Source organism: Lelliottia nimipressuralis (assembly GCF_004402045.1).
Classification (GTDB): domain Bacteria; phylum Pseudomonadota; class Gammaproteobacteria; order Enterobacterales; family Enterobacteriaceae; genus Enterobacter; species Enterobacter chinensis.
Map to the genome: position 1 here is coordinate 1 of NZ_SOMG01000002.1, position 56,752 is coordinate 56,752.

The 56,752-nt window shown below is 56.3% G+C and carries 54 protein-coding genes (1 of these 54 cut by a window edge); 34 read left to right on the top strand and 20 right to left on the bottom strand.

The window, feature by feature from the left end:
- Positions 1 to 274 precede the first annotated feature (274 nt).
- Complete coding sequence (locus E3U32_RS00515; RefSeq protein WP_134347272.1) at positions 275 to 1,228, top strand: nickel/cobalt transporter; 954 nt, start codon at positions 275 to 277, stop codon at positions 1,226 to 1,228.
- Between the two features lie 32 nt (positions 1,229 to 1,260).
- On the opposite strand, the gene proP is transcribed toward E3U32_RS00515, so the two are convergent.
- Entirely contained in the window at positions 1,261 to 2,763 is a 1,503-nt protein-coding gene (gene proP, locus E3U32_RS00520; protein ID WP_134347273.1) for a glycine betaine/L-proline transporter ProP, read from the bottom strand.
- Positions 2,764 to 3,411: 648 nt separating this feature from the next.
- On the opposite strand from proP, the gene kdgT reads away from it, so the two are divergent.
- Positions 3,412 to 4,404, top strand: coding sequence for a 2-keto-3-deoxygluconate transporter (gene kdgT / locus E3U32_RS00525; RefSeq protein WP_134347274.1), 993 nt, complete (start codon positions 3,412 to 3,414; stop codon positions 4,402 to 4,404).
- Positions 4,405 to 4,469: 65 nt separating this feature from the next.
- On the opposite strand, the gene E3U32_RS00530 is transcribed toward kdgT, so the two are convergent.
- Positions 4,470 to 5,345 carry a diguanylate cyclase regulator RdcB family protein gene (locus tag E3U32_RS00530; RefSeq protein ID WP_134347275.1) on the bottom strand — a complete coding sequence of 292 codons (876 nt, stop codon included), beginning with the start codon at positions 5,343 to 5,345 and terminating at the stop codon, positions 4,470 to 4,472.
- Positions 5,342 to 7,696 carry a clamp-binding protein CrfC gene (crfC, locus tag E3U32_RS00535; RefSeq protein ID WP_134347276.1) on the bottom strand — a complete coding sequence of 785 codons (2,355 nt, stop codon included), beginning with the start codon at positions 7,694 to 7,696 and terminating at the stop codon, positions 5,342 to 5,344. Before crfC ends, E3U32_RS00530 begins: the two co-directional genes overlap by 4 nt.
- Positions 7,697 to 8,291: 595 nt before the next feature.
- Between crfC and E3U32_RS00540 the strand changes: the two genes are divergently transcribed.
- The 16 genes from E3U32_RS00540 (at position 8,292) to phnP (ending at position 20,110) form a co-directional block, all read left to right on the top strand.
- Positions 8,292 to 8,627 (top strand): zinc ribbon domain-containing protein YjdM, encoded by a 336-nt coding sequence (locus E3U32_RS00540; protein WP_134347277.1) that lies wholly within the window; start codon positions 8,292 to 8,294, stop codon positions 8,625 to 8,627.
- Between the two features lie 80 nt (positions 8,628 to 8,707).
- Positions 8,708 to 9,151, top strand: coding sequence for a VOC family metalloprotein YjdN (gene yjdN / locus E3U32_RS00545; RefSeq protein ID WP_134347278.1), 444 nt, complete (start codon positions 8,708 to 8,710; stop codon positions 9,149 to 9,151).
- A gap of 173 nt (positions 9,152 to 9,324) precedes the next feature.
- On the top strand, positions 9,325 to 10,113 hold the full coding sequence (gene phnC / locus E3U32_RS00550; RefSeq protein ID WP_134347279.1) for a phosphonate ABC transporter ATP-binding protein: 789 nt from the start codon (positions 9,325 to 9,327) through the stop codon (positions 10,111 to 10,113).
- 24 nt (positions 10,114 to 10,137) lie between these two features.
- The gene (phnD, locus tag E3U32_RS00555) at positions 10,138 to 11,154 is read left to right on the top strand and encodes a phosphonate ABC transporter substrate-binding protein (protein ID WP_134347280.1); all 1,017 of its coding nucleotides are present in this window, start codon (positions 10,138 to 10,140) and stop codon (positions 11,152 to 11,154) included.
- Positions 11,155 to 11,254: 100 nt separating this feature from the next.
- Positions 11,255 to 12,034 carry a phosphonate ABC transporter, permease protein PhnE gene (gene phnE / locus E3U32_RS00560; protein WP_008500063.1) on the top strand — a complete coding sequence of 260 codons (780 nt, stop codon included), beginning with the start codon at positions 11,255 to 11,257 and terminating at the stop codon, positions 12,032 to 12,034.
- Positions 12,035 to 12,054: 20 nt separating this feature from the next.
- Complete coding sequence (gene phnF, locus E3U32_RS00565) at positions 12,055 to 12,780, top strand: phosphonate metabolism transcriptional regulator PhnF (RefSeq protein ID WP_134347281.1); 726 nt, start codon at positions 12,055 to 12,057, stop codon at positions 12,778 to 12,780.
- Complete coding sequence (gene phnG / locus E3U32_RS00570; protein WP_134347282.1) at positions 12,781 to 13,233, top strand: phosphonate C-P lyase system protein PhnG; 453 nt, start codon at positions 12,781 to 12,783, stop codon at positions 13,231 to 13,233.
- Positions 13,230 to 13,814, top strand: coding sequence for a phosphonate C-P lyase system protein PhnH (gene phnH, locus E3U32_RS00575; protein WP_134347283.1), 585 nt, complete (start codon positions 13,230 to 13,232; stop codon positions 13,812 to 13,814). The genes phnG and phnH overlap by 4 nt, the downstream gene beginning before the upstream one ends.
- Positions 13,814 to 14,878: a carbon-phosphorus lyase complex subunit PhnI gene (locus E3U32_RS00580; protein ID WP_134347284.1), complete on the top strand. Its 1,065-nt coding sequence runs from the start codon at positions 13,814 to 13,816 to the stop codon at positions 14,876 to 14,878. Before phnH ends, E3U32_RS00580 begins: the two co-directional genes overlap by 1 nt.
- Positions 14,871 to 15,716 carry an alpha-D-ribose 1-methylphosphonate 5-phosphate C-P-lyase PhnJ gene (phnJ, locus tag E3U32_RS00585; protein WP_134347285.1) on the top strand — a complete coding sequence of 282 codons (846 nt, stop codon included), beginning with the start codon at positions 14,871 to 14,873 and terminating at the stop codon, positions 15,714 to 15,716. Before E3U32_RS00580 ends, phnJ begins: the two co-directional genes overlap by 8 nt.
- The gene (gene phnK / locus E3U32_RS00590; protein ID WP_134347286.1) at positions 15,713 to 16,468 is read left to right on the top strand and encodes a phosphonate C-P lyase system protein PhnK; all 756 of its coding nucleotides are present in this window, start codon (positions 15,713 to 15,715) and stop codon (positions 16,466 to 16,468) included. The genes phnJ and phnK overlap by 4 nt, the downstream gene beginning before the upstream one ends.
- An 85-nt stretch (positions 16,469 to 16,553) precedes the next feature.
- Positions 16,554 to 17,234, top strand: a complete 681-nt coding sequence (gene phnL / locus E3U32_RS00595; RefSeq protein ID WP_134347287.1) for a phosphonate C-P lyase system protein PhnL — start codon at positions 16,554 to 16,556, stop codon at positions 17,232 to 17,234.
- Entirely contained in the window at positions 17,231 to 18,367 is a 1,137-nt protein-coding gene (gene phnM, locus E3U32_RS00600) for an alpha-D-ribose 1-methylphosphonate 5-triphosphate diphosphatase (protein ID WP_134347288.1), read from the top strand. The genes phnL and phnM overlap by 4 nt, the downstream gene beginning before the upstream one ends.
- Positions 18,364 to 18,915 (top strand): ribose 1,5-bisphosphokinase, encoded by a 552-nt coding sequence (gene phnN / locus E3U32_RS00605; RefSeq protein WP_134347289.1) that lies wholly within the window; start codon positions 18,364 to 18,366, stop codon positions 18,913 to 18,915. Before phnM ends, phnN begins: the two co-directional genes overlap by 4 nt.
- Positions 18,908 to 19,342 (top strand): aminoalkylphosphonate N-acetyltransferase, encoded by a 435-nt coding sequence (gene phnO / locus E3U32_RS00610; protein WP_134347290.1) that lies wholly within the window; start codon positions 18,908 to 18,910, stop codon positions 19,340 to 19,342. The genes phnN and phnO overlap by 8 nt, the downstream gene beginning before the upstream one ends.
- Before the next feature lie 9 nt (positions 19,343 to 19,351).
- Positions 19,352 to 20,110 (top strand): phosphonate metabolism protein PhnP, encoded by a 759-nt coding sequence (gene phnP, locus E3U32_RS00615; RefSeq protein ID WP_134347291.1) that lies wholly within the window; start codon positions 19,352 to 19,354, stop codon positions 20,108 to 20,110.
- A gap of 52 nt (positions 20,111 to 20,162) precedes the next feature.
- Here the strand turns inward: phnP and yjdP are convergent, their stop codons facing one another.
- The 3 genes from yjdP to E3U32_RS00630 form a co-directional block, all read right to left on the bottom strand.
- On the bottom strand, positions 20,163 to 20,489 hold the full coding sequence (gene yjdP, locus E3U32_RS00620) for a DDRRRQL repeat protein YjdP (RefSeq protein WP_134347292.1): 327 nt from the start codon (positions 20,487 to 20,489) through the stop codon (positions 20,163 to 20,165).
- Between the two features lie 69 nt (positions 20,490 to 20,558).
- A complete protein-coding gene (locus E3U32_RS00625) occupies positions 20,559 to 21,191 on the bottom strand; it encodes a GNAT family N-acetyltransferase (RefSeq protein WP_134347293.1) in 633 nt (210 codons plus the stop codon).
- A 121-nt stretch (positions 21,192 to 21,312) separates the two neighbouring features.
- On the bottom strand, positions 21,313 to 23,589 hold the full coding sequence (locus tag E3U32_RS00630) for an ATP-binding protein (RefSeq protein WP_134347294.1): 2,277 nt from the start codon (positions 23,587 to 23,589) through the stop codon (positions 21,313 to 21,315).
- Between the two features lie 181 nt (positions 23,590 to 23,770).
- Between E3U32_RS00630 and E3U32_RS00635 the strand changes: the two genes are divergently transcribed.
- From E3U32_RS00635 to E3U32_RS00660, 6 genes are read left to right on the top strand one after another with little or no spacing between them, the layout of a single operon-like run.
- Positions 23,771 to 25,291, top strand: coding sequence for a sugar ABC transporter ATP-binding protein (locus tag E3U32_RS00635; protein ID WP_134347295.1), 1,521 nt, complete (start codon positions 23,771 to 23,773; stop codon positions 25,289 to 25,291).
- Positions 25,288 to 26,283, top strand: a complete 996-nt coding sequence (locus E3U32_RS00640; protein WP_042719147.1) for an ABC transporter permease subunit — start codon at positions 25,288 to 25,290, stop codon at positions 26,281 to 26,283. Before E3U32_RS00635 ends, E3U32_RS00640 begins: the two co-directional genes overlap by 4 nt.
- Before the next feature lie 32 nt (positions 26,284 to 26,315).
- Entirely contained in the window at positions 26,316 to 27,257 is a 942-nt protein-coding gene (locus E3U32_RS00645) for an ABC transporter substrate-binding protein (RefSeq protein ID WP_126817613.1), read from the top strand.
- Positions 27,258 to 27,305: 48 nt separating this feature from the next.
- A complete protein-coding gene (locus tag E3U32_RS00650; RefSeq protein WP_134347296.1) occupies positions 27,306 to 27,992 on the top strand; it encodes a D-lyxose/D-mannose isomerase in 687 nt (228 codons plus the stop codon).
- A 10-nt stretch (positions 27,993 to 28,002) separates the two neighbouring features.
- Positions 28,003 to 28,863 (top strand): ketose 1,6-bisphosphate aldolase, encoded by an 861-nt coding sequence (locus E3U32_RS00655; RefSeq protein WP_134347360.1) that lies wholly within the window; start codon positions 28,003 to 28,005, stop codon positions 28,861 to 28,863.
- Positions 28,863 to 29,867, top strand: a complete 1,005-nt coding sequence (locus E3U32_RS00660) for a carbohydrate kinase family protein (protein WP_134347297.1) — start codon at positions 28,863 to 28,865, stop codon at positions 29,865 to 29,867. Before E3U32_RS00655 ends, E3U32_RS00660 begins: the two co-directional genes overlap by 1 nt.
- On the opposite strand, the gene E3U32_RS00665 is transcribed toward E3U32_RS00660, so the two are convergent.
- A complete protein-coding gene (locus tag E3U32_RS00665; RefSeq protein ID WP_134347298.1) occupies positions 29,864 to 30,595 on the bottom strand; it encodes a response regulator in 732 nt (243 codons plus the stop codon). The genes E3U32_RS00660 and E3U32_RS00665 overlap by 4 nt on opposite strands.
- 256 nt (positions 30,596 to 30,851) lie before the next feature.
- Between E3U32_RS00665 and fdhF the strand changes: the two genes are divergently transcribed.
- The 3 genes from fdhF (at position 30,852) to E3U32_RS00680 (ending at position 34,269) form a co-directional block, all read left to right on the top strand.
- Positions 30,852 to 32,999: a formate dehydrogenase subunit alpha gene (fdhF, locus tag E3U32_RS00670; protein WP_134347299.1), complete on the top strand. Its 2,148-nt coding sequence runs from the start codon at positions 30,852 to 30,854 to the stop codon at positions 32,997 to 32,999.
- A 321-nt stretch (positions 33,000 to 33,320) separates the two neighbouring features.
- A complete protein-coding gene (locus tag E3U32_RS00675; protein WP_131635457.1) occupies positions 33,321 to 33,473 on the top strand; it encodes a Hok/Gef family protein in 153 nt (50 codons plus the stop codon).
- Between the two features lie 121 nt (positions 33,474 to 33,594).
- Entirely contained in the window at positions 33,595 to 34,269 is a 675-nt protein-coding gene (locus tag E3U32_RS00680; protein WP_134347300.1) for a tetratricopeptide repeat protein, read from the top strand.
- An 83-nt stretch (positions 34,270 to 34,352) separates the two neighbouring features.
- On the opposite strand, the gene gltP is transcribed toward E3U32_RS00680, so the two are convergent.
- Positions 34,353 to 35,666, bottom strand: a complete 1,314-nt coding sequence (gene gltP, locus E3U32_RS00690; protein ID WP_024906735.1) for a glutamate/aspartate:proton symporter GltP — start codon at positions 35,664 to 35,666, stop codon at positions 34,353 to 34,355.
- A gap of 423 nt (positions 35,667 to 36,089) precedes the next feature.
- Here gltP and acs point away from each other — a divergent pair, with 423 nt between their 5' ends.
- The 3 genes from acs to actP all read left to right on the top strand — a co-directional run bounded on the left by acs (position 36,090) and on the right by actP (position 40,088).
- Positions 36,090 to 38,048, top strand: a complete 1,959-nt coding sequence (acs, locus tag E3U32_RS00695) for an acetate--CoA ligase (protein WP_134347301.1) — start codon at positions 36,090 to 36,092, stop codon at positions 38,046 to 38,048.
- A 79-nt stretch (positions 38,049 to 38,127) separates the two neighbouring features.
- Complete coding sequence (locus E3U32_RS00700; RefSeq protein ID WP_134347361.1) at positions 38,128 to 38,442, top strand: DUF485 domain-containing protein; 315 nt, start codon at positions 38,128 to 38,130, stop codon at positions 38,440 to 38,442.
- Positions 38,439 to 40,088, top strand: a complete 1,650-nt coding sequence (gene actP, locus E3U32_RS00705; RefSeq protein WP_133550930.1) for a cation/acetate symporter ActP — start codon at positions 38,439 to 38,441, stop codon at positions 40,086 to 40,088. Before E3U32_RS00700 ends, actP begins: the two co-directional genes overlap by 4 nt.
- Positions 40,089 to 40,119: 31 nt before the next feature.
- Here actP and E3U32_RS00710 read toward each other — a convergent pair whose 3' ends face one another.
- Together E3U32_RS00710 and E3U32_RS00715 are read right to left on the bottom strand one after the other, a co-directional pair.
- On the bottom strand, positions 40,120 to 40,809 hold the full coding sequence (locus tag E3U32_RS00710) for an LrgB family protein (RefSeq protein WP_134347302.1): 690 nt from the start codon (positions 40,807 to 40,809) through the stop codon (positions 40,120 to 40,122).
- On the bottom strand, positions 40,802 to 41,212 hold the full coding sequence (locus E3U32_RS00715) for a CidA/LrgA family protein (RefSeq protein WP_025757857.1): 411 nt from the start codon (positions 41,210 to 41,212) through the stop codon (positions 40,802 to 40,804). Before E3U32_RS00715 ends, E3U32_RS00710 begins: the two co-directional genes overlap by 8 nt.
- 102 nt (positions 41,213 to 41,314) lie before the next feature.
- On the opposite strand from E3U32_RS00715, the gene E3U32_RS00720 reads away from it, so the two are divergent.
- Positions 41,315 to 42,202, top strand: coding sequence for a LysR family transcriptional regulator (locus tag E3U32_RS00720; protein ID WP_134347303.1), 888 nt, complete (start codon positions 41,315 to 41,317; stop codon positions 42,200 to 42,202).
- 81 nt (positions 42,203 to 42,283) lie between these two features.
- Here E3U32_RS00720 and E3U32_RS00725 read toward each other — a convergent pair whose 3' ends face one another.
- The 4 genes from E3U32_RS00725 to soxR all read right to left on the bottom strand — a co-directional run bounded on the left by E3U32_RS00725 (position 42,284) and on the right by soxR (position 47,230).
- On the bottom strand, positions 42,284 to 43,930 hold the full coding sequence (locus E3U32_RS00725) for a Na+/H+ antiporter (protein ID WP_023334184.1): 1,647 nt from the start codon (positions 43,928 to 43,930) through the stop codon (positions 42,284 to 42,286).
- A 150-nt stretch (positions 43,931 to 44,080) separates the two neighbouring features.
- Entirely contained in the window at positions 44,081 to 45,430 is a 1,350-nt protein-coding gene (gene ghxP, locus E3U32_RS00730) for a guanine/hypoxanthine transporter GhxP (RefSeq protein WP_047345583.1), read from the bottom strand.
- 294 nt (positions 45,431 to 45,724) lie between these two features.
- Positions 45,725 to 46,396 (bottom strand): glutathione S-transferase family protein, encoded by a 672-nt coding sequence (locus E3U32_RS00735; protein WP_134347304.1) that lies wholly within the window; start codon positions 46,394 to 46,396, stop codon positions 45,725 to 45,727.
- A 375-nt stretch (positions 46,397 to 46,771) separates the two neighbouring features.
- The gene (soxR, locus tag E3U32_RS00740; RefSeq protein ID WP_023331806.1) at positions 46,772 to 47,230 is read right to left on the bottom strand and encodes a redox-sensitive transcriptional activator SoxR; all 459 of its coding nucleotides are present in this window, start codon (positions 47,228 to 47,230) and stop codon (positions 46,772 to 46,774) included.
- A gap of 98 nt (positions 47,231 to 47,328) precedes the next feature.
- Between soxR and soxS the strand changes: the two genes are divergently transcribed.
- Positions 47,329 to 47,655, top strand: coding sequence for a superoxide response transcriptional regulator SoxS (gene soxS / locus E3U32_RS00745; RefSeq protein WP_013095071.1), 327 nt, complete (start codon positions 47,329 to 47,331; stop codon positions 47,653 to 47,655).
- A 6-nt stretch (positions 47,656 to 47,661) separates the two neighbouring features.
- Here soxS and E3U32_RS00750 read toward each other — a convergent pair whose 3' ends face one another.
- Entirely contained in the window at positions 47,662 to 49,227 is a 1,566-nt protein-coding gene (locus E3U32_RS00750; RefSeq protein WP_134347305.1) for an EAL domain-containing protein, read from the bottom strand.
- A gap of 339 nt (positions 49,228 to 49,566) precedes the next feature.
- Positions 49,567 to 50,970, bottom strand: a complete 1,404-nt coding sequence (locus E3U32_RS00755) for a GGDEF domain-containing protein (RefSeq protein WP_134347306.1) — start codon at positions 50,968 to 50,970, stop codon at positions 49,567 to 49,569.
- A gap of 492 nt (positions 50,971 to 51,462) precedes the next feature.
- Here E3U32_RS00755 and E3U32_RS00760 point away from each other — a divergent pair, with 492 nt between their 5' ends.
- Positions 51,463 to 51,744: a YjcB family protein gene (locus E3U32_RS00760; protein ID WP_134347307.1), complete on the top strand. Its 282-nt coding sequence runs from the start codon at positions 51,463 to 51,465 to the stop codon at positions 51,742 to 51,744.
- Between the two features lie 62 nt (positions 51,745 to 51,806).
- On the opposite strand, the gene ssb1 is transcribed toward E3U32_RS00760, so the two are convergent.
- Positions 51,807 to 52,334: a single-stranded DNA-binding protein SSB1 gene (gene ssb1 / locus E3U32_RS00765; RefSeq protein WP_047345589.1), complete on the bottom strand. Its 528-nt coding sequence runs from the start codon at positions 52,332 to 52,334 to the stop codon at positions 51,807 to 51,809.
- 251 nt (positions 52,335 to 52,585) lie between these two features.
- Here ssb1 and uvrA point away from each other — a divergent pair, with 251 nt between their 5' ends.
- On the top strand, positions 52,586 to 55,408 hold the full coding sequence (uvrA, locus tag E3U32_RS00775) for an excinuclease ABC subunit UvrA (RefSeq protein ID WP_134347308.1): 2,823 nt from the start codon (positions 52,586 to 52,588) through the stop codon (positions 55,406 to 55,408).
- 3 nt (positions 55,409 to 55,411) lie between these two features.
- Here the strand turns inward: uvrA and E3U32_RS00780 are convergent, their stop codons facing one another.
- The 3 genes from E3U32_RS00780 to aphA form a co-directional block, all read right to left on the bottom strand.
- Positions 55,412 to 55,765 carry an MmcQ/YjbR family DNA-binding protein gene (locus E3U32_RS00780; RefSeq protein ID WP_134347309.1) on the bottom strand — a complete coding sequence of 118 codons (354 nt, stop codon included), beginning with the start codon at positions 55,763 to 55,765 and terminating at the stop codon, positions 55,412 to 55,414.
- A gap of 2 nt (positions 55,766 to 55,767) precedes the next feature.
- Positions 55,768 to 56,184, bottom strand: a complete 417-nt coding sequence (locus E3U32_RS00785) for a secondary thiamine-phosphate synthase enzyme YjbQ (protein WP_134347310.1) — start codon at positions 56,182 to 56,184, stop codon at positions 55,768 to 55,770.
- A 113-nt stretch (positions 56,185 to 56,297) separates the two neighbouring features.
- On the bottom strand, positions 56,298 to 56,752 hold the 3' portion of the coding sequence (aphA, locus tag E3U32_RS00790) for an acid phosphatase AphA (protein WP_134347311.1). 259 nt of this gene lie beyond the right edge of the window; only the last 455 of its 714 coding nucleotides appear in the window; its start codon lies beyond the right edge, outside the window; the stop codon is at positions 56,298 to 56,300.

A 56,752-nucleotide genomic window follows, 5' to 3' on the forward strand; every position in this document is an offset into this window, starting at 1 on the left:
GGATTTTTTCTCTTCAACCGACCCGGTTGTTTGTGAAGTGATTCACATCCGCCGTGTCGATGGAGGCGCATTATAGGGAGTTCTCAGCAGGCCGCAACCGCTAAATGACAGAAAAATGACTGACTGCTGCATTCCACAGCAAAAACCCGCCTTATACCCTTTTATGCACAAAGTTATCCACAATCATGAACGGATCGCGACGCGATCCCACGAATTGAGCGGGAAGATCAACTATACTAGCGGCAAATACTCTCCTCTGTGCAGGCCCACCCTCATGACTACACAACGCCTCGCCCACGACTGGCGTCTCCCTGCAGCAGGGGCGATGCTGCTGGCAATCCTCTTTGCCGGTTTTACCCTGCATACGCACTGGAATGTGTTTATCCAGTGGTGTCTTGCCACACAAATTACGCTGCACCGTTACCTGGTGATGTATCTGCTGCAGCTTAATAACCACCAGTACAGCGGTGGATTATGGCTGTTAACGGGCGCTTTCCTTTATGGCGTTCTTCACGCCATCGGCCCCGGGCACGGAAAGTTCATCGTGACGACCTACCTGACCACTAATAAGGAAAGCGAGCTGGCTGCCCGGGTCGTCCCTTTCCTGGGTAGCCTGATGCAGGGCGTCAGCGCCATTCTGTTTGTCTTTATTCTGGCGGTGGGATTTAACCTCGCCTCAGGGGATATCAGTACCAGCCGCTGGTATGTGGAGAAGATAAGCGCTGTGCTTATTGGCGCATTCGGCGCTTTTGTCATTTATCAGACGCTGAAGAGCCTGCGCCCGCGCAGGATGACTATCTCCGCCATCAAGCCCCTTCATCAACATGAAGAAAATTGTGGCTGCGGCCACCACGGCGTGGGTGCAGACCTGACGCAGAGTGACTGGAAAACGCGTCTGGGCGTCATTCTGGCGATCGGCGCACGCCCTTGCAGCGGGGCGATCATGATCCTGATGTTTTCGAATGCGCTGGGCATTGTTACCTGGGGAGTGGCCGCGGTCATGACCATGTCTCTGGGAACCGCTCTTTCTATTGTGGGGCTTTCACTGGCAGTACGTTACGCCCGTGAGCGCACGGTGACCTGGTTCGGAGAAAGCGCCTCATTAAAATGGCTGGTGCCGGCAGTCAAAATAGCCGGAGGGATAGTCCTGATCCTGTTCGCAACAGTTCTCTTCCTTACGGTGATCCCTGTCAGCGCGAATGGCGACTACATCGCTGCCGGATGCTAATAAAAGAAAACCCGCCAGCGGCGGGTTTTTTATTACTCGTTGATGCGTGGATGCTGGTCCACCAGTCGGGAGCGTTTTTTCTGCAGCTCTTCAATCTCTGCGTCAATATCCTCAATCTTCTGCTCTACGTTATCGTAGTGCTCACGCAGGATCTCTTTCGCTTCCTGGATGTCAGACGCCGCAGGCGTTGCGCCTTTCAGAGGACGATTCGCCGTCTCCTTCATAGTAATCCCCGTAATCAAACCAATCACCGCGATCACCATCAGGTAATAAGCCGGCATCATCAGGTTCTGCGTGCTCTCCACCAGCGAAGCGGCAAGCGTCGGGGTCAGACCGGCAATCAGCACCGAGATGTTAAAGGCCGCGGCCAGCGCGCTGTAGCGAATATGCGTCGGGAACATCGCGGGCAACGTTGAGGCCATCACCCCGATAAAGCAGTTAAGGATCACCGCCAGCATCAGCAGACCGGCAAAAATCAGCCCCAGCACATCACTGTTAATCAGTATGAATGCCGGAATTGCCAGAGCAAACAGCGCAACGCTTCCCAGGATAATGAACGGTCGACGACCAAAACGGTCACTCAACAGGCCCATAATCGGCTGCACAAACAGCATGCCGACCATGATGGCGATAATGATCAGCACACCGTGATCTTCCGAGTAATGCAGGTTATGCGACAGGTAGCTCGGCATGTAGGTCAACAGCATGTAATAGGTCACGTTGGTGGAAATCACCAGACCAATACAGGTCAGCAGGCTGCGCCAGTGTTTGGTCGCAATCTCTTTGAACGACACTTTCGGGCCATCCTGCAGCCCTTCACGATCGCCCTGCTCCAGTTTCTCAACGTGCTGCTGGAACGCAGGCGTCTCTTCCAGAGCATGACGCAGGTACAGGCCGATGATCCCCAGCGGCAGCGCGAGGAAGAACGGAATACGCCAGCCCCATTCCAGGAAGTTATCTTCACCGACCACGGTCGAAATCAGCACCACCACGCCCGCGCCCATGACAAACCCGGCAATCGAGCCGAAGTCCAGCCAGCTTCCCATAAAGCCGCGCTTACGGTCCGGGGAATACTCTGCAACGAAAATCGACGCACCGGTATATTCCCCCCCCACCGAGAAGCCCTGCGCCATCTTACAAATCAGCAGCAGAATCGGTGCCCAAATGCCGATGGTGGCGTAGGACGGGATAAGGCCGATACAGAATGTACTGATCGACATAATGACGATGGTGATGGCAAGGATCTTCTGGCGACCATATTTATCGCCGAGCATACCGAAAAACAGACCGCCCAGCGGACGAATCAGGAAGGGAACAGAGAACGTACCCAGTGCGGCAATCATCTGCAGGCTGGGATCGGCCCCGGGGAAAAACACTTTACCTAACGCATAGGCCACAAAGCCGTAGACACCAAAATCGAACCATTCCATCGCATTACCGAGCGAGGCTGCGGTAATGGCTTTACGCAGTTTTGCGTCATCAATAATGGTGACGTCGCGAAGCGTAATGGGTTTAATCTTTTTCCTTCTTAGCATAGCTATCCTCGTTGACTCGGCCCTGTCTGTTTCACAGTCCAGTTTGCGTTCTGTGAACCATGGGATCCGCTCCATGCGAATCGCCTTATTCAAGCGTAGCAGGTTTACTTACATTGACGTTTTACGTCGATACAACCGAACCTGTTGACGCCTGTCTGGGCAGTTAATGACCTTTTTACCCTACCAGCGTTTATATTTGTGATCAACTTCACACATATTTCTGTGTCTGGTCAACTCAGTCCAGTTTTCGTCAAGGAGTGCCAATAAGTACTTCCTTGCCCCACCTAAAGAACATCCTCACACCCGTCATTATTTCTTTCGTAACAGAAAAACAAACCACGTTAATTCACATCAGATTTACATAAATTTTCAGCATCAGGAACCGGCGCAAAGTTTTACATTGAATATGTGACAAAGATAACTAAAACGATGTTTTATTTTCATTGAATCGCTATTCCAATGATCGCATGATAAATCCGAATAGCGCGTTTTAAGTGCTTTCGAATGAGGTTAATCGAGAGCACATATTTAATTGCGTTGCAGGATTATCGGAAAAAGACCGCAAGCAGCAAGAGCAATTAATTGAATTTATTGACTAATTTTTAACACCTATCACCCGTCCTGCGGGATCCGATGTGAGGTTTGTCTATGAAGATTAAAGCCACGATAGAACGCATACCCGGCGGTATGATGCTGGTTCCGCTGGTGCTAGGCGCCATACTGAATACCCTTGCTCCCGATACCGGGGCTTATTTTGGTGGTTTCACAAAAGGAATGATAACGGGCACGGTTCCCATTCTGGCCGTCTGGTTTTTTTGTATCGGAGCATCCATTAATTTGCGGGCGACGGGTACCGTATTACGGAAATCCGGCACGCTGGTGATAACAAAAATAGCGGTTGCCTGGGCTGTGGCGATGATATGCGCGATGTTCATACCGGAGAATGGAATTCAGAGCGGGTTCTTCGCGGGTTTATCGGTCCTGGCAATTGTCTCGGCGATGGATATGACCAACGGCGGATTATACGCCAGCCTGATGAACCAGTACGGGACGAAGGAAGAGTCCGGTGCATTTGTCCTGATGTCTCTGGAGTCCGGCCCGCTAATGACGATGCTGATCCTGGGATCTGCGGGCCTGGCATCTTTTGAACCCCACCACTTTGTCGGCGCGATCCTGCCCTTCCTGGTCGGTTTCACCCTAGGCAATCTGGATCGCGATCTGCGTGATTTCTTCAGCAAAGCCACGCCGGTGCTGATCCCGTTCTTCGGTTTCGCACTGGGGAACACCATCAACCTGAAGGTCATTCTTGATACTGGTCTGCTGGGTATTGTGCTGGGTGTCGCCGTGATCGTCATCACCGGTATTCCGCTGATTATTGCCGACCGCGTAATAGGAGGAGGAAACGGCACAGCGGGCGTCGCCGCCTCTTCAGCCGCGGGTGCTGCCGTCGCAAACCCGGTGATTATTGCCCAAATTAACCCGGCCTTCGAACCGGTGGCCGCTTCAGCGACGGCACTGGTTGCCGCCAGCGTAATTGTCACCGCGATTCTGGTCCCCATCATCACCGCGCTGTACGCGAAACGCTACGGAAATGCACCCGAGCAGGATTTAAAACAGAAAGCGGTAGAACTTCATCATTAACGCACCGCACCAAACCATCCCCTCTTCCCTACGGGGAGAGGGTTAGGGTGAGGGGGATAAGGGATTCACCCAAAAATCTCTTCCACCATCCCGTCCACCAGCCGTTTTGCCGAACAGAGCCTCGGCATCCCCAGCGCGACGGTCTGCCAGTTTTGCGTCACTGACCAGCTCACCGGATGTTTATCCGCCTGACACCAGTCCCCCAGCCAACCCAGCATGTCCTTATGATCGATCAACCCAGGAGATGCCGGCGTTGTCAGCCACTGGTGATAGAAATGGCGGGTAGCGGGTGATGCATTGATGCCCTGCGCCAGATAGTTTGCCGCCATGCTGCGCAGGTTATCCTTGAGCATGGCCGCCACATCTTCATTCGCGAGGCGACATGCATCGCCAAATGGGCCCCAGCGCAGTTCTTCCAGGACGATAAAACAGCGTCCGGCCAGCGACCAGCCATCATAGTGTCCGGCCCGCCAGCGGGTAAAAATCTGCTCGCTGTGCTCACCCGCCTGCACCGTTAACCCGCGCTGGGTCAGCGCCTTTTCTTTATAAGCTGCACGTTGGGTAAAATGAGAAGCGAGTTCAGCGTACTGCTGCATCAGACCCGGTGACTGCTGCGCGCGCGGGTGAGTCTGCTGGCGCAGCGCAATCAGCTTCTCTGACATCAGCGTCAGCGCGAGATGACCCGGGTCGAGCATGCCGGCCAGTTTTTCCGCCAACCCCAGGCGCAGCGCCGTATTTTCATTGAGCATCCCCGCCATCGCCCAGGGGCGCAGTCGGGTATGGGTCATGATTTCCTGAGTCAGACGCTCACGAAACTGCAGCTGTTGTGGTCCCAGGTGGGGATGACGCGCCGCGTCTACCCCCTGCACCAGATCGACCATAAATTTTGGATTAATACACTCCAGCGTTCGCCCGGGGCCGTCCAGTAGTTGTGTTGTCATGGTTGCTCTGCCGCGAATAGAGTTTGAATATCATCGCGTAACAGTCGGGTATCTTCCTGTATCCACGTCGCAGTAGCGATACTTTGCTTCAACAACTGGCAGAGCGCTCGGGTTGAATGCTCATTCTGTTGACGCACTGCGAGGCTATCACGCAAGCTTTCCTGTAACCCGGCCAGGCACAACGAAAATTCTGCAAAGAACGTTGCCATCCCTGCCGTTACAGAGACATCGACCTGTGCGGACAAAGCTTTACGTATTTGTTCACAAAACTGCTCAATATGTTGCTTAAATTTGTCATGTAGCTGCGCAATGTCGATAACATAGCGCGTGCGCGTTTCCACATAATCATCCCAGCCCCAGCCCGGATTATTGAGCCAGCGAGAGACCGTTTCACGCATGCTGCCCCCGCCAGAGGGCTGGCCAGCCTGGCTGTCATCCTGCGCAATCGCATCGTTAAACAACGCACGCGTATTGAAGTTAAGCTGGCTCGCCTGAAATGCCGGAAAACTGATCCGCGCCCGAAAACCCGCATGGCTCAGATGCTCTTTAATACGCGTTTCAATGGGACGCATGGCTTCGTTCAGGGAACGCGCCAACGTAGACTCCAGCTGATCGAAGCGTAGCGCCAGTTCGCGGGCGATCTTCGTCTGCGCATCCAGCATGATAAGCTCGCAGGAGGAGCGGATTTTACTCAGCGCGATCTGCGCCTGCCCTTCATCGTCCAGAACCAGCTGCTTCGGCGCTTGCGGCTCGTCATCGTGACGATTGAGCCGATCGATGCCTGCCAAATCAAGAATATGGTGCGCACTGAACACATCGCCAATCGCCTGGTGAAGCGCCGTTTTTTGAGACACCATAAAGTCCGCGGTGGCGTTCAACGCCTCCTCAACCTCGTGTTTCACCTCATCGCTCACCACGCTCTGGCGAGTCTGCAGAAGCGCCATGTCCTCTTCCAGACGTGCGATGTTCAGTTCCAGCGCCTCAAAGGCCACCGTCAGCCCCTGATAGCGGAAGTCGAGATACTCACGGGCACTTTGTGCATAGTTGAGCAGCTTATGCGAAGCCGAACGCAGAGCGAATAGCGAGGCATTGGCATAGGCGGCATAAATCAGCTTGCGAATCGGTTGTTCAAAGAGCGAATCTTCCCAGAGCAAATCAGCAGAATGGCGAACATGGTCGATATCGTCCAGGTCCGCCGTACGCCAGCGACGCCCAAGCGCAGCCTCGGCAAAATCCTGCACCCAAGGTTGCTCCTGATGATCCGGTAGTTGCCCGTGCGTATTCATCTCGTAGCGAGCGCGGTTCGCCAGGTAGGCCCACATGGACGAAACGGGGTAGATCTGGCCGGGCGAAATATTGCCTTTCATTAAGGTGCCGGAGATCATCGCCCTGATCTGTTCTTCGTCGTCGCTATTGCGATCTTTCTGATCGAATTTATTAACCAGCGCATACAGCGGCACGGATTTTCCCGCCGCGGAAATAGCCTGACGGACCTCTTCATCCGAAATGGATTTAAGCTGGGTATAATCCATCACTGCCAGTACCGCCGACGCGCGGGATAGCTGCTCGCTGAGCATTTTTTGCAGATGCGGTTGCCCGGCCTCATTGGGCCCGGGAGTGTCGAGCAGCGTCAGCTGCCCGAGATGAGCATCCAGGCCCGCAAGATGCACGAACTCCACTTCAATCACCGGAATGTGTTCGATCGCCGCATATTCAGAGAACGGAAACTCAACGCCGAGCGCCTGGGAGAGCCTCACCAGGTCATTGAGGCTTTTCAGACAATGAAATATCGGCTGCGCCCCCAGGTGATGCTTCTCAAATGCCTCACCTTTTTCAATGCGCTCCAGCAGCGTATTCATGTCTTTATCAATTTCCAGACGCTGAGCCAGCTTTCCGCGATCGTAATCGCACAGTTTTGTCTGTAGCAGTTGGATCAATTCATCAATGGGCGAGGCATGTGAGAAATGGAGCACCGGCTCCTTCTGACCCGGCGTATGGCGAATCAGCGTCGGTAGTGCCGTCATCGGACGATTGCGGTTCGGCAACACTTCGGTCCCCACAATCGCATTAATGGTGGTTGATTTCCCCGCTTTCATTGTGCCAACAATAGCCAGGACCATTTCCAGTCGGGTTATTTTTCGTAATTCATTATTCAGCATCGCCTGCTGCGCTTCGACACCGCGAGCACTAAAATGCAAAGGTAAAACGTTGTTCTTTTCACCCGTTATGGCAACCGCGGTGCTCTCCAGCATTGCAGTCGGCATTGATTTCAACGTATCAAGATTTTGCAGAGCGAGCTGTAACAAACGCTCAGCTTCCTGGCTTAATTCAAAAATGGTCTGTGTGTGCATGATAAAAGACTTTCCTTAACGCAAATTTATTACTTTTATTAAGCCACTGGTATTAATTATGTTGTTCAGGCTTATATGATCACGTGTGGAAAACATGTTCGCCGAAATATAACTGATTGAAGATAATCAGAAATAATTCACTATCCTTGCAAGGCGTGTATAGCTCTTCTTCTGGCCAGATAGCCAAAAGAAAAAAGCGTAGCCCATTTTTAAGAAACTTCAGGATATATCATCATTATTTACCCACCTAAAAAGAGAGGTAATGCGGCACTACCATAAGATATGTATGGCAGCGAAGTCCGGAGATAAATAACAATGTGTCGCTTCACCTTATCCGAAATGGAGGTGCGTAGCAATTTGCTGCAATAAAATATTCGATATATTTCGCGTCATTTCTTCCCACCGTGTTAATGACGTAAGCATCGCTTAACTGACTGACAGGAAGTGTCACTCCCAATACGCTTTTTGCAATTTTTTAACTCACAATATCACCGACAACCATGTGGATTTGCGCTATACTTGCCGCCTTTTTCGGCACACTGCCGTCATTTAGCTGGCACTTTCCAGCGCGTTTACACTTTTTGAGGATACCGATATGCCACTCCCACACTGCCCCAAATGCAATTCTGAATACACCTATGAAGATAATGGCATGTTCATCTGCCCGGAATGCGCTCACGAATGGAATGATGCCGAACCAGCACACGATGCTGATGCACTTGTCGTAAAAGATGCGAACGGCAATCTGCTGGCTGACGGTGACAGCATTACCGTAATTAAAGATCTGAAAGTGAAAGGCAGTTCTTCCATGCTGAAGATTGGCACCAAAGTGAAGAATATCCGTCTGGTTGAAGGCGATCATAATATCGACTGCAAAATTGACGGCTTTGGCCCGATGAAACTGAAATCTGAGTTTGTGAAAAAGAACTGATTGACCTGCCCGGTGGCGCTTCGCTTACTGGGCTTTCGGGAACTACACTTAATGGGCTTTTCTTACGTGAGGTAAAGATTATGCCGTTAAGTCCCTACATCTCTTTCGCCGGTAACTGTGCAGAAGCCACTTCTTTCTACCAGCAAGCCGTCGGCGCAGAGCTTCTCTATAAAATCACCTTCGGCGAAATGCCAAAAAGCGATAACAGCGAGGAAGGCTGTCCGTCCGGTATGCAATTTCCGGATTCGGCTATCGCTCACTCCAATGTCCGCATTGCGGGCAGCGATATCATGATGAGCGACGGACTGCCGCCGGGCAGCAAAGCGCAGTATGCCGGCTTCACGCTGGTGCTCGACACCCAGGACGTGGCAGAAGGCAAACGCTGGTTCGACAACCTTGCCGCAGGCGGCAATGTCGAAATGGCCTGGCAGGAGACCTTCTGGGCACACGGTTTCGGTAAAGTTACCGACAAATACGGCGTGCCGTGGATGATTAACGTCGTTAAGCAACACCAAACGTCGTAGGCCGGATAAGCGCAGCGCAGCCGGCAACAGCGCCCGGTGGCGCTGCGCTGACCGGGCCTACGGTGACTGTCATCGCTTTCACTTCAACTCTTCAAACTCCCGCAACCTGCACTTAACCCAAATGTCATATTGATGCGCCAGCATGGGGCCACATTTATCGTGAGGCCCAGCACATGCAAACTGTCATCCGCGTCGAGAAACTGAGCAAGACCTTTCATCACAACAAGGCGTTGCATGCCGTTGATCTCACCGTGCGGCAGGGTGAAATGGTGGCTCTGCTGGGGCCATCCGGTTCAGGTAAATCCACCCTTCTGCGCCATTTGAGCGGGCTTATCACCAGCGATAAAACGCCGCAAAGCAACGTCGAGCTGCTGGGCAATACGGTGCAGCGCGCAGGGCGTCTGGCGGGCGATATCCGCAAGAGCCGCGCCCAGACGGGCTACATCTTCCAGCAGTTCAACCTGGTGAACCGCCTGACGGTGCTGGAGAACGTGCTGATTGGCGCGCTCGGCAGTACCCCGTTCTGGCGCACCTGTCTTCGCTGGTTCTCTCCTTCTCAGAAGCAGGAAGCTTTACAGGCGCTGACCCGCGTCGGTATGGCACATTTCGCCCACCAGCGCGTGTCCACCCTGTCTGGTGGACAACAGCAGCGCGTCGCCATTGCCCGCGCTCTGATGCAGAAAGCGCAAATCATTCTCGCTGACGAACCCATCGCCTCGCTGGACCCGGAGTCCGCCCGCATTGTGATGGAGACCCTGCACGACATTAACCAGAACGACGGCATCACCGTGGTGGTTACGCTGCATCAGGTGGATTACGCCCTGCGCTACTGCGAACGCATCGTCGCCCTGCGTCAGGGACACGTGTTCTTTGATGGCGCGAGCCATCAGTTTGATAACGACCGTTTTGACCATCTCTACCGCAGCATTAACCGCGTCGAAGAGAACGCGCAGGCTGCTTAATTAAACCCGATCCGAGGAAAGTACATGAGCTACAAAGCCGTTGCCGCGCTGGCCTTTACCAGCATGTTCAGCATCAGCACCCTGTTAAGCCCAGCGTATGCGGAAGAGCAGGAAAAAGCGCTGAACTTCGGCATTATTTCGACGGAATCACAGCAGAACCTGAAACCTCAGTGGGAACCGTTCCTGAAAGATATGGAAACCAAACTGGGGATCAAAGTGAACGCCTTCTTCGCCCCGGACTACGCGGGCATTATCCAGGGGATGCGCTTTAATAAAGTGGATATCGCCTGGTACGGCAACCTCTCCGCCATGGAAGCAGTGGACCGCGCGAACGGCCAGGTCTTTGCCCAGACCGTCGCGGCAGATGGCTCCCCGGGCTACTGGAGCGTGCTGATCGTGAACAAAGACAGCCCGATCAACACCCTCAATGACATGCTTGCCAAACGCAAAGAACTGACCTTTGGCAACGGCGATCCAAACTCTACCTCTGGTTACCTTGTCCCTGGCTACTACGTCTTCGCCAAAAACAACGCCTCCGCCAGCGAATTCAAACGCACGGTGAACGCCAGCCACGAAACCAATGCCCTGGCCGTGGCCAACAAGCAGGTGGATGTCGCCACCAACAACACCGAAAACCTCGACAAGCTGAAGACCTCAGCACCGGACAAGCTGAAAGAGATCAAGGTCATCTGGAAATCACCGCTGATCCCCGGCGACCCGATTGTGTGGCGTAAAAACCTGTCTGAAAGCACCAAGGACAAGGTGTACGACTTCTTTATGACCTACGGCAAAACGCCGGAAGAGAAAGCGGTTCTGGCACGTCTGGGCTGGGCACCGTTCCGTCCGTCAAGCGACCTGCAGCTGGTGCCGATTCGCCAGCTGGCGCTGTTTAAAGAGATGCAGGGCGTGAAGGATAACAAAGGGCTGAAAGACGAGGAGAAGACCAGCAAAGTGGCCACCATTCAGGCCCAGCTGGAAGACCTTGATCGTCTGACCGCCGCGCTCGGCGCGATGACCAGCGTGAATAAAGCGGTGCAGTAACTCTTCGCCCGGTGGCGCTGCGCTTACCGGGCCTACGGTACGGATTGTAGGCCGGATAAGCGTAGCGCCATCCGGCAAACCAGGACCCACGGAGTAACATATGCAAACCATTACCCTCCCGCCGCCGAAGCGCAGCTGGTTCTCGCTAATAAGCTGGGCCATCCTGCTGGCGGTGCTGGTTATCTCGTGGAAAGGCGCGGAAATGGACCCGCTGCTGCTCTTCAAAGACGCGGGCAACATGGCGACCTTCGCCGCCGATTTCTTCCCGCCGGACTTCAGCCAGTGGCAGGACTACCTCAGCGAAATGGCGGTCACCCTGCAAATCGCCGTCTGGGGTACCGCGCTTGCCGTCATTCTCTCTATTCCATTTGGCCTGATGAGCGCCGAAAACATCGTGCCATGGTGGGTATACCAGCCCATGCGTCGCCTGATGGACGCCTGTCGCGCTATCAACGAAATGGTGTTTGCGATGCTGTTCGTGGTGGCCGTCGGCCTCGGTCCGTTCGCGGGTGTGATGGCGCTGTTCATTCACACCACCGGCGTGCTCTCCAAGCTGCTCTCGGAGGCGGTTGAAGCCATCGAGCCCGGCCCGGTGGAAGGCATCCGCGCCACGGGTGCCAACAAAATCGAAGAGATCCTCTACGGCGTTTTGCCGCAGGTGATGCCGCTGCTGATCTCCTACTCCCTGTACCGCTTTGAATCCAACGTCCGCTCCGCCACCGTCGTCGGCATGGTCGGCGCAGGCGGGATTGGCGTCACCCTGTGGGAAGCGATTCGCGGTTTCCAGTTCCAGCAAACCTGCGCCCTGATGGTGCTCATCATCGTCACCGTCAGCCTGCTGGATTTCCTCTCTCAACGTTTGCGTAAGCACTTCATCTGAGAAGCGAGGCTTTGTTTTATATGCACTTATCCAGACATCCGACCAGTTACCCCACCCGCTGGCAAGAAATTGCGGCAAAGCTCGAAGTGGAACTGCGCACGCACTACCGCTGCGGAGACTACCTGCCAGCAGAACAACAGCTTGCTGACCGCTACGAAGTGAACCGCCACACCCTGCGCCGCGCCATTGACCAGCTGGTCGAGCGCGGCTGGGTGCAGCGCCGCCAGGGCGTGGGCGTCCTGGTGCTGATGCGCCCGTTCGACTACCCGCTAAACGCCCAGGCGCGCTTTAGCCAGAACCTGCTGGACCAGGGCAGCCACCCGACCAGTGAAAAACTGCTCTCGGTATTGCGTCCGGCCTCCAGCCATGTGGCGGACGCGCTGGGCATTCAGGAAGGCGATAACGTCATCCATCTGCGCACGTTGCGCCGGGTCAACGGCGTCGCGGTCTGTCAGATAGACCACTACTTCGCGGACCTCGCCCTCTGGCCGGTGCTGCAGCATTTCTCCAGCGGCTCGCTGCATGATTTTCTTCAGGGTGCGACAGGCATTGCGCTTAAGCGTACCCAGACGCGCATCAGCGCCCGCCGGGCGCAGGCAAAAGAGAGCAAGGTGCTGGAAATCCCCAACATGGCTCCGCTGCTCTGCGTGCGCACGCTCAACCACCGTGACGGTGAGGTCAATGCGACGGAATACTCCGTCAGCCTGACCCGCGCCGACATGATCGAATTCACCATGGAGCACTGAATGCACTTCGACACCGCCACCCGACAGCGCTGGATGCGCGTACTTGCTCACAGTCAGCCCGCTGCGCTGTCTGCCCGCATGAACGCCCTTAGCCTGGCGCCCGATTACGACACCCTCCGCCCCCCGGAGATCGGCCTCGTTCAGATCCAGGCGCGCATGGGCGGTACCGGCGAGCGCTTCTTCGCCGGAGATGCCACCCTCACCCGCGCAGCGATCCGCCTGAACAGCGGCACGCTGGGTTACAGCTACGTGCTGGGGCGCGATAAAGCGCACGCCGAGCGCTGCGCGGTGATCGACGCGCTTTTACAGGAACAATCGCATTTCCAGACCCTGATGGAAACCCTTATTGCCCCGCTGGAAGCTGACCGCGCCGCACGAATTGCCGCACGTCAGGCCGAAGTGAATACCAGCCGGGTCGACTTCTTTACGCTCGTTCGCGGAGACAACGTATGACGCTTCAACCTGCTTTTACCCTGGCCGTCCAGGATGCCCAACACAGTTTTCGTCGCCTGCTGAAAGCCATGAGCGAGCCGGGTGTGATCGTCTCGCTGCACCAGCTCTCTCAGGGCTGGCTGCCGTTAAATCTGGCCACCACCAGCGTACTGCTGACCCTGGCCGACAACGACACCCCTGTGTGGCTTTCGGGCGCACTGTCGAACGATATCGCCAGCCAGAACCTGCGTTTTCACACCAGCGCCCCGCTGGTTGAGCAACCCCGGCAGGCCGTCTTTGCCGTGGCCGACGAACAAATCAGCCACGAGCAGCTCAACGCCCTGAGCGAGGGCAGCGCAGTGGCTCCGGAGACCAGCGCCACCTTGATTTTGCAGGTTTCAAGCCTGAGCGGTGGCCGCATGCTGCGCCTGACCGGTGCGGGCATTGCGGATGAACGCATGGTCGCGCCGCAGCTGCCAGAGTGCATCATTCATGAGCTGACCGAGCGTCCGCACCCGTTCCCGCTGGGCATTGACCTGATCCTGACCTGCGGCGAGCGCCTGCTGGCAATCCCTCGGACCACCCACGTGGAGGTGTGCTGATGTACGTTGCCGTCAAAGGGGGCGAAAAGGCCATCGCCGCCGCCCATGCGCTACAGGCGCACAGACGACGGGGCGATGAATGGCTTCCTGAGCTGAACGTCGCCCAGATTGAGCAGCAGCTAAACCTCGCCGTCGATCGGGTGATGACCGAGGGCGGTATCGCCGACCGTGAACTGGCGGCGCTGGCCCTGAAGCAGGCCAGCGGCGATAACGTGGAAGCCATCTTTCTGCTGCGCGCCTACCGCACCACGCTTGCCAAACTGGCGGTGAGCGAGCCGGTCAATACGGCGGAGATGCGCCTGGAGCGTCGCATTTCAGCGGTGTACAAAGATATTCCCGGCGGCCAATTGCTTGGCCCCACCTATGACTACACCCATCGCCTGCTGGATTTCACTCTGCTGGCGAACGGCGAAACGCCGCCGCTCAGCACCTCTGACGCCGAACAAGAGTCGTCTCCCCACGTCTTCAGCCTGCTGGCGAAACAGGGTCTGGCGAAGGCGGAAGAGGACTCAGGCGCGCAGCCGGATGATATCACCCATACGCCGCCGGTTTACCCGTGCTCGCGATCGTCGCGCCTGCAGCAGCTGATGCGCGGCGACGAAGGCTATCTGCTGGCGCTGGCCTACTCCACCCAGCGCGGCTACGGGCGCAACCACCCGTTTGCGGCTGAGATTCGTAGCGGCTATATCGACGTTGAAATCGTGCCGGAAGAGCTGGGTTTTGCGGTGAACGTCGGCGAACTGCTGATGACCGAGTGTGAAATGGTCAACGGTTTCGTCGCACCAGAAGACGAGGCTCCGCACTTTACCCGCGGCTACGGGCTGGTGTTTGGCCTCGGCGAGCGCAAAGCCATGGCAATGGCGCTGGTCGACCGCGCCCTGCAGGCACCGGACTACGGCGAACACATTGCAGGCCCGGCGCAGGACGAAGAGTTTGTGCTGGCCCACGCGGACAACGTAGAAGCGGCGGGTTTCGTCTCGCACCTCAAGCTGCCGCACTACGTTGATTTCCAGGCCGAACTGGAACTGCTGAAACGCCTGCAACGGGAGCGTAAACATGGCTAACTTAAGCGGCTACAACTTTGCCTATCTGGATGAGCAAACCAAACGCATGATCCGCCGCGCCATACTCAAAGCGGTCGCCATTCCGGGTTATCAGGTGCCGTTCGGCGGCCGCGAAATGCCGATGCCTTACGGCTGGGGTACCGGCGGTATCCAGCTCACCGCCAGCGTGATCGGCGAAGCAGACGTGCTGAAAGTGATCGACCAGGGCGCGGACGACACCACCAACGCCGTGTCGATCCGCAACTTCTTTCAGCGCGTAACGGGCGTTAATACCACCGAAAAAACCGAAGATGCGACGCTGATCCAGACCCGTCACCGCATTCCGGAAACCCCGCTCACCGAAGATCAGATTTTGATTTTCCAGGTGCCGATCCCGGAGCCGCTGCGCTTTATCGAGCCGCGCGAAACGGAAACCCGCACCATGCACGCCCTGGAAGAGTACGGCGTGATGCAGGTGAAGCTGTATGAGGATATCGCCCGCTTCGGCCATATCGCCACCACCTACGCCTACCCGGTGAAGGTGAACGGGCGCTACGTCATGGACCCGTCGCCGATCCCGAAGTTCGACAACCCGAAAATGGACATGATGCCCGCCCTGCAGCTGTTTGGCGCCGGGCGCGAAAAACGCATCTACGCCGTCCCGCCTTACACCCGGGTGGAGAGCCTGGATTTCGACGATCACCCGTTTACGGTGCAGGAGTGGGACGAGCCGTGCGCCATCTGCGGTTCGAAGCATAGCTATCTCGATGAAGTGGTGCTGGATGACACGGGCAAACGGATGTTTGTCTGCTCCGACACCGATTATTGCCGCCAACAGAGCGAGGCGAACAGCCAATGAAACCGCTGCTTTCGGTTAATCACCTGACTCACCTTTATGCGCCGGGCAAAGGCTTCAGCGACGTGTCGTTCGAACTCTGGCCGGGGGAAGTGCTGGGCATTGTCGGCGAGTCCGGCTCCGGCAAAACCACGCTGCTGAAGTCCATCTCCGCGCGCCTGACGCCGCAAAATGGCGACATTTTGTATAACGGCGTGTCGCTGTATGGCATGAGCGAAGCCGAACGCCGCCGCCTGCTGCGCACCGAGTGGGGCGTGGTGCATCAGCACCCGATGGACGGCCTGCGCCGTCAGGTCTCGGCGGGAGGCAACATCGGCGAGCGGCTGATGGCGACCGGCGCACGCCACTACGGCAACATCCGCGCCACGGCGCAGCACTGGCTGGAGGAAGTTGAAATCCCCGCGTCACGCATCGATGACCTGCCCACCACCTTCTCCGGCGGCATGCAGCAGCGCCTGCAGATTGCCCGCAATCTGGTCACTCACCCGAAGCTGGTGTTTATGGATGAACCCACCGGCGGGCTGGATGTGTCCGTGCAGGCGCGCCTGCTCGACCTGCTGCGCGGCCTGGTGGTGGAACTGAACCTGGCGGTGGTGATTGTCACCCATGATTTAGGCGTTGCGCGCCTGCTGGCGGACCGTCTGCTGGTGATGAAGCAGGGTCAGGTGGTGGAAAGTGGGTTAACCGACCGCGTGCTCGACGATCCCCACCATCCATATACCCAGCTGCTGGTGTCGTCCGTGCTGCAGAATTGAGTGCGCCACCCGGCAAAACGAACACCGTACCTTGTAGGCCGGGTAAGCGAAGCGCCACCCGGCATGACCCCCTCGCGAGGCCAACATGATCCACGTTGAAAATGTCAGTAAAACCTTCGTGCTCCACCAGCAAAATGGCGTGCGCCTGCCGGTGCTGCAAAATGCCTCTCTGAAGGTCAGCAGCGGCGAATGCGTGGTGCTGCACGGCCATTCCGGCAGCGGGAAATCCACCCTGCTGCGCTCCCTGTATGCCAACTACCTGCCTGACGAAGGACACATCCATATTCGCCACGGCGATGAGTGGGTAGACCTGGTTCAGGCCCCCGCGCGAAAGGTGCTGGACGTGCGCCGCTCGACGATCGGCTGGGTGAGCCAGTTTCTGCGGGTGATCCCGCGGATCTCCGCCCTGGACGTGGTCATGCAGCCGCTGCTGGATCTCGGCGTACCGCGTGAAGCCTGCGCCGCCAAAGCCGCCAGCCTGCTGACGCACCTCAACGTGCCCGAGCGCCTGTGGCATCTCGCTCCGTCGACCTTTTCCGGCGGCGAGCAGCAGCGCGTCAACATCGCCCGCGGCTTTATCGTCGACTACCCGATTTTACTTCTGGATGAACCCACTGCCTCGCTCGACGGTAAAAACAGCGCGGCGGTGGTGGAGTTGATCGAACAGGCCAAAGCGCGCGGCGCGGCGATCGTCGGGATCTTCCACGACGAAAGCGTTCGCACCCGCGTCGCGGACAGACTGCACCCGATGGGGACAAACGCATGATTATCAATAACGTCAAGCTGGTGCTGGAAAACGAAGTCGTTGATGGCTCGATTGAAGTCCGGGACGGCGTCATCCGCGCATTTGCCGAAACCCAAAGCCGTACCCCTGAAGCGATGGACGGTGAAGGCGGCTGGCTGCTGCCGGGGCTGATTGAGCTGCATACCGATAATCTGGACAAATTTTTCACGCCTCGCCCGAAGGTGGACTGGCCCGCGCATTCGGCCATGAGCAGCCACGACGCGCTGATGGTTGCCAGCGGCATCACTACCGTGCTGGACGCGGTGGCGATTGGCGACGTGCGCGACGGCGGCGATCGGCTGGAAAACCTGGAGAAGATGATCAACGCCGTGGAAGAGACGCAAAAATGCGGCCTCAACCGCGCCGAGCACCGTCTGCATCTGCGCTGCGAGCTGCCGCACCACACCACCCTGCCGCTGTTTGAAAAGCTGGTCGGCCGCGAGCCGGTCTCGCTGGTTTCCCTGATGGACCATTCACCGGGGCAGCGCCAGTTCGCCAATATTGAGAAGTATCGCGAATACTATCAGGGCAAATATTCTCTCAACGATGCGGAGATGGCCCGTTACGAAGAAGAACAGCTAGCGCTCGCGGCGCGGTGGTCGCAGCCGAACCGCCTCGCCATTGCCGCCCTCTGCCGCGATCGCAATATTGCGCTAGCCAGCCACGACGACGCCACGCACGATCATGTGCTCGAATCCCATCAGCTTGGCAGCGTGATCGCGGAATTTCCCACCACGTTTGAAGCCGCCGAAGCCTCGCGCAAGCACGGCATGAACGTGCTGATGGGCGCACCAAATATCGTTCGCGGTGGCTCGCACTCCGGCAACGTGGCGGCAAGCAAACTCGCCTCACTTGGCCTGCTGGATATCCTCTCGTCCGACTACTACCCTGCCAGCCTGCTGGACGCGGCGTTCCGGGTGGCGAACGACGAGGGCAACCGCTTCACCTTGCCGCAGGCCATTCGCCTGGTGACGAAAAACCCGGCCTCGGCGCTTAATCTGCAGGATCGCGGCGAGATAGCTGAGGGTAAACGTGCGGATCTGGTGCTGGCCCACCGCAAGGGCGAGCACGTTCATATCGACCACGTCTGGCGTCAGGGAAAACGGGTGTTCTGATGGGAAGACTCATCTGGTTAATGGGGCCGTCCGGCTCCGGTAAGGACAGCCTGCTGTCCACCTTACGACAGCGGGAACACCCGCAGCTGCTGGTCGCGCATCGCTATATTACCCGCGCGGCCAACGCCGGGAGTGAAAACCATATCGCCCTGAGCGAGCAGGAGTTTTTCACCCGTGCCGGGCAAAACCTGCTGGCGCTGAGCTGGCACGCCAACGGCTACTACTACGGGATCGGCATTGAGATTGACCTGTGGCTGCATGCGGGGTTCGACGTGCTGGTCAACGGCTCACGCGCGCATCTGCCACAAGCGCGCGCCCGCTACGAGGCGGCCCTGCTGCCGGTCTGTCTGCAGGTTTCGCCGGACGTCCTGCGCAGCCGCCTGCTGAACCGGGGCCGTGAATCCGCCCGCGAGATAGACCAGCGGCTTGAGCGTGCGGCCCGCTATACCCCTTCAGACTGTCACATCCTCAATAACGACGGAAGTTTGCTACAGTCAGTCGATACCTTTTTATCGCTTATCCGTCAGAAGGAGAACCAGCATGCCTGACTGCACGCTTCGCCCCGCCACCGCAGACGATGCGCAAATCGTTTACGCGTTAATCTGCGAGTTAAAGCAGGCCGAGTTCGATCGCCAGGCGTTTCACGCGGGCTATCTTGCCAATCTGCAGGATCGCAACATGCGCTACCAGCTTGCAGAAATGGACGGGCAGGCCATCGGCATGATCGGCCTGCACCTGCAGTTTCATCTCCATCACGCGCGCTGGATCGGCGAGATCCAGGAGCTGGTAGTGATGCCGCAGGCGCGCGGGTTGAAGGTGGGTAGCCAGTTGCTGGCCTGGGCGGAAGGGGTGGCACGAGAGGCTGGCGCAGAGCTGACCGAACTCTCCACCAGCGTCAAGCGCACCGACGCACACCGTTTTTACGTTCGTGAAGGGTATACGCAGAGCCATTTTCGATTCACCAAACCACTGTAGAGGTGTGCGATGAGTCTGACGATTACGTTAACGGGAACAGGTGGTGCCCAGCTGGTTCCTGTCTTTGGCTGCGACTGTGCGGCGTGTCGCCGGGCGCGCCTGCAGGATAACTATCGCCGTCGCCCGTGCAGCGCGGTGGTTAAATTCAACGACGCCGTCACCCTGCTGGATGCCGGTATTCCGCACCTGATGGATGACTGGCCTGCGGGCAGCTTCCAGCAGTTTTTACTCACCCACTATCATATGGATCACGTTCAGGGGCTGTTTCCCCTGCGCTGGGGCGTGGGCGCGACCATTCCGGTCTACGGTCCACCGGATGAAGCAGGCTGTGACGACCTGTTCAAACACCCGGGGATCCTCGATTTCAGCCACACGGTCGAACCGTTTGTGATGTTTGAACTTCAGGGCTTGCGGGTCACGCCGCTGCCGCTCAACCATTCGAAACTGACCTTCGGATATTTGCTGGAATCGGCCCACAGCCGCGTGGCCTGGCTTTCCGACACCGCCGGGCTGCCAGAAAAAACGGTGAAGTTCCTGCTCAACAACCAGCCGCAGGCGATGATTATCGACTGCAGTCACGAACCGCGCGACGAGACGCCGCGAAACCATTGCGACTTAAATACCGTGATGGCGTTAAACAAGGTGATTGGCTGCCCTCAGGTGATCCTGACGCACATCAGCCATCAGTTTGACGTGTGGATGATGGATAACCCGCTGCCGCAGGGCGTTGAAGCAGGGTATGACGGGATGGTGTTGGTGCTGGATTAGGTTTTCTCCCTCTCCCGTGGGAGAGGGCTGGGGTGAGGGCAACAGGCCGCACTTAGCCTCGATCGTAATCGTCTTCTAACCGCCGCTCATCCTCTTCTAACCGACGGCGATCGTCATCTAACTGACGCTGACGCTCGTCTAAACGGCGGCGTCTGTCTTCGAGCTGCCGACGACGATCGTCGTACTGTCGACTGTCGATTTGGCGGCTGCGGTCATAACGATCGTCACTATCATCGCTGCTGCGGCTGCTGCTGGGGTTATAGGCATCGTTGATTGCCTGCTGAATGTTGCCAATAGCATCATCAACAATATCGGCATGAGCCAGCTGGCTGGTGAGTGACAGCAGACCAAATAACAGAGCAGTTGAGTAACGTTTCATAAGGCCAGACTCGCAGGTGAACTGGCCTTACGATAATGAACGGTTGAGGACTGGGGTAGCGGAGGAATCTCAAATTCTGTAACGAGCGGGGTCTTCCATGAGTTGATTCGCACGTTGTTTATTTTCTGCAACCAATACGATGCCATAGCATTTTTGGTCCGGCGAATGGCTCCAGATACGATCCTCGGGAATACAGCCTCCATCATAGATAACCTTGCTCCCATCATACGGCCAAAATGCGCCCTGCTCGGTATCGAGAACAAAGACAGCTATCTGATCAGACTCGCGGGCAATTTTCTGCCAGAGCATCTTCCCGCCTTCATATTGCTCAAAATCGCTGACAAGCGTCACGCCGCAGTGTAAGACCAGGGCTTCATACAGCCGAGTTGCCAGCCCCTTGTCACGCTCAGCAGGATCAACGCAGATACCTTCTACCTGAATAAGGTTGGCATCTTCCCAACAGCGCTCGACGGCAATGATGTCTTCACCCAAATGCGCTTTTCGTTGTAAATCCAGGGCAGCAACAACCCGATGCCGTGGCACCCCATCGAAGGTTTCGATATCCGCTTCAATAATCGCAGCTCTTGGCGTCAGACTATCAAAAATGACGTGTAGCACTCGCCCGGAGAGTTCAAACTCATCAACGAGTTTAAACGATCTGGCAACTGTGCTCGGGCTATATGTTGTAGGCATCACGATCATATGTGAGTCCCCTCTTGTGAGTACCGGCATAATTCCCTTTATATCCCAATCTGCCAAATTTTGCGCAGCTTAGCATCACCGGCTTTAACGATGCTCTTGATGAAATCCTAAACAGGGGCGTTTAAAAACATATTTTCCGCAGCGCCTGCGCCAGCTGCACTCGCGTAAACGGCTTACGCAGTAACTGAACGTCCGGCAGCTGAGGGTTATGCGCAGGCCGTAAATCCTGGCCGCTGATCAGCAGCACCGGAAGCTGCGGATAATGACTGCGCACATGGTTAATCACCTCCGCCCCGCTCAGGCTTCCGGGCAACATCAGGTCGCTGATAAACATGCCAATATCCGGCGACGCCGCCAGCATGCTCAGCGCCTGCTCGCCGTTGTCCGCTTCCAGCGTCAGGTAGCCAAGCTGATGCAGCTGCTCGCACAGGGTTTGGCGAACATCGGCTTCATCTTCCAGCACCAGCACCAGCCGCTCGTTATCGACGGAGGCGGCGGCATACTGCGTTTCATCAACTGCAGCGGCGGGCAGCATCGAGCGCGGGAGGTGAAGCCGCACGGTCGTCCCCTGTCCCGGCGCGCTTTCGATCTCCACGCGACCGCCGGACTGACGCACAAAACCGTAGACCATCGACAGGCCCAGCCCGCTTCCACTCCCGGTCTGTTTGGTGGTGAAGAACGGTTCAAAGACCCGCGATTTCACCTCCTGAGACATCCCGCTGCCGCGATCGATGACTTCCAGCGCCACCATATCCTGTCGGCGTCCGTCGCTGCGGGTGACGCGCTGATTCCAGGTACGGATTTTTATCACCCCGCTTTGTCCTTCCATCGCATCGCGGGCGTTCATCACCAGGTTGATGATCGCGTTTTCCAGCTGGCTGACGTCTATCCAGGCGGGCCACGCCGGGGATTGCGCTTCAATCTCAAGCGTGAGCGTGGCAGGCAAAGAGTGGCGCATCAGCTCCCGGAGGTTCTCCAGCAGCGGCAGCATGTCTACCGCATGCGGCGTCAGGGATTGCTTACGGGAAAACGCCAGCAGGCGCTGGGTCAGTAAGGCACCACGCTCGGCAGCCTTCAGCGCCCGGGTAATGCGCGGTGCGTCTTTTGAGTCAGGATCGGTAAGCTCAAGGCTGCCGATGATCACCGCCAGCAGGTTATTAAAATCATGCGCCAGCCCTCCCGTCAGCTGTCCGACGGCTTTCATTTTCTGGCTGTGCAGAAGCGCCTCTTCCAGCCCCTGACGCTCGATGCGGTCGATCTCCATCTGCGTGGTTTTCTCTTTCAGCAGACGCGTGGTGTGCTCAAGCGAGGCGGTGTTGCGGGCAAAAACGTTAAACGCGCGCGCCAGCTCGCCCAGCTCATCGCGCCGCTGCAGGGCGGGGACGGAGACATCCGGTTCACCGTGAGCAAGGCGCGACATTGCCCGGGAAATCGCCGTCAGGTTGGAGGCCAGATTGCGGTAGATATACCAGCAGGCGCACCCGGTGATGATCAGCGCCAGCACGGCGAAGAAGCTGATAAACACGCTGATGGATTGCAGTTCGTGATGACTCTGGGCCGTGCGAAGCCGGGAGGCCTGCGCCACCTGCTCAACGTACTGATTGATGTCACTGTTGAGGATCGCCACCAGCGCCTTAATGTGGAACATATACCAGCTTATCGCCAGGTCGCTCTCTTCCAGCTGTTTCGACAGCGGGGCGAGCTTACCTAACTCGGCATTAAAATCAGGCAGAACCCCCTTCACGATCGGCTGTACGGCACTCCGTGGCAGGGCTGCGGTCACCGCATCCAGCTGCTGAACGGTCGCGCGCGGCGAAGGGGTGTCGATGGCGGCAGCGAGCAGCCGGTCCATCTCCATCAGCTGCTGCGCATCCGGAACATTGCTGCCATAGCGGTGGTTGATGTCCTGCAGATGACGCAGGTAGCTTTGGCTTTGATACAGCGAGCTCAGCAGCGCGTTACGCTCCAGATGGCGTCGCTGTCCACGCTCAAGCATCTCCGTCACGCTCTGCTGCAGCTCATGACTACGCTGAATAATCCGCGCCACCAGCGCCGGCTCCTGCTGCGCCAGCGGCGCATCCGCAAGCTGCTCCAGCGAGTGGCGCAGCGCCATTTGCGTCTGTTTTAGCCTCTCGGCTTCGCCTTTGTACTCCAGCGCTCCCACCACCTGCGAGAGCCGCACCGCCGCCGTCGCCACGTTAGCGGTATCGCGGGCCAGGTTCATGCTGCCGGTCATATCATCCAGCGTTTGCTGCTGCACCTGCTCCTGGATTTGGCTGGCATGACGGAAACCGAGCACCGCCACGCCGCTCACCATCAGCGTAACGGCGACCACCAGCAGATTGAAAATCAGCAGGCGGCCTCGGGCGCTGGCGAAGAACGGAGGGCGTGATGGCATGGGTTTGGGTTCCTGTGCGGTTTGGTGCCCTCACCCTGCCCCTCTCCCACCGGGAGAGGGAAAAGGAAAATGTGACGGCGATTAGCTATTCATAACTATGACAAATATGAACAGCTTCTGACATTTTGCATTTACGTACCTGTGATGAAGTGCAGATATCGACATTCACAGGAGATCCGCCATGAGCAGAACCCCAGTACTGGAGATGCGCAGCATTGCCAAAACGTTTGGCAGTTTCCACGCGCTCAAGGGTGTGGATTTGACGGTCTTCCCCGGTGAGATCCACGCGCTGATGGGGGAAAACGGCGCGGGAAAAAGCACGCTGATGAAAATCCTCGCGGGAGCCTATACCGCCACCCGCGGTGAGATCCTGATTGACGGTCAGCCGTTTCACATCAAAGGGCCGAAAGATGCGCTGGCCGCAGGCATTACCCTGATTTATCAGGAGATGCAGCTCGCGCCCAACCTGACCGTTGCCGAGAATATATTTCTTGGCAGCGAGCTGTCGCGCGGCGGGATGGTCCAGCGTAAAGAGATGGCCGCTCAGGCGCAGGCAGTGATTGAGCGCCTCGGCGCGCAGTTCAACGCCACCGATCTGGTGATGAAGCTGACCATCGCCGAGCAGCAGCAGGTGGAAATTGCCCGCGCGCTGCACCGCAACAGCCGCATTCTGGTGATGGATGAACCCACCGCCGCCCTCTCCTCACGCGAAACCCATCGCCTGTTTGAACTGATTTTGCGCCTGCGCGATGAAGGGATGGCAATCATCTATATCAGCCACCGGATGGCGGAAGTATATGAACTTTCTGACCGCGTCAGCGTTCTGCGCGACGGGCAGTACGTCGGCAGCCTGACGCGCGACAAGCTGAACGCCTCCGAGCTGGTGAAGATGATGGTGGGTCGCCCGTTAAGCGATCTGTTCAACAAAGAGCGTGATATCCCGCTCGGCAGCCCGCGTCTTAACGTGCACCACCTCACCGACGGTAAAAAAGTACAGCCCTGCAGCCTGCAGGTGCGTTCCGGCGAAATCGTCGGCCTGGCGGGGCTGGTGGGCGCCGGACGCTCTGAGCTGGCGCAGCTGATCTTTGGCGCGCGCAAAGCCACGGGCGGCATGATTGAGGTCGACGGCGAGCCGGTGGTGATCCACTCCCCGCGCGCCGCTATCGAAAACGGCATCGGTTTTCTCACCGAGAACCGCAAGGAGCAGGGGCTGTTTCTGGAGCTGGCGGCGCAGGAGAACATCACCATGGCGACGCTTGAGCGCGACGCCACCTTCGGCATGTTAAACCGCAAAAAAGCCCAGTCCATTTCCGATGACGCTATCGCCCTGCTTAACATCCGCGTGCCGCACTCTCAGGTGCGCGCGGGCGGGCTGTCAGGGGGCAATCAGCAAAAGCTGCTCATCTCCCGCTGGGTGGCAATCGGCCCGCGCATTCTGATTCTGGACGAACCGACGCGCGGCGTGGACGTCGGCGCGAAAAGCGAGATCTACCGCATCATGAACCAGATGGCGCGCAAGGGCGTGGCAATTTTGATGATCTCCAGCGAGCTGCCGGAAGTAGTGGGGATGAGCGACCGGGTGTACGTGATGCGAGAAGGCAGCATTGCGGGTGAACTCCACGGGCGTGACATCTCTCAGGAAAACATTATGACGCTGGCAACCGGCGTAAACGACACTCATCATCAGGCGGTGCAATCATGACAACTCCTACCCATCCGCAGCAGGTGGCGAAATCCGCCTCCGCCAAAAAAATGCTGATGAGCGATCTGATGCAAACGGTCGGTATTTTGCCGATTTTAATCCTGATTGTGGCGGTATTTGGCTTTATCGCGCCTAACTTCTTCACCGAGAGCAATCTGCTCAACATTACTCGTCAGGCGTCGATCAACATCGTGCTGGCGGCGGGAATGACCTTCATTATCTTAACCGGCGGTATTGACCTCTCCGTAGGCTCGATTCTGGGCACCACGGCGGTGGCCGCGATGGTGGTATCGCTGATCCCCGAATTCGCCATGCTCTCCATTCCGGCCGCGCTGATGCTCGGCATGGTGCTGGGCCTGTTCAACGGCGCGCTGGTGGCCTTTGCCGGACTGCCGCCCTTTATCGTGACGCTCGGCACCTATACTGCACTGCGCGGGGCGGCCTACCTGCTGGCGGACGGCACGACGGTTATTAACTCCAACATCAGCTTCGAGTGGATAGGCAATAACTACCTCGGCCCGATTCCGTGGCTGGTGGTGATCGCCCTGGCGGTCATTGCTATCTGCTGGTTCATCCTGCGCCGCACCACGCTGGGCGTCCACATCTACGCGGTGGGCGGCAACATGCAGGCGGCGCGCCTGACCGGCATCAAAGTCTGGCTGGTGCTGCTGTTTGTTTACGGCATGAGCGGCCTACTCTCCGGGCTTGGCGGGGTGATGAGCGCCTCGCGCCTCTACAGCGCCAACGGCAACCTCGGCATGGGCTACGAGCTGGATGCGATTGCGGCGGTGATCCTCGGCGGGACCAGCTTCGTCGGCGGGATCGGCACGATCACCGGCACGCTGGTCGGCGCCCTGATCATCGCCACTCTTAACAACGGCATGACGCTGATGGGCGTCTCCTACTTCTGGCAACTGGTGATCAAAGGGGCGGTGATCATCATTGCGGTGCTGATCGACAAATACCGTACCCGACACCATCAAAGTGCATAACAACAAAACCCTACAGCTTCGAGGAAAACAATATGCGTTTGAAACCGTTAGTAACCGCGCTCTGTGCTGGCGCGCTGCTTGCCGCAACGCCGTTTGCGCAGGCGAAAGACCTGAAATCCATCGGCGTGACGGTGGGTGACCTGGCTAACCCGTTCTTCGTGCAGATCACCAAAGGTGCCGAGCTGGAAGCGCGCAAGCTGGCGGGCGATAACGTCAAAGTAACGCTGGTCTCCAGCGGGTACGATCTGGGCCAGCAGGTGGCGCAGATCGACAACTTTATTGCCGCTAAAGTAGACATGATCATCCTTAACGCCGCAGATTCCAAAGGGATCGGCCCGGCGGTGAAGCGCGCGAAAGACGCAGGGATTGTGGTCGTTGCGGTTGACGTGGCAGCGGAAGGGGCTGATGCCACCATCACCTCCGATAACACCCAGGCGGGTGAAATGGCCTGTAAATACATTACCGACCGTCTGAAAGGCAAAGGCAATGTGGTGATCATCAACGGACCACCGGTCTCAGCGGTGCAGAACCGCGTGGAAGGTTGCCAGACGGAATTCAAAAAACATCCGGATATCAAGGTGCTCTCGGATAACCAGAACGCCAAAGGCAGTCGCGAGGGCGGCCTGGAAGTGATGACCTCCCTGCTGGCAGCGAATCCGAAGATCGACGGCGTATTCGCCATTAACGATCCGACCGCGATCGGTGCCGATCTGGCGGCAAAACAGGCGCAGCGCAATGAGTTCTTTATCGTCGGCGTGGATGGATCACCGGACGGTGAGGAAGCCCTGAAACGTGAAAACTCCCTGTTTGTGGCGACCCCGGCGCAAGATCCGCAGGTGATGGCGGCAAAAGCGGTGGAGATCGGCTATGACATATTACAGGGCAAACCTGCGCCGAAAGAGCCTGTGCTGATCCCGGTGACGATGATCGATAAAAAGAACGTCGGCACGTATAAGGGTTGGACGGTTAAGTAACCCTTCGCCCTCTCCTGCCGGAGAGGGCGTCGTTTACCTGGAGTCCCCATGAAACGCTCCGACATCAATGAAATCCTCGGCCACACGCGGCAGTTTTTTTCTATGCACGACGTGCATCTCCCGCCGTTTGCCAGTTTCCCGCCAACAAAATGGCAGCAGCTTGACCAGGCCGCATGGCAGGAAGTGTTCGAGCTCAAACTCGGCTGGGACGTGACGGCGTTTGGTGGCAACAACTTTGCCGCCGAGGGTCTGACGCTGTTTACCCTGCGCAACGGCTCGCCGAACGGCATGCCGTATGAAAAATGCTATGCCGAAAAAATTATGCACGTGCGGGACGGTCAGCTGACGCCGATGCATTTTCACTGGCGTAAACGAGAGGACATTATCAACCGGGGCGGCGGGAATCTGATTGTTGAATTGTGGAATGCCGGTGCGCATGAAGAGACGGAAAACACCGACGTGACGGTCACCGTCGACGGCTGCCTTCAGACCCACGCGCCCGGCAGCCAGCTGCGCCTGCTGCCCGGGGAAAGCATCTGTCTCACGCCCGGTCTTTACCACAGTTTCTGGGGCGAACGCGGCTTCGGCGACGTGCTGGTCGGGGAAGTGTCGTCGGTCAATGACGATGAACACGACAACCACTTTTTGCAGCCCGTCGCCCGCTATAACAACATCGAAGAAGACGAGCCGGCGCTGCTGGTGCTATGCAACGAGTACAACCTGTTTCGGATATAAGGGGTGAATGATGCCACTGATTTCTCTTGCCGACGGTCTTGAGCACGCCAGGACGCATCGTTATGCGCTGGGTGCGTTTAACGTGCTCGACTCCCATTTCCTGCGCGCGCTGTTCGCCGCCGCAAAACAGGAACGCTCGCCTTTTATCATCAACATCGCCGAGGTGCACTTTAAATACGTGTCGCTGGATTCGCTTGTCGAAGCGGTTAAGTTCGAGGCCGCTCGCCACGATATTCCCGTGGTGCTCAACCTCGACCACGGCCTGCATTTTGACGCCGTCGTACGCGCCCTGCGCTTAGGGTTCAGCTCCGTGATGTTCGATGGTTCAACGTTGAGCTACGAGGAGAACATCCGCCAGACGCGTGAAGTGGTGAAGATGTGCCATGCCGTTGGCGTGTCGGTAGAAGCGGAGCTTGGCGCAGTCGGAGGCGATGAAGGCGGCGCGCTTTACGGGCATGCGGATGAAGCGTGCTTTACCGACCCACAGCTGGCTCGCGAATTTGTCGATTCAACCGGTATTGACGCACTGGCGGTTGCCATCGGCAATGCGCACGGTAAATACAAGGGCGAACCTAAACTCGATTTCCCACGCCTGGACGCCATTCGCCAGCAGACGGGGCTGCCGCTGGTGCTCCACGGAGGCTCCGGTATTAGCGAAGCCGATTTTCGCCGCGCGATTGAGCTGGGCATTCATAAAATCAATTTCTACACCGGGATGTCGCAGGCCGCACTTGCCGCCGTGGAGCAGCGTATGGCAAACCGCCAGCCGCTCTATGACGAGTTTGCCGAGCTGCTGCTGGGGATAGAAGAGGCGATTACCGATACGGTCGCCGAACAGATGCGCATCTTCGGCAGCGCGGGGCAGGCATAATGGAACGTAAAGGCATTATCGCCGCAGGCAATATGCTGGTGGATCACGTCCATCAGATCGTGCAGTGGCCGGAGCGCGGCTGGCTGGCGGAAATCACCCACAGCGAACGCTCAACCGGCGGCGCGCCACTCAACGTCCTGCTGACGCTGGCGAAGATGCACGTCGGCCTGCCGCTGCAGGCGGTAGGGCTGATTGGCGAAGACGGCGACGGAGATTACATCCTGGCGATGCTCGACCAGTACCACGTCAACCGCCAGCGCGTGCAGCGCACCACCTTTGCGCCGACGTCCATGTCGCAGGTCATGACCGACCCCAGCGGACAACGCACCTTTTTCCACTCCCCGGGGGCCAACCGCCTGCTGGATCTGCCCGCTTTTGACCGTCTCGACGGGTCGATGAAAATTTTCCATCTCGGCTACCTTTTGCTTCTCGACAGCCTGGACATGCCCGATGACGAATTTGGCACCCGCAGCGCGCGGCTGCTGGCGCAGATGCGCGAGCAAGGGTATGAAACCTCGCTCGATCTGGTATCCCGCAAGGGCGACCCACGCTATCAGCCGCTGGTGCTCCCTGCCCTGCGCCATCTCGACTATCTGGTGATTAATGAGCTGGAAGCCGGCGAGTTTAGCGGCCTGGCAATGCGTGACGAAAGCGACGCCCCGCACGTTGCCCATATCGCTGCAGCCGCGGCGCAACTGCTGGCTGCAGGTGTTCGCCAGCGGGTGGTGATCCACTGTCCGGAAGGCGCATGGGGAGAAGCACGCGGTGAAGAAGGTCGCTGGATCCCGTCATGGATGCTGGAGCAGGAAGAGATTATCGGCAGCGTCGGCGCGGGCGATGCTTTTTGCGCAGGCTTTTTATATGGCTGTCATGAATCGCTGCCGCTTGCGGAAAGCATTTCTCTGGCGCATGCCTGCGCGCGGGCAAGCCTGCTGGCCGCCAATGCAATTGACGGCGCAAAAACGCTGGTCGAGCTGCAACTGTTTATTAAAGAGAATACTTAGGCCGCTTTCTCGCAATGAGACACATCGGTAGCAAACACGTAACCTAGCCCACGAATGGTTTTGATCAGGGCAGGCTGATGCGGGTTAGCCTCGATCTTCCGGCGCAGACGCATGATCAAGACGTCGATAGTGCGATCGAACACCTCGGCGCTTTCGCTGTGGGTCAGCTCAAGCAGCCGATCGCGGCTTAGCACACGGCGGGCATTTTGCGTGAGCGCCAGCAACAAGCCGTACTCGCCCTGGGTTAAGGGCACGGTATTGCGGTTCGGATCGCTTAGCTCGCAGCGGGTGGTATCGAGCGTCCATCCATTAAAGGCAATACCCGCGACGGGTGCCGCGGGAGTTTCTGCAGCCAGCACGCCCGTACGGCGCAGTACCGCTTTGACGCGGGCGACGACCACGCGCGGGTTGAACGGTTTGCCAATATAATCGTCGGCCCCCATCTCCAGCCCCACCACCACATCTGACTCACTGCCCAGACCGGTTAACATCACAACCGGTAGCGCCGGACGCTGCTTTTGCAGCTGCAGCAAAACCTGCAGGCCGTTGATATCAGGCAACATCATATCCAGCAGAACAAGCGCGATATTCGGATCCTGCTGTACCCGGCGCAGCGCATCCTGGCCGTTATGGCAGACAAGCACGCTAAAGACGTGCTCGCTCAGCACATCCTGAAGCAGTTCACAGACTGCCGTATCGTCATCAACCACCAGAATCGCCGGTTTCATTGTATGCTTCCGTCAGGGAATTATGTTAAGTCTGAACCATTCTGCCGTCGGCTCCAGTTAAATAGTTTTTTCAGTGACGGAAATTCAACCCATGTCACATCCGCTGCCCTGTCGACACGTCAATTTTGACGATTCGCTGCTTTTGGTCAGCGTTTTCGCTGCGAATGGGCCGTAAAGTCTAAGCATACCCACACTAAAAACATGGCATAGAAGCTGCATAGTGGGTGCGAACGATTCGATTAACTGGAGCAGACTGATGAAAAAAGTCGTCACGGTTTGCCCTTATTGTGCCTCAGGTTGCAAGATCCACCTGGTGGTCGATAACGGCAAAATCGTCCGGGCGGAGGCCGCACAGGGGAAAACCAACCAGGGCACGCTATGCCTGAAAGGTTACTACGGCTGGGATTTTATTAACGATACCCAAATCCTCACCCCGCGCCTGAAAACCCCAATGATCCGCCGCGAGCGCGGTGGCAAGCTGGAAGCCGTCAGCTGGAACGAGGCGCTCAATTACGTCGCCACGCGCCTTAGCGCCATCAAGGCCAAGTATGGCCCGGATGCGATTCAGACCACCGGCTCTTCACGCGGGACGGGGAACGAAACTAACTATGTGATGCAAAAATTCGCGCGCGCCGTTATTGGTACCAATAACGTCGACTGCTGCGCTCGCGTCTGACACGGCCCATCGGTTGCAGGTCTGCACCAGTCGGTCGGTAACGGCGCAATGAGTAATGCCATCAACGAAATAGACAACACCGATCTGGTGTTTATTTTCGGCTATAACCCGGCGGATTCTCACCCTATCGTCGCGAACCACGTTATTCGCGCTAAGCAAAATGGGGCGAAAATCATCGTCTGCGATCCGCGCAAAATTGAAACCGCGCGCATTGCGGATATGCACATCGCGTTGAAAAACGGCTCGAACATCGCGCTGCTGAACGCAATGGGGCACGTCATTATTGAGGAGAACCTGTACGACCAGGCGTTTGTCGCGACCCGTACGGAAGGTTTTGAAGAGTATCGGAAAATTGTCGAAGGCTATACGCCAGAGTCGCTTGAAACGATAACCGGCGTCAGCGCGCAGGAGATCCGTCAGGCGGCAAGGATGTACGCCGCAGCGAAAACCGCAGCCATTCTGTGGGGCATGGGCGTGACCCAGTTCTATCAGGGCGTAGAGACCGTGCGCTCTCTGACGAGTCTCGCGATGCTGACCGGCAATCTGGGTAAAGCGCACGTTGGCGTGAACCCGGTGCGTGGTCAGAATAACGTCCAGGGTGCCTGCGATATGGGTGCGCTGCCAGATACCTATCCTGGCTACCAGTACGTGAAATTCCCGGAGAACCGCGCGAAGTTTGCGAAGGCCTGGGGCGTGGAAAGTCTGCCCGAGCACACCGGATATCGCATTAGCGAGCTGCCCCACCGTGCGGCGCACGGTGAAGTACGTGCGGCCTACATCATGGGTGAAGACCCGCTCCAGACCGATGCCGAGCTCTCCGCGGTTCGCAAAGGGTTTGAGGATCTGGAGCTGGTGATTGTCCAGGATATCTTTATGACCAAAACCGCAGCGGCGGCGGACGTGATTTTACCGTCGACCTCCTGGGGCGAGCATGAAGGTGTCTACACGGCGGCGGACCGCGGCTTCCAGCGCTTCTTTAAGGCGGTCGAACCGAAGTGGGATTTGAAAACGGACTGGCAGATCATCAGCGAAATCGCCACCCGTATGGGTTACCCGATGCACTACAACAACACCCAGGAGATCTGGGACGAGTTGCGTCACCTGTGCCCGGACTTCTACGGTGCGACCTATGAAAAAATGGGTGAGCTGGGGTACATCCAGTGGCCATGTCGGGATGAGTCAGAGACCGATCAGGGAACGTCATATCTCTTTAAAGAGAAATTCGACACCCCGAACGGGCTGGCGCAATTCTTCACCTGCGACTGGGTTGCGCCGATCGATAAGCTCACCGACGAGTATCCGATGGTGCTCTCCACCGTGCGTGAAGTGGGCCATTACTCCTGCCGTTCGATGACCGGAAACTGCGCCGCGCTGGCGGCGCTGGCGGACGAACCGGGCTATGCGCAAATCAATACCGCCGACGCGCAGCGCCTTGGTATTGAGGACGAAGCGCTGGTGTGGGTGAATTCGCGCAAAGGGCGGATCATCACCCGTGCGCAGGTCAGCGATCGTCCGAACAAAGGGGCGGTCTATATGACCTACCAGTGGTGGATTGGTGCCTGCAACGAGCTGGTGACGGAGAACTTAAGCCCGATAACCAAAACGCCGGAGTATAAATACTGCGCCGTACGCGTGGAGCCGATTGCGGATCAGCACGCGGCAGAACAGTACGTGATCGACGAATATAACAAGCTGAAAGCCCGGCTGCGTGAAAGCGCAATGGGATGAAGCCGTTAATTCATCGTTGAATAAAGGGAGTGAGATATTCACTCCCTTTTTATTTCCGCTCAACGCATTAAATATATCAATTATTTTTCTGGAAAGCGGCTCGCAGAAATAATGTAAATTTCACGAAAAAGAATTACATCTTTGCATTTTGATTCAGAGAGATAAGATATGCGGCGGGTGCTTAAGACTTTCTGTCTTGAGCATTGTTGAGGGACAGAAAGTGGAAAGCCCCGGGAAATCTTCATTTACCCGAGGCTACCCCTCAACAACCAACAGGTTGAGAGTAGCCTCTTATTCTTTTTTTGACAAGGAGTAAAAGGCATGACGCCATTAAAAACTGCGTTAGGCATCGTCTTTATTATTTGCCTGACGATAGTGATATTTACCTTTATTAATCGCGGGAAACTTTGCGAGTTTTCAATAAAGGGTGAACATCAGGAGGTGGCGGCAAAATTAGCCTGTAACGCAGGCTAACCTCTGCGGGCGGAACGACAGTTCCGCCCGGCTTGTAGGATGCTGAGGTCTTAATGCACCCATTTTTTTCTTCCGCCACCGCGATTATACTGCGCGGCGTGTACCCAGATGATAAGAATCCATGAAACCTATTTTTCTGTTGTTGTTATTTTTCACCTTGTTCGCCCACGCGGATGAGATAGGCAGCCAGTATCAGAAACAGGCAGAAGCAGGCGATGCCCGCGCCCAGTATTATCTTGCCGATACGTACTTCAGCTCTGGCGACAGCAAGCAGGCTGCGCTGTGGGCCGAGAAGGCCGCAAAAGGCGGCGATGTCGATGCCATGGGGCTGCTCTCACAAATTCTCTTTACGCAGGGCGACTATGCCCAGGCTAAAGCGCTGGCGCAGCAGGCGACCATCGCGGGCAGCAAGCGCGGCACCATTATGCTGGCGCGCATTTTGGTGAACACGCAGGCGGGTAAAACGGACTATCTCCAGGCCATTAAGCTGCTGCAAACGGCCACCGAAGATATCGACAACGACTCTGCGGTCGATGCGCAACTGCTGCTGGGGCTGATTTATGCCAACGGTGTAGAAGTGGCCCAGGACGACACTCTGGCAGCATCGTGGTTTAAGCGCAGCTCGTCTTTGTCACGTACGGGCTACGCGGAATACTGGGCAGGAATGTTGTTCCAGCAGGGTGAGAAAGGGTTTATCACGCCCAATAAACAGAAAGCGCTGTACTGGTTGAACCTGAGCTGTACCGAAGGGTTTGATACGGGATGTGAAGAATTTGATGCGTTGAGCGGGGAGTAAAGCATTGCCCGGTGGCGCTACGCTTACCGGGCCTACGGCTTGTGTAGGCCGGGTAAGGCGAAGCCGCCACCCGGCTTTTTACATTACTGGTCAGCCGTCTTATCAAAACGACCCAGCACCTCACGTTCATACGCCAGCGCTTTTTTGCGATCGAATTTGTGTTCCCACTTGGCGATAACCAGCACCGCCAGGGCATTCCCCACCACGTTCAGCGCCGTACGCGCCATATCGAGAATACGGTCTACACCGGCGATAAACGCCAGACCTTCCAGTGGAATACCGACGCTACCCAGCGTCGCCAGCAGTACCACGAACGAGACGCCCGGTACGCCTGCGATACCTTTGGACGTCACCATCAGCGTCAGGACCAGCACGATCTCCTGCCACAGTGACAGATCAATGCCGTACAGCTGCGCAATAAAGATAGCAGCGATACTCTGGTACAGCGTCGAACCATCCAGGTTAAAGGAATAGCCGGTGGGCACCACGAAGCTGGTAATAGAAGCAGGCGCGCCGTAGGCCTCCATCTTCTCAATAATGCGCGGCAGCACGCTCTCGGAGCTTGCCGTGGAGTACGCCAGAATCAGTTCATCTTTGAGGATACGGATCAGGATCCAGATGCTCAGCCCACACAGACGCGCCACAATACCCAGCACCACCAGCGCAAAGAACAGGATGGCGAAGTGCACCAGGATCACCAGCTTCGCCAGCGGCCACAGGGAGGCAAAACCGAAGTTGGCCACGGTGACGGCGATAAGCGCAAACACCCCTACCGGTGCGTAACGCATCACCATGTGGGTCACTTTAAACATGGTTTCGGAGATAGAACGGAACACGGTCACCAGCGGTTCGCGGTGTGTCGCGGGCAGCGAAGAGAGTCCCAGACCGAACAGTACCGAGAAGAAGATGATAGGTAACATCTCGCCCTTCGCCATCGAGGCCACGATGTTGGTCGGTACCAGCGAAAGGATTGTGCCCATCAGGCCGTGCGCATGGCTCTGCACGTCAGCGGTCGTACTTTGGTATTTCGAAATATCCACCGTTGCCAGTTGCGACATATCAATCCCGGAACCCGGCTGGAACACGTTCGCCAGCGTGATACCGAGGATGATGGCAACTGTAGTGATCACTTCGAAATAGATAATGGTTTTCGCACCAATACGGCCTAGCTGTTTCGCATCGCCAACGCCCGCAATCCCGACCACCAGCGTCGAGATCACAATCGGCACCACGATCATCTTGATCAGATGAATAAAGATATCTCCTGCCGGTGAGAGCAGGTTTGCAATCAGCCATTCGCGGCTGTCGCTGTGATAGTGGAGGTAACTGCCCAGCAAGATGCCCAGCACAAGGGCGATTAAGATCTGCCAGGCAAGGCTGACTTTAACGTTTTTCATAGAAACTGACTTCCTCAATGAAGCGCCTTATTCACTCAAACTGCATGAATATGGGGACATACTGAAAGGGTATGAATTGTGTTGCGTTGGTTTATGGGATTTTTTAACGCGGCGTATGAGTATCATTTGCGCGACCTGTTGCGCAAGTCTTAAAGAACGACGCGTTTCACTCACAAAAGCGACAATGACGGGAGTTTGTTCTAATTCTCATAAATAACCTTTTGTTATAAAAAAGATTTTTTAAACATAAATGTAAATAATCGTCAGCATAAATTATTTTCCTTCAAAGTTTCATTCGCTCATTTTTCATACTCTTCAAACAATGCGTGATCTGTAGCCCAAATACTAAACAAAGCTTGTAAAGCCCCTACAATTAACGTTTTTGCGACATATTATTAACATCTTACAAGGAGAAAAAAAGCCATGAGCCAAATCCACAAACATGACATTCCCGCAAACATTGCGGACCGTTGCCTGATCACCCCGGAGCAGTACCACGAGAAATATCAGCAATCTATCACTTCCCCGGATACCTTCTGGGGTGAGCAGGGCCATATCCTTGACTGGATCAAACCTTATCAGAAGGTGAAGAACACCTCCTTTGCGCCCGGCAATGTCTCCATTAAATGGTATGAAGATGGCACGCTGAACCTGGCAGCAAACTGCCTTGACCGTCACCTTGCCGATCGCGGGAATGAGACGGCCATCATCTGGGAAGGCGATGATGCCTCGCAGAGCAAACACATTACCTATAAAGAACTGCATCGCGACGTGTGCCGCTTCGCCAACGTCCTGCTGGAAAGAGGCATTAAAAAAGGCGATGTGGTCGCCATCTATATGCCGATGGTGCCGGAAGCAGCGGTTGCCATGCTGGCCTGCGCACGTATCGGCGCGATTCATTCCGTTATTTTCGGTGGGTTCTCCCCAGAAGCGGTTGCTGGCCGTATCGTCGATTCAAGTTCAAAACTGGTGATCACCGCCGATGAAGGCGTGCGCGCAGGGCGCGGTATCCCGCTGAAGAAAAACGTCGACGAAGCGCTGAAAAACCCGAACGTCAAAACGGTCAGCAACGTTATCATCCTTAAGCGTACCGGCGGCAAAATCGACTGGAACGAGGGGCGCGATCTGTGGTGGAGCGACCTGATTGAGAACGCTAGCGACCAGCATCAGCCGGAAGAGATGAACGCGGAAGATCCGCTCTTTATTCTTTACACCTCCGGTTCGACCGGCAAGCCGAAAGGCGTGCTGCACACCACCGGCGGCTATCTGGTCTATGCGGCTACGACCTTCAAATATGTCTTCGACTACCATCCGGGTGACATCTACTGGTGTACCGCCGACGTGGGCTGGGTGACCGGGCACAGCTACCTGCTGTACGGCCCGCTGGCCTGTGGCGCAACAACGCTGATGTTTGAAGGCGTACCAAACTGGCCAACCCCGGCGCGGATGTGTCAGGTGGTCGACAAACATCAGGTCAATATTCTTTACACCGCGCCAACGGCGATCCGCGCATTAATGGCGGAAGGTGATAAAGCCATTCAAGGTACCGACCGCTCTTCGTTGCGCATCCTCGGTTCCGTCGGCGAGCCGATCAACCCGGAAGCCTGGGAATGGTACTGGAAAAAAATCGGTAACGAGAAATGCCCGGTGATGGACACCTGGTGGCAGACCGAAACCGGCGGCTTTATGATTACCCCCATGCCGGGTGCGACGCAGCTGAAAGCAGGTTCTGCCACCCGTCCATTCTTCGGCGTACAGCCTGCGCTGGTGGATAACGAAGGCAATCCGCTGGAAGGGGCCACCGAAGGCAACCTGGTGATCACAGACTCCTGGCCGGGTCAGGCGCGAACCCTGTTCGGTGACCACGATCGCTTCGAGCAGACCTACTTCTCGACTTTTAAAAACATGTACTTCAGCGGCGATGGCGCGCGTCGTGACGAAGATGGTTATTACTGGATAACCGGACGTGTGGACGACGTACTGAACGTCTCCGGCCACCGTCTGGGTACCGCTGAGATTGAATCAGCCCTGGTGTCGCATCCGAAGATTGCCGAAGCCGCCGTTGTCGGTATTCCGCACAACATCAAAGGCCAGGCGATTTACGCGTACGTCACCCTGAACCACGGTGAAGAACCGTCACCAGAGCTGTATACCGAAGTGCGCAACTGGGTCCGCAAAGAGATTGGCCCGCTTGCCACGCCGGACGTGCTGCACTGGACCGATTCGCTGCCGAAAACCCGCTCCGGTAAAATCATGCGTCGTATTTTGCGCAAAATCGCGGCCGGGGACACCAGCAATCTCGGTGATACCTCAACGCTCGCGGATCCTGGCGTGGTGGAAAAACTGCTCGAAGAGAAGCAGGCCATCGCAATGCCATCGTAACCTCCTCACCCTAACCCTCTCCCTCAAGGGAGAGGGAATAATAAAACCTCCCCTACCCATACTTCTGGAGAACTCTGTGATGAATAACGATATTTGTCAGCAGATAGAGAATAGTGCGCACTACAGGGAGCTCGTCGATAAGCGGCAACGGTTTGCCTTCATCCTTTCCATCATCATGCTGGTTATCTACGTCGGCTTTATTATGCTGATCGCCTTTGCTCCACACTGGCTGGGCACCCCGCTGCACGAGGGGACCAGCGTGACGCGCGGCATTCCGATTGGCATTGGCGTGATTGTGATTTCATTCTTGCTGACCGGCGTCTACGTCTGGCGCGCGAACGGTGAATTTGATCGTCTTAACAGAGAAGTCCTGCGCGAGGTAAAAGCATCATGAAGCGAGTTCTGACGGCGCTCGCCGCCACACTTCCCTTTGCCGCCCACGCGGCAGATGCCATTACCGGCGAGGTACAGCGCCAGCCAACCAACTGGCAGGCAATTGTGATGTTCCTGATTTTCGTCCTGCTGACGCTGTACATCACGTACTGGGCGTCGAAACGCGTGCGCTCCCGTAACGATTACTACACCGCAGGCGGCAACATTACCGGTTTCCAGAACGGGCTGGCGATTGCGGGTGACTTTATGTCCGCCGCCTCGTTCCTCGGGATTTCTGCGCTGGTGTACACCTCCGGCTATGACGGCCTGATTTACTCCCTCGGCTTCCTCGTCGGCTGGCCGATCATTCTGTTCCTGATTGCTGAGCGCTTGCGCAACCTGGGACGCTATACCTTCGCAGACGTGGCCTCGTACCGTCTGAAGCAGGGGCCGATTCGTACCCTCTCCGCCTGCGGTTCGCTGGTGGTGGTGGCGCTGTACCTGATTGCGCAGATGGTCGGCGCGGGTAAATTGATCCAGCTGCTGTTCGGCCTGAATTACCACATCGCGGTAGTGCTGGTTGGCGTGCTGATGGTGATGTACGTCCTGTTCGGCGGCATGCTGGCGACCACTTGGGTGCAGATCATCAAAGCCGTTCTGCTGCTGTTCGGCGCAAGCTTTATGGCCTTTATGGTAATGAAGCACGTCGGGTTCAGCTTCAATAACCTGTTTACTGAAGCGATGGCGGTCCACCCGAAAGGGGAAGCGATCATGAGCCCGGGCGGGCTGGTGAAAGATCCGATATCCGCACTCTCGCTCGGCCTGGGTCTGATGTTCGGTACCGCAGGTCTGCCTCACATTCTGATGCGTTTCTTCACCGTGAGCGACGCGCGTGAAGCGCGTAAAAGCGTCTTCTACGCCACCGGTTTTATGGGTTACTTCTACATCCTGACCTTTATCATCGGCTTTGGCGCCATCATGCTGGTGGGGGCGAATCCGGCGTTTAAAGACGCGGCAGGCGCGCTGATTGGCGGTAACAACATGGCGGCGGTGCACCTGGCTGATGCAGTGGGCGGTAATCTCTTCCTCGGCTTTATCTCTGCCGTGGCTTTCGCCACCATTCTCGCGGTGGTTGCAGGGCTGACGCTGGCCGGCGCTTCTGCGGTGTCGCACGACCTCTACGCCAACGTGATCCGTAAAGGGGCAAGCGAACGTGATGAGCTCAAAGTCTCTAAAATCACCGTACTGGTGCTGGGCGTGGTCGCCATTCTGCTGGGCATCCTGTTCGAGAAACAGAACATCGCCTTTATGGTGGGGCTGGCCTTCTCGATTGCTGCAAGCTGCAACTTCCCGATCATCCTGCTCTCCATGTACTGGTCAAAACTGACCACCCGTGGGGCGATGATTGGCGGCTGGCTGGGGCTGCTGACAGCGGTGATCCTGATGGTTCTGGGCCCGACCATCTGGGTGCAGATCCTCGGTCACGCCAGCGCCATCTTCCCGTATGAATACCCGGCGCTGTTCTCTATCGCCGTGGCATTTATCGGTATCTGGTTCTTCTCTGCCACCGACAACTCGCCGGAGGGTAACCTGGAGCGCGAGAAATTCCGCGCCCAGTTTATCCGTTCACAAACCGGTCTCGGCGTTGAGCAGGGCCGCGCGCACTAAGCTCTTCTCCCCGGTCACTTGACCGGGGAATTTAAAACATCACCCACGCCACCAGCGGTGCAATCAGCACCATCACCACGCCTGAGAGCATCATCACCAGGCTCGCAACAACGCCCTCCTGCTGACCCAGTTCATACGAGCGTGCCGTGCCCGCGCCGTGTGAAGCCGCACCAAACCCCGCGCCTTTCGCCATCCCTTCCCGAATAGAAAGCCGCAGAAACAGCATATCGCCGACCGCCATCCCAAAGACGCCCGTCACCACCACAAACAGCGCCACCAGATCCGGCTGCCCGCCAAGCGGTTTCGCGGCGGCCAGCGCAAACGGCGTGGTCACCGAACGCACGGCCAGGCTGCGCTGAATTTCATCGGGCAGCGTAAACAGCCGCGCCAGCCAGACCGAGCTACAGACCGCCACCACCGTGGCGGTGAGCACGCCTGCGCTGAGCGACATCCAGTGGCGCTTGATAATCGCCAGATTGTCGTAAACGGGAACGGCAAAGGCGATGGTCGCCGGGCCGAGCAGCCACAACAGCCAGTGGGATTCACCAATGTAGTTCTGCCAGGAGATATGGCCGAAGACCAGCATCAGCACCAGCAGAATCGGCGTGAAGACCAGCGGCATCAGCGGCAGGGCATGAAAACGGCGATACAGCCGCTTGTTGGCGAAGTAGATCCCCAGCGTCGCAATCAGGCACAGGACGCTTATCTGAAAGTTAGTCATGCTTGTGCCTGCGGATTTCAAACCGATAGACTTTGTCCACCACCCAGGCAGTCGCCCCCAGTACCATCAACGTACTCAGCGCGATGACCGCAAAGATCCGCCAGCCGTCCACCATCAGCAGTTGCGCATAGTTCACCACCGCCACCACGGCAGGAACAAAGAACAGCAGCATCTCTGCCAGCAGCCAGCGTGCGCCGGCGCGCACCCAGTTAAGGGGGATCACGCGACAGAGGATGAGCGTCAGCATCAGCAGCATCCCCACCAGGTTGGCGGGCAGCGGCAGATGGAGCCAGCCGACAAGATATTCAGCAAAAACAAACAGTCCCGCGTAGAGCAGTACCTGAACCGGTACCTGGAGTCGCTGTACAACGGCTGGCGTAACACGGCTTAACGCCACGGCCATGGGGGTTTTCCTCAAAAATGAGACGAGGCGCCAGTATAGTGAGCGCACGGAGTGGACTGAAATGAATTAAAATCATCAAAGGTATAGTTTCGAGGAATAATCATGGACATAAGAACGCTGCGCTATTTTGTCGAAGTGGTTCGCCAGCAGAGTTTTACCCGCGCAGCGGAGAAGTTGTTTGTTACCCAGCCCACCATCAGCAAGATGCTGAAAAACCTCGAAGATGAACTGAACTGTACCCTGCTGCTCCGCGACGGGCGCAAGCTGTTGCTGACCGACACCGGACGCGTGGTGTTCGAACGCGGGCTGGCGATTCTGGCAGAGTTCCGCCAGCTGGAAGCTGAGCTGGATGATATCAATCATCTGACCAAAGGAGTGCTTCGCCTCGGCATTCCACCGATGGTGGGGATGATGATGGCCGGGCCGATTAGCCTGTTTCGCCAGCGCTATCCCGGCGTTGAGCTGAAAATTTCGGAGTTTGGTGGGTTAACCGTCCAGCAGGCCGTCACTAACGGCGAGCTCGACGTCGCCATGACCGCCCTCCCCGTTGAGGAAGAGAGCGGTCTGGCGACGCTTCCTCTCTTTAGCCACCCGCTGTGCGTGCTGGTTCCCCGCTCCGGCGACTGGCTGAAGAGAGACTCGGTGAAACCTGAATTACTTGGCGAGCACCCTCTGCTGATCTACAACGAAGATTTCGCCCTCAGCCGCCAGCTGATGACGCTGTTTAATCAACATAACGTGAAGCCGCGCATTGCGGTGCGCAGCGGTCAGTGGGATTTCCTGGCGGCGATGGTGCAGGCCGGCGTGGGGATTGCCATCCTGCCGCAGCCGATTTGCGAGCGTCTGGATAAAAATACGCTGCGCTGGATCCCGCTGGAGAGCAAGTTGCACTGGCAGCTGGGGATGATCTGGCGCGAAGGGGTGTATTTGTCGCACAGCGCCCAGGCGTGGCTGGAGTGCTGTGAGGGGTTTTGGGTGCGGTCTGAATAGTGCCGGGCGGCGGCTTCGCCTGACCCGGCCTACGGTTCGAACGTAGGCCCGGTAAGCGTAGCGCCACCGGGCAAAAGCGCGTTACTGATTCTCTATCAACAACGCTTCCAGCAGATCCAGATCGTGCAGCAGCTTTTGCAGCGTCTCGTTGCTGATCTGCCGCGTAGCGCGCAGGTGGTACAGCTCGGCACGCTCTGAGCGCAGCGCCGCCAGACGGAATCGACGCTCCAGGTTCTCCTCCTGCAACGAGCTTTCCACATCGTTACGCCCATCGGCACGGCGACGCAGGTTACCAATCACGCGGGAACTGACCTCTGTCAGCAGCTGATTATCGATGTTCTCTTCCGCATCCGCGGCCAGGCGCTCTTCCATTTTCTGGATAGCGACAATCGCCACTTCGGCGGTGGCCGCACGCGCAATTCGCTCCTCTTTGTGCTGCTGGGTCGAATCACCCGCGTCGATATGCTGCAGCAAAATCGGCAGCATAATCACGCCGACAAACAGGGAGAACAGAATCACGCCCGCCGCCAGGAACACCAGCTCGTAGCGCGCCGGGAAGACATCGCCCGTAGGCAGCAGCAGTGGAATAGAGAGCACACCGGCAAGGGTGATCGCCCCGCGTACGCCAGCAAAGGAGGCAATCAGCAGCTCACGCGTTGTCCACGAGCCGAACTCCATCGGCTTTTTCTTCAGGAAGCGTACGCTGAAGTTTTTCATCGTCCACAGCCAGCCGAAACGCACCAGCATCAGCGCCAGGTAGATCAGCACGACGTCGGTAAACAGCATCCAGACCTCAACGTTCGGGTCGGCTTCGGCCGCCACCAGCGAGGATTCCATAATGCCCGGCAGCTGCAGGCCCAACAGCAGAAATACCATGCCGTTAAACACGAATTCGAGCATCGCCCAGGTACTGTTGGCGCGCAGGCGCATCGCCAGCGGCGCGCGGCGCATCACGCCGGAGCGGGTGATGGTCATCCCTGCCGCCACCGCCGCCAGAATGCCCGACACGCCGATGTGTTCAGCAATCAGGTAGGAAGCAAACGGCAGCAGGAACAGCAATACGATCTGCGTCGCGGGTTCATCACCGCCCCAGCGGCTGAGGAAGCGCAGCGAGCGGCCGTACAGCCAGCTCACCACGAAGCCCGCCAGGATACCGCCAATGGCCACCTTAAAGAACTCCAGGGTCGCGCCGCCGACGGTAAAGACCATCGTGCCCATCGCAACGGCCACGGCAAATTTCAGGGCGACCAGGCCGGAGGCGTCATTCATCAGCGCCTCCCCCTGTAAAATCCCCATAATTTTCTTCGGAATACGGCCTTCACCCACAATGCCGGAAAGCGCCACGGCATCGGTTGGCGACAGCACGGCGGCCAGCGCAAAAGCCGGAATTAACGGGATGCCTGGTACGGCCCAGTAGATGAGAAAACCAATCCCGACCACGGTGACCACCACCAGCGCCAGCGCCAGGCCGAAGATCTCTCGCCCGTGCTCAAGGAATTCGCGCGTGGGCGTTTTCCAGCCATCGGCAAACAGCAGTGGCGGGATAAACAGCACGAGGAACAGTTCCGGGTCGAACTCAACGTGCAGGCCAAACGTCGGCCACGCCAGCAGCGCGCCGATGGCAATTTGCATTAATGGCAGGGGGACCTGAAAGGGCAGTACGCGTGTAACCACCCCGGATAGCGAGACCACAAGGGTCATGATGAGTATTGTGAAGAAGATTTCCATGCGTTCCCTGTTTGCTGTGTTGCTTATGTACTACGGAAGGCGTCGTGCCTTTCATTCTATCTTCCCCAGAGTAACGTAAAAGGCAACAGGATGAGTCCTGAAAATAAAAACGGGCGGCCTGAGCCACCCGTTTTCGCATCAAAGGACAACTTAGATTGCCCAGCCGCCCGCGTAGAATGCCACCAGCGCAACAGCGATGACCACGGTGCCGACGTTCAGCTTGCGCCATTCACCGGAGACCAGACGACCAATCACCAGCGACGCGAAACCGATCATAATGCCGGTAACAATGTTACAGGTCAGCACGATAAAGACCGCGGTAATCAGGCCAGACATGGCGTCCACGAAATCCGCAAAGTCGATTTTCGCCACGTTGCTCAGCATCAGCAGACCAACATACATCAGCGCTGGTGCGGTCGCGTACGCCGGAACCAGATAGGAGAGCGGAGAGAGGAACAGGATCAGCATGAACAGCACGCCGACGGTGATCGCCGTCAGGCCGGTTTTACCGCCCGCCGCCGTACCCGCTGCGGACTCGATGTACACTGCCGCAGGTGCCGCGCCCACCAGGCCAGAGAAGACGCTGCTCAGGGAGTCGGTGGTCAGCGCTTTGCCGCCATCAATAATCTGACCGTCTTTATCCAGCAGGTTTGCCTGGCCCGCGACGGCACGAATGGTACCGGTCGCGTCAAATACGGCGGTCATCACCAGCGCCAGCACGCTTGGCAGGATCACCGGATTCAGCGCGCCGACGATATCCAGGCTGCCAATCAGGGAGTTGCCTTTGTCATCGCTCAGCGACGGCATAGCGAAAATACCGGAGAAGTGGACGTTCGGATCGAAAATCAGGCCGACAATGGAAACGCCGATAATCGTCAGCAGAATGCCGCCCGGGACTTTCAGTTTTTCCAGACCGATAATCACCGCCAGACCGATAAGCGACATAATCACCGGGAAGCTGGCGAAATGACCCAGCGCCACCGGCAGACCCTCCAGCGGGTTCTTGATAACCAGACCGACGCCGTTAGCGGCGATCAGCAACAGGAACAGGCCGATGCCGATACCGGTACCGTGCGCCACGCCCTGCGGCAGGTTGCGCAAAATCCAGCTACGGATGCCGGTTGCTGAAATAACGGTAAACAGCACGCCCATCAGGAATACGGCGCCCAGCGCAACCGGTACGCTAATGTGCTGGCCCAGCACCAGGCTGAACGCGGTGAAAGCGGTCAGAGAGATAGCGCAACCAATCGCCAGCGGCAGGTTCGCCCACAGGCCCATCACGATAGAGCCCACGCCGGCCACAAGGCAGGTCGCCACAAAGACAGCCGCTGGCGGGAAGCCCGCTTTGCCCAGCATGCCCGGCACAACGATGACGGAGTAAACCATCGCCAGAAACGTTGTCAAACCGGCAACGATTTCCTGGCGCACGGTGCTGCCGCGAGCCGAAATTTTAAACATGGCGTCAAGTGAACCGCCAGTACGCGCAGATGGCGTAGACATAGAAAACATCCCCTGAGAGTTTTTTAGGAAGCCCGTAAGCGAGGTGGAGACGCCACTGCCAGCTAAACGTCAAATCCTTGTGTTGCGTTTGCGACGAAAGGGCGTCACAAAAAAAGCAAACGTTTAGCTCCGCGCTTACAAACGGGTGGTCAAATTAAGGCAAACGATTATCTAGCCTAATCCCCGCCCTTTTCAACTGAACTTTCTCGTTTTTCGCTAAAATTCACTTATGACGCTGAAGAAATAAACAGAGGATGCGCAAACGTTATCGTCTATGCGCAATTTGTTTACATTTCAATCCTCACCCGGGATAGATAACGGGCCACATTGTTGCAGCGTTTTTTGCCAGCCGGGGCTGTTCTCGACCTTTGTCTTCCATGCCTGAATATGCGGCAGATTAGGAATACCGCCGCGTGCCAGCAGGGCAAAGATCGGGAAACTCATCTGAATGTCGGCCATGCTGAGCGTATCCCCGGCAAACCAGCTGTTTGCAGCAAGATGTGACTCAATAAAGCGCGCATGGGTTTCCAGCTGACGGTTGAGATACGCTTTCTGCACCCCCTGACCCAGCGCTTTGCCCAGGGTTCTGATACCAAACGGCACGGGCGGCTTGCCGAGGCTGTTGAAGACCAGCTTCATTAACAGCAGCGGCATCAGCGATCCTTCAGCGTAATGCAGCCAGAAGCGGTATTGCACCTTATGCGCCGGATCTAAAGGCTTAAGCCGCGACTCGGGATCGTACGTTTCCTGCAGGTACTCCAGAATGGCGCCTGACTCCGCAAGGATCAGTCCGTTATCTTCAATGACCGGTGATTTGCCCAACGGATGCACCCTTTTGAGGGACTCCGGTGCCAGCATGTTCTTTTCGCGTTGGTAGTGAACGATCTCATACGGCAGAGCGAGTTCTTCCAGCGCCCAGATCACGCGGTGCGAGCGCGACTGGTTAAGGTGGTGTACCGTGAGCATGGTTTTCTCCTGTTATTCATACTTTTTAACTATAGAAAATCGAACAACACCGCGAAAAAAATTCGTCTAAAAAACGGTCAACGCGGCTGGCGAAAAAACGGGTCTTGCATAGAATTAAAGTGTCAGCACAATCCGGAACCTCCCCAACCCGCTCGACACGAGGGGTGCTGACGTCGGGGGAAACCCTCCCGTGAACCAGCGGGATAGAGTGAAAGACAAAGACCGGGAAAAACTAAAGCGCCCTTATGTGGCGCTTTAGTTCTTTATATATGCGGGGTTTTGCCGGGTGGCGGCTGCGCCTTACCCGGCCTACATTTGACGGTTTGGTAGGCCGGGTAAGCGAAGCGCCACCCGGCGAATGGGCTACACGCACGCTCAATCCTCTTCCAGCAACCGCGCCCCTGTCCCCTGCTCGCCCAGCCGGTCTCCCGGGTTACGCAGCGGACAATCGCTACGAGACAAACAGCCGCAGCCAATGCAGCCATCCAGCTCGTCACGCAGTGCGACCAGCGTATGGATACGCCTGTCCAGTTCTTCACGCCACTGGGATGAGAGCTCCTTCCACTCTTTCGGGCTCAGCGTATGCCCTTCCGGCAGCACGCCAAAGGCTTCGCCAATGGTGGCCAGGGGAATTCCGATTCGTTGCGCAATTTTAATAATCGCCACGTAGCGGAGCACGTCGCGGGTATAGCGACGCTGGTTTCCCCCGTTACGGATACTCTTGATTAACCCTTTGCTTTCATAGAAGTGGAGCGCCGATACGGCAACGCCGCTTCGCTTTGCCACTTCACCAGGGGTTAATAGCGCTTTAATTCGCGGCAATCTCTTTTCCATAAAACCTCTTTACCTCAAGTTAACTTGAGGAATTATACTCCCCCGCAGAGAAAACGACGAATTAACCGAGATAGTTGTATCTACAGAGGGGCAACCTTATGTCGCATCAGCAGATTATTCAGACACTTATTGAATGGATTGATGAACATATCGACCAACCGTTGAACATTGATGTGGTCGCGAAAAAGTCGGGCTATTCGAAATGGTATTTACAGAGAATGTTCCGTACGGTTATGCATCAGACGCTGGGGGAGTACATTCGTCAGCGCAGGCTGCTGCTGGCGGCGCAGGCGTTACGCTCAACGCAGCGGCCGATTTTTGATATCGCGATGGATCTTGGCTACGTGTCGCAACAGACCTTTTCCCGCGTGTTTCGCCGCGAGTTTGACCGCACGCCGAGCGATTATCGCCACCAGTTGAATTAATGATTCTCAGTGCAAAGGTTGCTGCTGCCAGGTCATAAATTCCTGCGGCGGCATCGCTTTCGCGAAGTGCCATCCCTGACAATACTGAACGCCGCGCTTCAACAGCCAGCTCACCTGCTCTGCCGTCTCTACCCCTTCCGCAATGGTTTTAAGCCGCAGGCTTTGGGCCATCTCGATAATATGCTCGGCGATAAGGTGGCTGGTACTGTTGGTCGTTAAGGTATCGATAAACGATTTATCGATTTTCAGAATATCCACGTTCAGCGAGTAGAGGTTGTGTAGGTTCGAGTAACCGGTACCGAAGTCATCGATCGCGACTTCATAACCCGCCTGACGGAAAGCCTGAATCACTGGCGTGGTTTTTGGCACATCGATAAAACCGCGTTCCGTCACTTCAATTTTGATTTGCTGCGCGCGGACGGCATAGTGGCGGGCCTTGTCAGAAATCATGGAGATCAACCGCGAGGAGTGGAAATCCGTGGCCGACAGGTTAATCGAAATATAGAGATGCGGATGCTCGGCCAGGAAATGGCCCAGATCGCTGAACATCTCCTCTACGACATAGTCCGTAATCCGCTCGCTCATGCCCTCTTTTTCCGCCAGCGGAATAAACTCAGCCGGGCTCATCACCTGCCCGTTAAAACCAGGCCAGCGTAACAATGCCTCCGCGCCCACACACTGATTATTCTTGATATCAATAATCGGCTGGTAGTGCACGCAAAGCTGACGTTTGTTCAACGCCCGGTGCAACAAGCGACCTGGCGAATTAAGCTCACGATGGGTACGGGACCATACCAGCAAAATAATAATACTGCAGATCATACCCAGCGGCAGCGTCAAGGTCGCCTGATGATAAAGCGTTTCATAAAAGCGTTTATTTGATGTCGACACAATAGCCGCAATAGGTCTTTTGACCGATTTTACGACCGTATAAAAGCGGTTATCTTTTTGAAATACCGATTCCTTATCTCGAATCATCGAATTTAATAAAGAAATATTGGCTTTCGGGCTGACGGAAAAGAACGCATTGGTTACCGTGTCGTACACTCCCCACGAGAGAGAATGATCCGCGGACATGACTTCGCTGTATGACAGCGGATTGACGACCACCACATAATTTCCGCGCTGCATATATGTCATTTTATAGCCAGTATAAAATGGGGTATCGCGATAATAATAGATTGCGACGTCAGGTTTACGCGTGTAATTAGCAACGGGAATGGCGTAGGGTTGATCCGGCGTAAAAATGGTCGAACAAAGAAAATTCTGACCTTCTGCATAAATTAAATCGGCAACAAACAGTCGGCCACGAACAACGTTCAACATATATTGACGGTGTCCCGGCGTACAACGTTCACCCTGATATTTTTCAGCCTCGTCGCGGGCCAGATCAACCTGCTGAATAACCAGCTCGGTCTTGTCTAAAGCCAGTTCAGCAAATGTGCGTAGCTGGGCGCTTGTTTCAGATACGGCTCTAAGCTGGGCAAACCATAGCGCAAGCATCACCGGCAGCATAACTACCATGATGATCCCTACCACCCTGAGCATCTTGCGCCGCGCGCTACGATTCATTTCCCGCCCTATATCCCTGCATGTTGTACGCCTGTAGTAATGAAGGCCGGATGCTTTGTTAAACAGGTGATTACGTTGCATGAATCATGCGAAGTTAGCAACTGACTTTTAGTATTAAAAATCTTAAATTTCGTTATGACGATAATATTTTCCCGTAAGTTAAACTGTAAGTATTCGTGCCGTTTCAATTAAGGAAAATAATTATCCAGCCCGCAAGGGCGGTGGGAAGATAACACAACAGACGATTGTTGATTAAGCCAAACTTGTGGCAGCGCGAAAAAAGCACAACCTTACTATGACATTTCACGCTATTTGTTCGGGCGTATTTTGTTCGCTGATTTATAAATAATCAGCCGCCACTACCGTTTTTCCTCGCCCCGTCTGCTTGGCCTCATATAATGCTTTATCGGCACGCCTCAGTAAGGCTGAAGTATCCTGCTGTTCTCCGCAGACTTCCACGACCCCTGCGCTAAACGACAGCGACAGTTTTCTCTCATCCACTATCAGCGGATTGGTTTCCAGAACGGTGCGCAACCTGGCGGACAGCTGTGCTGCGCCCTTGCCGTCAGTTTGCGCCAGCAGGAGCAAAAACTCTTCGCCTCCCACGCGCCCTAACGCTGAGTCTGAAGGGACTAATTCGCGCACAGAATTACAAAAATGAAGCAGCGCTGCATCGCCCACCGGGTGTCCCCATTCATCGTTGATCTGTTTGAAAAAATCCAGATCGAACATCAGGATACAAAAATGGCTGTTAACCTCCTGCCTGGCATTGGCCTCCAGCGCGAGTTCCAGCTGCTGCAAAATCGCCGAACGGTTATAGCAGCCGGTAAGATCGTCTGTGGTGGCTTTTACCTCCAGCTGCTGTTCGGCTTTTTTCCGCTCGGTAATATCCAGCCCAATATTGAGGATAGAGTTGTCTGGCAACAGAATGTTTGACCACAGTACCGTCAACGGGGTGCCGTCTTTACGTAGCGGATGCCACTCATACATATCCTTAAGCGGTGAGACATTGACCGACTCCCTAACCCGCCGCCGCTCTTCGGGGTCGGGGTAAAACAGCGAAAGCGGATCGGCATGCTCAGCGATCTCCGCCATCGTCCAGCCGAATACTTTTTCACATTCGGCATTCCACAGCACGCAGCGGTTGAATTTGTCGAAAGAGTTCATTAAAACCGGGGCACGTTCAAACAGAGTCTTATATTGCGTCACGACACGCTTCATTTCCTGCGCGGTTTTCTCACGGGCAATAATTTCCGCAAAGTAGTCTTTTAATTTTTCCACCAGCACCACGACGATATTTTTCAGAATCGGCAGCGAATAAAGTCTTTCATTAAACGCTAAAAAGAAATAGCCGCTACAGTGCCAGTTATGGGTTGAAAGCTTGCACAGCACACCGCTTTGCAGTTGCGCATAGCCGGGGTGCTGATGAGGAAATAACGCGCGGCCAATATTCTCTTTCCAGTAGACAACCCGCCACGATCGAGGGTGCCGCTGGAGCAGGGTATCCGCAAGGAAATCAGCCACCTCGAAGGGATGGCAGGTCATCTCTCCGGCACAGACCACGCGCTGCAGCCCGTCATCACCGTTAACACTCACCCAGGCAAGACTTGCTCCCAGGGCCCGGCTGATGGTCTCCAGCATATCGGCCAGAGAACATTGAGCATGAAGCTGGGGCATCAGTTTTGCCAGCGCATGCAACGCCTGCATGCTGTCATTAACAATCTCACGTCGGTTTTCTTTCATTTTTTTCGCTGATTATCAGGCGATAAACCGGACGCAACTTTCTTCAGATTCGAAAAATCGTCAAAACAACGCGGCAGGCTGAGTTTCAGCGCGGCGAATTAAAAACAACGTTGTGTGTAATTAAAAACGTACGAATAAACAAAAAAGCAATAAAATTCAAAAACCTGAAATATAAGCTGCGAGTAAAATTAATTATCCACTCAAGCATAAGCCATAGGAATATTACTGTAAACGTTGTACATAACACCCGCTTTTGCATCAGTTTTGCTATCCCAATGAATTCTTTATAAAGAGTCCGGAAAAAGGGAGCTTAGCCTGCAAAGATATATTTTTTCACAGACGCGCACTGACAATGGGTAGCGATAACTCCCCCCGCTTTTCATCAGTCCGGCACTGGCGAATAAAACAGCGATCGTGATATAGTTCACAAATCTTATGTAACGAAAAAATTCCGTTTCATTCAGTTCGTCTGTTTTGTAGAGGATGGGTTCTATGGCAACCATTACTACCAGCATGGTTCTCCTGCGCTGGCCTTTGTTGAGTGCGGTACTGATGTTTTTAGCCAGCACGCTTAACATTCAGTTTCGTAAATCTGACTACGCGGCTCTTGCTGTCATCAGCACGCTGTTGGGGCTGGGTGCAGCCTGCTGGTTTGCCACGGGTCTGCTTGGCATTACCCTGCTGGATATGGCCGCCGTCTGGGAAAATATCAAAGTGGTAATGGTTGAGGCGATGAGCCATACGCCGCCGGACTGGCCGATGGTCATTACCTGATCCCTTATCGAATAAAAAAACCCAGACAATGGTCTGGGTTTTTTGTTTTTACGCGCTGGAAATCAGAACGGAATGTCGTCGTCGAAATCCATTGGCGGTTCGTTAGACGGCGCCGGCGCAGACTGCTGCTGTGGACGAGACTGTGCACCGCCGCTGAACTGGTTGCCGCCCTGTGGCTGCTGAGGCTGACCCCAACCGCCCTGCTGCTGGCCGCCACCTGCTGGTGCCGCGCCACCGCCCTGACGGCCACCCAGCATCTGCATGGTGCCACCGACGTTAACCACAACTTCAGTGGTGTACTTCTCAGCGCCGGACTGATCGGTCCATTTGCGGGTACGCAGCTGACCTTCGATATACACCTGAGAACCTTTACGCAGATACTCACCGGCCACTTCTGCCAGTTTGCCAAACAGCACAACGCGGTGCCATTCGGTCTGCTCTTTCATCTCACCGGTCGCTTTATCACGCCAGGATTCGGAAGTAGCCAGCGTAATGTTGGCAACTGCGCCACCACTCGGCATGTAGCGTACTTCCGGGTCCTGGCCCAGATTACCGACGAGAATCACCTTGTTTACGCCTCTGCTGGCCATGTTCGTGTCTCCTGAATACGTTTCTTAATAGTGTAAACGCGCGAGTGTACCATTTCCACGCGTCAATTTGCATAGTTGCGTAGCAGGTTCAGAAATCTCCCGCGAACTCGACATTGTTACACAGCGAATCAGAAAATGCATTCCAATACTGTATATTCAAACAGGTCAAATTGTGTCATAATTAGCCGTTTCTGACAGCCGTTTGTCCTTCAAACAAACCAGGCAATCCGTGTTCCAACCGGGAAAGGTGAATGGATAAGATCGAAGTTCGGGGCGCCCGCACCCACAATCTCAAGAATATCAACCTCATAATTCCTCGCGACAAACTCATTGTCGTGACCGGGCTTTCGGGGTCTGGCAAATCCTCACTGGCTTTCGACACTTTGTATGCCGAAGGACAGCGTCGTTACGTTGAATCACTCTCTGCGTACGCGCGTCAGTTCCTGTCGCTGATGGAAAAACCGGATGTCGACCACATTGAAGGGTTATCCCCTGCTATCTCTATTGAGCAGAAGTCCACCTCGCACAACCCGCGTTCAACGGTCGGTACCATTACCGAAATCCATGACTACCTGCGTCTGCTGTATGCGCGCGTGGGTGAGCCGCGCTGCCCGGACCACGACGTCCCGCTGGCGGCACAGACCGTAAGCCAGATGGTGGATAACGTGCTATCGCAGCCGGAAGGCAAACGCCTGATGCTGCTGGCACCAATCATTAAAGAACGTAAAGGCGAGCACACCAAAACGCTGGAAAACCTGGCAAGCCAGGGCTACATCCGCGCCCGTATCGACGGCGAGGTGTGCGACCTGTCCGATCCGCCAAAGCTTGAGCTGCAGAAGAAGCACACCATCGAAGTGGTGATTGACCGCTTCAAGGTGCGTGACGATCTCGCCACGCGTCTGGCGGAATCCTTTGAAACGGCGCTGGAACTCTCCGGCGGTACGGCCGTGGTCTCCGACATGGACGACCCGAAAGCGGAAGAGCTACTCTTCTCCGCCAACTTTGCCTGCCCTATTTGCGGCTACAGCATGCGCGAGCTGGAACCGCGACTGTTCTCGTTCAACAACCCGGCGGGCGCGTGCCCGACGTGTGATGGCCTGGGCGTGCAGCAGTATTTTGACCCGGACCGCGTGATCCAGAATCCGGAGCTGTCCCTGGCGGGCGGTGCGATCCGCGGCTGGGATAAGCGTAATTTCTACTACTTCCAGATGCTTAAATCACTGGCTGAGCACTATAAATTCGACGTGGAAGCCCCGTGGGCCAGCCTGAGCCCGAACGTGCATAAAGTGATCCTGTTCGGTTCCGGCAAAGAGAACATTGAGTTCAAGTACATGAACGATCGCGGCGATACCTCCGTGCGTCGCCACCCGTTCGAAGGGGTGCTGCACAATATGGAGCGCCGCTACAAAGAGACCGAATCCAGCGCGGTGCGCGAGGAGCTGGCGAAGTTCATCAGCAACCGCTCCTGCGCCACCTGTGAGGGCACGCGTCTGCGTCGCGAAGCACGCCACGTGTTTGTAGAAAACACGGCGCTGCCGACCATCTCAGACATGAGCATCGGCCATGCGATGGACTTCTTCAACAACCTGAAGCTCTCCGGCCAGCGTGCAAAAATTGCCGAAAAAGTGCTGAAAGAGATTGGCGATCGCCTGAAGTTCCTGGTCAACGTTGGCCTGAACTACCTGACGCTTTCCCGCTCGGCGGAAACGCTCTCCGGCGGTGAAGCCCAGCGTATCCGTCTGGCAAGCCAGATTGGCGCGGGCCTGGTAGGCGTCATGTACGTGCTCGATGAGCCGTCCATCGGCCTGCATCAGCGCGACAACGAGCGCCTGCTCGGCACCCTGGTACACCTGCGTAACCTCGGTAACACGGTGATTGTGGTTGAGCACGACGAAGATGCGATCCGCGCAGCAGACCACGTGATCGATATTGGTCCTGGCGCAGGCGTACACGGCGGTCAGGTGGTTGCGGAAGGTACGCTGAAAGACATTATGGCGGTGCCAGAGTCCCTCACCGGCCAGTTCATGAGCGGTAAGCGCAAGATTGAGGTACCGAAGCAGCGCGTGGCAGCGGATCCGGAAAAAGTGCTGAAGCTGACCGGGGCGCGCGGCAACAACCTGAAAGACGTCACCCTGACGCTGCCGGTTGGGCTGTTTACCTGTATTACCGGCGTGTCCGGTTCCGGTAAATCGACGCTGATCAACGATACCCTGTTCCCGATTGCACAGACGGCGCTCAACGGCGCAACGCTCGCCGAGCCTGCACCGTACCGCGAGATCCACGGGCTGGAGCATTTCGACAAGGTTATCGATATCGACCAGAGCCCGATTGGCCGTACCCCGCGTTCCAACCCGGCGACCTATACCGGCGTCTTTACGCCTGTACGTGAACTGTTTGCGGGCGTACCGGAATCACGTTCACGCGGGTACACGCCTGGACGGTTCAGTTTTAACGTGCGCGGCGGCCGCTGCGAAGCCTGCCAGGGCGACGGCGTGATCAAGGTTGAGATGCACTTCCTGCCGGATATCTACGTGCCGTGCGACCAGTGCAAGGGTAAGCGCTATAACCGTGAAACGCTGGAGATTAAGTACAAAGGCAAGACCATCCACGAAGTGCTGGACATGACCATAGAAGAGGCGCGCGAGTTCTTTGACGCCGTCCCTGCGCTGGCGCGTAAGCTGCAGACGCTGATGGACGTCGGTCTGACCTACATTCGTCTGGGCCAGTCCGCCACCACGCTGTCAGGAGGTGAAGCACAGCGCGTTAAGCTGGCGCGTGAACTCTCCAAACGTGGCACCGGCCAGACGCTGTATATTCTGGATGAGCCGACCACCGGTCTGCACTTTGCCGATATCCAGCAGTTGCTTGAGGTTCTGCATCAGCTTCGCGATCAGGGCAACACCATCGTGGTCATCGAACACAACCTGGACGTGATTAAAACCGCGGACTGGGTTGTCGATCTCGGCCCGGAAGGCGGCAGCGGCGGCGGTGAAATCCTCGTCTCCGGTACGCCAGAGACCGTTGCAGAGTGCGAAGCCTCGCACACTGCACGCTTCCTCAAACCGTTGCTGTAATTATCACACGGAGAGCTGCTGTCGGGTCGTTTCCGGCAGTAGCTCAACCGCCTGCTGATAAGACGCATCCACCAGATAGTAAATCTGTGAGCCTGGAATAGAGCCATCGAGATAGACAGTGCTCCAGTGCGCTTTATTGAGATGTTTGCTCGGTCTTACATCGTCATGCTGCTGGCGCAATAAATCGGCCAGTTCCGGACTGGTTTTCAGCGACGCCGCCGGCCGCCCCTCAACCTCTTTCACCATCGCAAACAGCACGTCCCCCACTTTAATCTGCGTGGCTTTCCAGTCGCTATGAACGCTTTGCTCCGCACCCGGTTTACTCATGCAGTACTGAAGTAGCTCCGAAATTGTCATCTTTATTCCCCTTGTAGCGTGGCGATAATTTTACGCGAACCACCGTGAATGCGATGCTCTCCCAGCCAGATCCCCTGCCATGTACCCAACAATAGCTGCCCATTGTGTACCGGCAGCATCAGCGATACGCCCAGCAGAGAAGATTTGATGTGCGAAGGCATGTCATCGTCGCCCTCATAATCATGCTCATAAGGTGCGTTGTCCGGGACGGCCTTCAGAAAATGGTGCTCCATGTCAGACCGGACGGTGGGATCGCAATTTTCATTAAGCGTGAGAGAGGCCGACGTGTGCTGAAGAAGCAGATGCAGTAAACCCATTTTGACCCGCGACAGGTCGCGGATCTGCCCGATGACTTCATCCGTCACCAGGTGAAATCCGCGTGGTTTAGCGCTTAAGGTCAGGGTTTGTTGATACCACATGTGCTGCTCCGTAATGAAAGATGAATCTTTCTAAGTGTGCAGCAAGAAGACGAAAGGTAAAACCCGCAGCAGCGAGATTTGATTAAAAAATCATCATACCCGCTGACTGGTGCTTAATACTCCGAGCTGACGATCACCTCTTCGCCAAACTTTCCGGCCATCGGGAGCGGTCGGTACGTCGAGTTAGAGGCACGCAGTACCCTTATCCCTCTGGCCCCTACGTCATGCGCGGCGGTGATGTCGTTATCTGAGTCGCCGTAGAATACTTTGATATTTTTCTTTTCCAGCCACTGGGTTTTGGTGTTTTGCCCTTCTTTATCACCCGCAAAAATTACCGGATTCATGCTCGATGCCGGGATCAGGAAATCATCCTGCAGCGTTTTAGAGACGGTTTCGGTTTTGGTCTGACTGCGTCCGGTCACGAAGTAAATGCTGTCGCCGCGCTTCACATGCATGGCGATAAGCGCGCGGGCCACCTCTTTCGGGATGCTGAATTCGTCCCAGCCGTTATTCATTTTTTCCCAGAATTCCGGGTTCTTCAGATACGCTTCGCTGTCGGGCGAATACA

What these genes read in the sequence shown, in the direction of transcription:
- E3U32_RS00725 (WP_023334184.1), bottom strand. Translation starts at nt 43,930, where the DNA reads ATGGAAATCTTCTTCACAATACTCATCATGACCCTTGTGGTCTCGCTA.
- E3U32_RS00750 (WP_134347305.1), bottom strand. Translation starts at nt 49,227, where the DNA reads ATGAATCGTAGCGCGCGGCGCAAGATGCTCAGGGTGGTAGGGATCATC.
- actP (WP_133550930.1), top strand. Translation starts at nt 38,439, where the DNA reads ATGAAGCGAGTTCTGACGGCGCTCGCCGCCACACTTCCCTTTGCCGCC.
- crfC (WP_134347276.1), bottom strand. Translation starts at nt 7,696, where the DNA reads ATGCACACACAGACCATTTTTGAATTAAGCCAGGAAGCTGAGCGTTTG.
- proP (WP_134347273.1), bottom strand. Translation starts at nt 2,763, where the DNA reads ATGCTAAGAAGGAAAAAGATTAAACCCATTACGCTTCGCGACGTCACC.
- E3U32_RS00780 (WP_134347309.1), bottom strand. Translation starts at nt 55,765, where the DNA reads ATGACAATTTCGGAGCTACTTCAGTACTGCATGAGTAAACCGGGTGCG.
- phnL (WP_134347287.1), top strand. Translation starts at nt 16,554, where the DNA reads ATGATCCACGTTGAAAATGTCAGTAAAACCTTCGTGCTCCACCAGCAA.
- E3U32_RS00645 (WP_126817613.1), top strand. Translation starts at nt 26,316, where the DNA reads ATGCGTTTGAAACCGTTAGTAACCGCGCTCTGTGCTGGCGCGCTGCTT.
- soxR (WP_023331806.1), bottom strand. Translation starts at nt 47,230, where the DNA reads ATGGAAAAGAGATTGCCGCGAATTAAAGCGCTATTAACCCCTGGTGAA.
- phnC (WP_134347279.1), top strand. Translation starts at nt 9,325, where the DNA reads ATGCAAACTGTCATCCGCGTCGAGAAACTGAGCAAGACCTTTCATCAC.
- phnG (WP_134347282.1), top strand. Translation starts at nt 12,781, where the DNA reads ATGCACTTCGACACCGCCACCCGACAGCGCTGGATGCGCGTACTTGCT.
- E3U32_RS00785 (WP_134347310.1), bottom strand. Translation starts at nt 56,184, where the DNA reads ATGTGGTATCAACAAACCCTGACCTTAAGCGCTAAACCACGCGGATTT.
- E3U32_RS00630 (WP_134347294.1), bottom strand. Translation starts at nt 23,589, where the DNA reads ATGCCATCACGCCCTCCGTTCTTCGCCAGCGCCCGAGGCCGCCTGCTG.
- phnK (WP_134347286.1), top strand. Translation starts at nt 15,713, where the DNA reads ATGAAACCGCTGCTTTCGGTTAATCACCTGACTCACCTTTATGCGCCG.
- E3U32_RS00650 (WP_134347296.1), top strand. Translation starts at nt 27,306, where the DNA reads ATGAAACGCTCCGACATCAATGAAATCCTCGGCCACACGCGGCAGTTT.
- E3U32_RS00700 (WP_134347361.1), top strand. Translation starts at nt 38,128, where the DNA reads ATGAATAACGATATTTGTCAGCAGATAGAGAATAGTGCGCACTACAGG.
- uvrA (WP_134347308.1), top strand. Translation starts at nt 52,586, where the DNA reads ATGGATAAGATCGAAGTTCGGGGCGCCCGCACCCACAATCTCAAGAAT.
- E3U32_RS00660 (WP_134347297.1), top strand. Translation starts at nt 28,863, where the DNA reads ATGGAACGTAAAGGCATTATCGCCGCAGGCAATATGCTGGTGGATCAC.
- phnJ (WP_134347285.1), top strand. Translation starts at nt 14,871, where the DNA reads ATGGCTAACTTAAGCGGCTACAACTTTGCCTATCTGGATGAGCAAACC.
- E3U32_RS00655 (WP_134347360.1), top strand. Translation starts at nt 28,003, where the DNA reads ATGCCACTGATTTCTCTTGCCGACGGTCTTGAGCACGCCAGGACGCAT.
- E3U32_RS00540 (WP_134347277.1), top strand. Translation starts at nt 8,292, where the DNA reads ATGCCACTCCCACACTGCCCCAAATGCAATTCTGAATACACCTATGAA.
- phnD (WP_134347280.1), top strand. Translation starts at nt 10,138, where the DNA reads ATGAGCTACAAAGCCGTTGCCGCGCTGGCCTTTACCAGCATGTTCAGC.
- E3U32_RS00530 (WP_134347275.1), bottom strand. Translation starts at nt 5,345, where the DNA reads ATGACAACACAACTACTGGACGGCCCCGGGCGAACGCTGGAGTGTATT.
- E3U32_RS00640 (WP_042719147.1), top strand. Translation starts at nt 25,288, where the DNA reads ATGACAACTCCTACCCATCCGCAGCAGGTGGCGAAATCCGCCTCCGCC.
- yjdN (WP_134347278.1), top strand. Translation starts at nt 8,708, where the DNA reads ATGCCGTTAAGTCCCTACATCTCTTTCGCCGGTAACTGTGCAGAAGCC.
- E3U32_RS00635 (WP_134347295.1), top strand. Translation starts at nt 23,771, where the DNA reads ATGAGCAGAACCCCAGTACTGGAGATGCGCAGCATTGCCAAAACGTTT.
- phnO (WP_134347290.1), top strand. Translation starts at nt 18,908, where the DNA reads ATGCCTGACTGCACGCTTCGCCCCGCCACCGCAGACGATGCGCAAATC.
- soxS (WP_013095071.1), top strand. Translation starts at nt 47,329, where the DNA reads ATGTCGCATCAGCAGATTATTCAGACACTTATTGAATGGATTGATGAA.
- gltP (WP_024906735.1), bottom strand. Translation starts at nt 35,666, where the DNA reads ATGAAAAACGTTAAAGTCAGCCTTGCCTGGCAGATCTTAATCGCCCTT.
- E3U32_RS00715 (WP_025757857.1), bottom strand. Translation starts at nt 41,212, where the DNA reads ATGGCCGTGGCGTTAAGCCGTGTTACGCCAGCCGTTGTACAGCGACTC.
- ssb1 (WP_047345589.1), bottom strand. Translation starts at nt 52,334, where the DNA reads ATGGCCAGCAGAGGCGTAAACAAGGTGATTCTCGTCGGTAATCTGGGC.
- phnH (WP_134347283.1), top strand. Translation starts at nt 13,230, where the DNA reads ATGACGCTTCAACCTGCTTTTACCCTGGCCGTCCAGGATGCCCAACAC.
- E3U32_RS00720 (WP_134347303.1), top strand. Translation starts at nt 41,315, where the DNA reads ATGGACATAAGAACGCTGCGCTATTTTGTCGAAGTGGTTCGCCAGCAG.
- phnM (WP_134347288.1), top strand. Translation starts at nt 17,231, where the DNA reads ATGATTATCAATAACGTCAAGCTGGTGCTGGAAAACGAAGTCGTTGAT.
- E3U32_RS00675 (WP_131635457.1), top strand. Translation starts at nt 33,321, where the DNA reads ATGACGCCATTAAAAACTGCGTTAGGCATCGTCTTTATTATTTGCCTG.
- E3U32_RS00665 (WP_134347298.1), bottom strand. Translation starts at nt 30,595, where the DNA reads ATGAAACCGGCGATTCTGGTGGTTGATGACGATACGGCAGTCTGTGAA.
- E3U32_RS00580 (WP_134347284.1), top strand. Translation starts at nt 13,814, where the DNA reads ATGTACGTTGCCGTCAAAGGGGGCGAAAAGGCCATCGCCGCCGCCCAT.
- E3U32_RS00755 (WP_134347306.1), bottom strand. Translation starts at nt 50,970, where the DNA reads ATGAAAGAAAACCGACGTGAGATTGTTAATGACAGCATGCAGGCGTTG.
- acs (WP_134347301.1), top strand. Translation starts at nt 36,090, where the DNA reads ATGAGCCAAATCCACAAACATGACATTCCCGCAAACATTGCGGACCGT.
- phnF (WP_134347281.1), top strand. Translation starts at nt 12,055, where the DNA reads ATGCACTTATCCAGACATCCGACCAGTTACCCCACCCGCTGGCAAGAA.
- phnE (WP_008500063.1), top strand. Translation starts at nt 11,255, where the DNA reads ATGCAAACCATTACCCTCCCGCCGCCGAAGCGCAGCTGGTTCTCGCTA.
- E3U32_RS00680 (WP_134347300.1), top strand. Translation starts at nt 33,595, where the DNA reads ATGAAACCTATTTTTCTGTTGTTGTTATTTTTCACCTTGTTCGCCCAC.
- E3U32_RS00735 (WP_134347304.1), bottom strand. Translation starts at nt 46,396, where the DNA reads ATGCTCACGGTACACCACCTTAACCAGTCGCGCTCGCACCGCGTGATC.
- E3U32_RS00625 (WP_134347293.1), bottom strand. Translation starts at nt 21,191, where the DNA reads ATGATCGTGATGCCTACAACATATAGCCCGAGCACAGTTGCCAGATCG.
- yjdP (WP_134347292.1), bottom strand. Translation starts at nt 20,489, where the DNA reads ATGAAACGTTACTCAACTGCTCTGTTATTTGGTCTGCTGTCACTCACC.
- ghxP (WP_047345583.1), bottom strand. Translation starts at nt 45,430, where the DNA reads ATGTCTACGCCATCTGCGCGTACTGGCGGTTCACTTGACGCCATGTTT.
- E3U32_RS00760 (WP_134347307.1), top strand. Translation starts at nt 51,463, where the DNA reads ATGGCAACCATTACTACCAGCATGGTTCTCCTGCGCTGGCCTTTGTTG.
- E3U32_RS00515 (WP_134347272.1), top strand. Translation starts at nt 275, where the DNA reads ATGACTACACAACGCCTCGCCCACGACTGGCGTCTCCCTGCAGCAGGG.
- E3U32_RS00710 (WP_134347302.1), bottom strand. Translation starts at nt 40,809, where the DNA reads ATGACTAACTTTCAGATAAGCGTCCTGTGCCTGATTGCGACGCTGGGG.
- kdgT (WP_134347274.1), top strand. Translation starts at nt 3,412, where the DNA reads ATGAAGATTAAAGCCACGATAGAACGCATACCCGGCGGTATGATGCTG.
- phnP (WP_134347291.1), top strand. Translation starts at nt 19,352, where the DNA reads ATGAGTCTGACGATTACGTTAACGGGAACAGGTGGTGCCCAGCTGGTT.